The sequence below is a fragment of the Proteus sp. fly-1067 genome, from assembly GCF_040139345.1.
In the GTDB taxonomy this organism is placed as follows: Bacteria; Pseudomonadota; Gammaproteobacteria; order Enterobacterales; family Enterobacteriaceae; genus Proteus; species Proteus vulgaris_B.
The window spans coordinates 448,404-506,074 of the sequence record NZ_JBEEUL010000001.1; the positions used below are offsets into that span (position 1 = coordinate 448,404).

Below are 57,671 nucleotides of genomic sequence, written 5' to 3' on the forward strand. Positions count from 1 at the left end.
ATTCTCCTTTTTATTTATACCCACCCATTGTAAAAATAGCGGGTAGACAGGGGCAAACATTAAGAATAAAGAATTCCAATGAAGGATTAAAAGATAATATTGAACAAGTTTATTTTTTAAATATTCTTGATATCCCTGAAAATGCGGAAGCCTTAAAAGGAAAAAGTTATTTACAATTAGCGATGAAAACAAGAATTAAAGTTTTTTATCGACCGAAAGGATTAATGGATGATCCAGCACGTATTAATGAAAAAATAACATATCAATTGAATGGCAATAAAGTCATTGTTAAAAATAACTCACAGTATCATTTCACTATAGCCTCTATTTCTACAGAAGAAACTCCTCGTATTACGCTTGTTGATTCTGAAATGATCTCGCCTTTATCTTCTCGTGAGTTACCGCTAATCAATAAATTAACCAGTCATTCGGTTGTTGTTATTTATGTTGATGATTTTGGTGTTTATAAATCACAGAATATTAAACTCTAACAGAGACAGCATCGTGAATAATCCAAAATACCTCTCAATCCTTATTTTTTTAGGAATGCAACATTATGCTCAAGATCTGTATGCAGAGGGATTTGATACATCTTTATTAGTAGGAAAATCAAAAAACGGGGATATTTCACGATTTTATATAGATGATAAAGTGCCTGAAGGGAAACAACTTGTTGATGTCTATGTTAATCAAGCATGGAAAGGGCAATTTGAAATAAATGTTCTTGGTGCTAAGACAGGGATGAGCATTGAAACAGAAGATGTAAATAAGCTCGGTTTAAATTTATCTTTATCAGCCAAACAAAAAATAACAGAACAAAAAACGATTTTAATTAACGAGCTTGCAAAAAATGTTACTACAACATTAGATATTAATCGGTTAAGACTTGATATCAGTGCACCTCAGATTTCTATTAAACAATCTGAAATGGGATATGTTGATCCCAGTTATTGGGAGCAAGGTATCTCGGCGCTGATCTTATCCTATAATTTAAATTACTATAACTACAAAGAGAAAAAAGGAAATAAAAGTAATAACGAAAATTTCTTTGCCAATCTTAATTCAGGTATTAATTTAGGAGCATGGCAATTTAGAGATGAATCTAACTATTCCTACTATTCTCACGGGAAAAGCCAGTGGAAGAATAATACCCGCTATGTGTATAAAGCGCTAAGTCAGATAACTGCCGGATTAACGATTGGTGACTTTTATACACCTGCGGCACTCTTTACCAGTATTTCATTTAGAGGGGCATCATTAGCGACAGAAATGGGAATGCTACCCAATTCAAGCCAAGGATTTGCACCTATTATTCGGGGTATTGCTCAAACCAACGCATTAGTCAGTGTTTATCAAAATGAAAATTTAGTTTTTCAAGAAAATGTGCCTCCTGGTGAGTTTTCTTTTCGAGATATTCAACCCACAGCAGGTGGCGGTGATCTATTAGTGGTTGTTCAAGAAGCCGATGGAAGAAGAGAGTCTTTCACGGTGCCATTTTCAGCCGTTCCCGATATGCTAAAAGAAGGGGTATATCGCTATAATGTGATGCTAGGCGAATCACGTATTAACAATACGGATTATCGAGCTAAATTTGCACAAGGTGAATTTCATTATGGCTTAAATAATTTAGTAACTGTATATGCAGGAGGAATTGTCAGCGAAGATTATTATTCAGCATTAATAGGGAGTGGTTGGAATTTTAAATTTGGTGCAATCTCTGCGGATATAACTCATGCAAGCGCAGATTTACAAATCGGTAAGAAGACAGGGCAAAGCTTTCGTCTGGCATATAGCAAATATATGGATGCCACATTAACAAATTTAACACTGGCGGCTTATCGTTATTCAACTCGTGATTATTATAGTTTTGTTGATTCTATTTACTCGCATGACAATTACCAAGCTTGGAAAGATTATCAAAACGAGCTCGCTAAACAGCAGGGAAATAATAATACTATTTCTGATTTAGATTTAACAACCTTTGATGCATTAAGAGGATCTCGAGCAAAAAATACGTTTACTATTAATCTTAACCAATATTTAGGTGGTCAGAGAGGTGTTATTTTTCTTTCAGGCACGCATCGAAATTATTGGAATACAACTAACAGTAATCGAGAGTATCAATTAGGATATTCAAATAACTATAATGATATTGCTTATAATCTTTCTGTATCCAAATTAAGGAATTACGATAATAAAGAAGAAACACGTTATTACTTAAATGTCAGTATCCCTGTTTCATTTTTCGATAAAAGAGCAAACCTAAATACCTCTATTTACGCGGCAGATTCACGCTATCAGCAATCTACATTAAGTTTAAGTGGAACGGCAGGTAAAGATGATTTAGTCAATTATACTTTAACAGGTTCAAATCAAACGGGTGGGAATAATTTAGTCGGTGCGAATGTGAGTTATCGCCACCCTTATAGCACACTTTCCGCTTCTTATACTGAGGCAAATGATTATCGTCAAGGTGGATTAGGGACAAGAGGAACCGTTGTTGCTATTCCTAATCATATTGCATTTTCAGGAGATACTGGAAAAACCTATACCATTATTGAAGCACCAATGGCAAATAATATGATGGTGAATGGACATAAAGCAACCTTAACTAATCATCAAGGTGTTGTATTGGTGGCAAATAGCATTCCTTATCGTACAAATATTTATACATTAACCAATACTGAACTTCCATCAAATGCTGAAGTTGTTGGAAATATCACGCATGTCACTCCTTATTTAGGTGCAGTTAATTATCTTTCATTAGAAACGGATCAACGCCAAACTTTTATTATTAGAGCTTCTTTAGATAATGGTGAAAGTTTACCTTTTGGAACAGAAGTTTTTAATAATAAGAAACAAGCAATAGGATATGTAGGACAATCCGGTGTACTTTATTTAAAAAGTGATACGTTACCGTCTTCTGTCTCTATAAAAATAAATGAAACCGGCAAAATAGAATGTGTAATTAGCCATTTAATTAATACGATGGATAAAAATCGTAATATCTGTCGATAAAGGAAAGTTCTATGAAATTATCAACCTTTATATTTTTATTATTAATAGGAATATTAAGCCAAAAGGCGATTGCTAATTGTAAGCCAGATAGTACGATCACAGCACCAGATATTAATTTCGACATATCTGGAGATTTAAATAGCGCTTCAACAACGGTTACGAAGGCGAGTAGAACAACATTTCCAGGTACATTTAAATGTACCGCAAGAGGGCTATTTCCTAATTCAGTGGGTATAGCTTCACCCTTTGCTGATAATCGAACCGGAACAATTGGTTTTAATGGTGGAAAACAGTTTGTTTCTATCACTTTAACGTCATTAGAAAAAAAGAGTGTGGAAAATATTGCTGCGGGAACGCATCCTGCATCTGATTTAGATACTAATTTTACCCTTAAATTTACGTTACTCACCTCTAAGCCATCGAGTAATTACACTGAAGTAAGTGGAAATACGGCCCTTGTAACCCCGGTTATTTTAGCCTCTGATGCATCAAGTGTAGGGATTATTCAATGGTTACTGAATATTGTGATTAAATTAGTGCAGTTTTTATTAACGTGGGTATGGCCTGTCGATCAAAATGATATTTTTTTACAACCAATGAAAATTACCTATAACCCAGTAATGACAACATGTGATTTTTCTAATGCAGGACTTGTTGTCTCATTACCTTTAATTAGTGTAAAAGAGGCAAAAACAGTTGATAAAGCCGGTTATACTCCCTTTACATTAAACTTTACCTGCCAAAATTTATTAGGTGATTCGAAAACATCTCGTAATATTAATATGTTTTTATCAAGCCAAAACTTATTAGCGACGGATAAAACCATATTAACGAATACTACCGCACAGGGGGCAGGAGGGGTTGGATTTCGTGTAGTAAAAGCAGATAACACAAATAGCCCGCTTGTTTTATCTGATTCCATAAATACACAAGGGAGTGCAACGAGTATTTTTAGTGTGACTAAAGGGAGTACATTATCTCCTGTATTTTCTATTAATATGGGCGCTTACTACTCCCCTTATAATGCGAATACGGTGACTCAAGGTAAAATAACAAGTTCGGCAACACTGGTAATGTCTTACGATTAAAAGGTGTCAAGATGAAAAAAATTTTTATTCTGTTATTTATATTGATAACGCCTTTTACAAATGCCAGCGTAGTGTTAGAACGAACGCGTTTAGTTTTCCCTGCTGACCAATCAACGATATTATTACAGATAGTTAATCAAAGTGAGCAATCAACATTAATTCAGAGTTGGACAGATGAGGGAAATATTGCATCGACGCCAGAAACCACAACTGCACCTTTTCTTGTTATTCCTCCTATGGCGAAAATATCTGCAAATGGGGGGCTGCAATTAAAATTACAGCAACTTGATAATTCTTTACCACAAGATAGAGAATCTATTTTTTATTTAAATGTATTAGATATTCCGCCAAAGCCAGACAAGAAAGAAAATGTAAATACACTCCAATTAGCTTTACAGACACGAATAAAAATTTTCTACCGACCTAATCAACTTACATTAACGACCCGCGATATTTTTAAACAGATTGAAATTACACAGAGCGCGCAATATTTAGAGATAAATAATCCTAGTGCTTATTTTTTTACTATTTCAAAGATCTATATTGATGATAAAGAAGCTCAACCTCTCATTAATGCTATTATGGTTGCGCCATTTTCAAAACAAAAAGTTCAATATCAAGGACAGGTAAATCCTCATCAAATTATGACTCTTGTTTATATTGATGATGATGGAAATTATCAGCAAGATGAGAAAAGGATGAAGAAATAGCGTTTTCATATCACGATTAAATAAAAAGGCTGCATATTAATGAGGGGCTAATATGCAGCCTGTACAGCCAACGTTTAATCTTTAATTTATTACTTAGCTTACATCTTCATTATCCATAACATGGTGACGTTCAGCGTGATAACCTTCTTCGTCATAGCCAAAACGCCAATAAGGAATAGCATAAATTAAGCTACGATCGTAACCGTTATCACGACGAATATGACGTCTTAATGCACGAATAATTTTGTCTTCACCTGCAATCCAAAATGCCACATCTTCAGCAGGTAATTTCCAAGACATAAATTCATTAATTAAGTTTTCAGTTTGCTCTTCAACTGAGCCAATTAACCAGATTATTTCTAATCCATTAGGATGTTTAATTTCTTGGCGATGTGTTTCGTTTTCTACTCGTATAACGACTTTTCCTTGAACATTAGGTTGCATTGTTTCAATTAAAGCCATTAAAGCAGGTAATGAACTTGGATCGGCTGCCATAAAGTAATGTGATGCAGGAGCTAATAAGGGATCTGGGCCACCTGGATTAGTGATCCCAATATAGTCGCCTTGCTTTGCATTTAGCGCAAAATGAATAGCTGGACCAGCATCGTTATGAACGGCAAATTCAATGTCTAACTCTTTTTGCTCTGGGCGAATAGCACGGACACTATAAGTACGTACAATCGATCTTGGTTCGCCTTCAGGCCATTTGGGACCTTTTTCAGAAAAACCCGGTACTGTTGGCTTAACTTGGCCTTCTAGTGGCAAAAATATTTTTAGATGTGCGCCCGCAGTATCAGCAGGATAGTTATCTAAATCATCACTAGTAAAGGTAATGCAGCGCATTCCTGGTGTGACATCAGTAATACGTTTTACTTGAACTAGGCGAGGAGGAGCTGGTTTATAAATATTTTTTTCTTGAGGTGTTTTTGGGTTACTCACGTTTTTTTACCTGACTCATTTAATTGTTTTTTCGATGTAGATATTATCATTTTCAATTAATAATGATAGTCATTATCAACATTAACTTTAATTTAGTAAAGTGAGGTGTATGTTTTACTTATCATTGTGTGATTAGGCTCAAATTACAATCAAGAAAAAAACTTAAAAATCAATGTAATAAGCTTGATATAATAATCAATAAGTATTAATTAGAAAAAATGAGAAGAAAACAAAAACACTAAAATGTAATGTGGTAGGAGAGGATTGGTGTTATTTTTTTGAAAAAAGGAATGGTTTTAGAGAGTTGAAATAAATGCGGAAAAATCAATAAATACAGTGAGTAAACTTTAAAATATTATACTCACTGTATTTTTATATGATGTCAGCAATAGATTAAGCTTTAGGATCTGGGCCAAATCTATTGTCGCCTTTAGTTCCTTCTAGGCACATAAAGACAAAAACAATTAATCCACCAACAGCAGGAATAAATGCAAGTAAGAACATCCAACCTGATTTATCTTGGTCGTGAAAACGACGAATAGTGACGGCAAGGCTAGGTACAATAATAGCTAAAGAATAAATACCGATAATAATACCTACAATTGAACCTAATGAACTCATTTCACCAGTGTTCATATCTATTGATGACATTAAAATAGCGTATAGAACAGTAATGATAATGGTATTTACCAGAGTAAACATCCAATATTCTTTTCTGCGAGCACGGCCTGAAAAGTTAGCGTAATTATTTTTAATGACTTCCAAATACCAATTCATGACTTCATCCTTAATTTAGTAGCAACAATACGTAAGCCTAGTTTAGGTGATCTTTCTTAGCAATTAAGATAATTCTAAATTATCAAAATACATTTTTAAAAAGACATTATGACCATTCCCTCTATTTTATAGGGATATGAGCTTAATTTTTAAGTTAATCAAATAGGTAATATCTAAATGATATACAATATGCGTCTTTATAAACTAATACTGATGTGGAGTGCTAAGTGGCGGGTATCATAATTACTTTAGAAATTGAATTCAACAAGTACTCTATTTTATTTCTAGTGAAGATAGCTTTTTATAGGATTGTTTATATCTTTATTTATCGTCATAACATAATAAAAAAGAGTTTATCCCTTACTACTGATCAAAAATGATGTATTTATAGTTATTTTATCAATGTGTTTGATTTAATTTTAGTTAATTATGGGAAATAAAAAGGGCTAAAACAATATCAGCCCTTTGTGTTTATTTTTACCGTCGTGCGGTACTGTTTTTATATTGCTGTGTGTGTTTTGCCTTTACTTCACTTTCATTCCCGCAAGCGTCATTAAGAATCGAAAAAGAGAAGAAACCGCAAATAAAGCTAAAACACTACAAAACCAAATTGTAATTAGCCAGCCCCATTTTTTTAATAATGAGGGTTTGCTTTGTATTTGTGGATCAGTGATAGCCTTCTTCATAATTGGTTTTTCCTCTGAAAACGTAATAACTCCAGAATGTATAAACGAGAATAATTGGAATAATAAAGAGCGCGCCAACTAACATAAATCCTTGGCTTTCTGGTGGTGCCGAAGCGGCTACAAAACTAACGGCAGGCGGAATAATGTTAGGCCAAATACTGATGCCTAATCCGGCAAAACCTAAGAAAATTAAAGCCAATGCCCCAAAGAAAGGAAGATAATGTCCTTGTTTTTTTATCGAGCGCAAAATCAGCCATGAGCTGTATAACACTAAAAGTGGAACGGGTAAAAAGAAGAATAAATTAGGTAACGTGAACCAGCGTTCAGCAATGGCTGGTTGTGCTATCGGTGTCCATGCACTAACAACAGCGATCACAGCAAGCATTACCAGTGTCAGTGGTTTAGCAATTTTGTATAAATTTTGCTGTAAGTGGCCTTCGGTTTTCATGATTAGCCAACCACATCCTAATAAGGAGTAGGCAATAACTAAGCCAAAACCACAAAAGAGTGCAAAAGGCGACAACCAATCAAAATAGCTACCTGCAAATGTGCGATTAACAACAGGTAGGCCTTGAACAACGCTACCAACGACAACTCCTTGCATAAAGGTTGCTAGCATTGATCCCAAAATAAAGGATTTATCCCAAAAACCTTTGTGATTGTTATCTGCTTTAAAACGAAATTCAAAGGCAACACCACGGAAAATCAGGGCAACAAGCATTAAAGTTAAAGGCATTGCTAATGCATCAAGAATAACAGCATAAGCAAGTGGAAATGCACCAAATAATGCAGCTCCCCCCAAGACTAGCCATGTTTCGTTACCATCCCACACAGGGGCTACGGTATTCATCATTAAGTCACGATCTTGGTCGCTTTTAATAAATGGATAGAGCATACCGATACCGAGATCGAAGCCGTCCATGACAATATACATTAATGTACTAAATACGATGATGATGAACCAAATAACGGGTAAATCAATTCCCATGATGAACCTCCGAAGTACCTTTACGGATCAGTCTTAACATATAGGCATATCCAACACCGAACACAGAGCCATAAACAACAAAGAAGATCAGCAGGCTTATACTCATATGCATTTCACCATGAGCGGAGACAGCATCTCGTGTTCGCTGTATGCCATAAACAACCCAAGGCTGGCGACCGACTTCTGTTGTAAACCAACCTGCAAGGATCGCGATAAGACCTGACGGTGCCATTAAAAACGTTAAACGTAAGAAGGTTTTAGATTCATAAAGTTTATTTTTATATCGTAGCCAAGTTCCCCAAACACCCACTAGGATCATTAACATCCCGAGGCCAACCATAATGCGGAAAGACCAGAAAACGATAAGTGAATTAGGCCTATCTTCTTTCGGAAACTCTTTTAATGCCGGAACCTGTTTTTCTAAGCTGTGAGTTAAGATCATGCTGCCAAGATAAGGGATTTCTATCTTATATTTGGTTTCTTCAGCATCCATATCAGGCATACCAAAGAGAATTAACGGTGTTGCTTCACCCGGTTTATTTTCCCAATGACCTTCAATGGCAGCAATTTTTGCTGGCTGATGTTTTAAGGTATTTAAACCATGGACATCACCAATGAGAGCTTGAATTGGTGCTAAAATTAAAATCATCCACAAAGACATTGAAAGCATCTTTTTCATTGCTGATGTTTTATTGCCTTTAAGGAGATGCCACGCCGCGGAAGCAGCAATAAAGAAAGCAGAAGCAAGGAATGCGGCAACGCCCATATGAGCGAGACGATAAGGGAAAGAGGGGTTAAAAATAACCGCAATCCAATCTACGGGTACAACTTGGTTATTAATGATTTCGAAACCTTGTGGTGTTTGCATCCAGCTATTTGATGCCAAGATCCAAAACGTTGACATCAGCGTGCCTAATGCGACCATACAGGTTGCGAAAAAGTGAAGTTTTTCACCCACTTTATTCCAACCAAATAGCATTACGCCCAAAAATCCCGCTTCTAGGAAGAAAGCGGTAAGCACTTCATAAGTCAGTAAAGGGCCTGTAATTGAGCCGGCAAAGTCAGAAAAAAAGCTCCAGTTGGTTCCAAATTGATAGGCCATAACCAAACCAGAGACAACACCCATAGCAAAGTTAACAGCGAATATTTTTGACCAGAAATGAAATAACGCTAAATAATCCTTATTGCGGGTTTTTAACCATAAACCTTCCAATACGGCTAAAAAACTAGCCAATCCGATAGTAATTGCGGGGAAGATAATATGAAAAGAAACTGTGAACGCAAATTGGATACGCGCCAAATCGAAGGCACTTAACCCAAGCATAAAAACCTCGTTTTATTGATATGTAAATGTAAATTGCAGGTAAATCGTGTGGATTAGTAGACCATATGACAGTAAGCTATAATAGTGACAATAAGTTTAAAAATGACTATAACAGTTTTTGAGGTGAACAGTTTTATATGACTCGATATGAACAGCTTGCAGCGCAAATACGCCAACAGATTGAAGATAATATCTGGCAATCTGGCGACCGTTTACCTTCATTGCGGGATACGGTAAAACAATCAGGTTTAAGTTTAATGACTGTTTTACAATCGTATCAATTATTAGAAAGCCAAGGATGGATAACCGCACGACCACAATCAGGTTATTACGTTGCACATCGTAATACACGCTTTGGCCAAGTAACAGCCAGTAAAGGGTTACACATGAGTGAAAATGTTGAGATTAGCACCTCCATTTTTAATGTACTCCAAGCATGTAAAGATCCTGAGATTATTCCTTTTGGTTCAGCATTTCCCGATCCTAGTCTATTTATCCAACCTAAACTCAGTAGTGCATTAGCATCGGCAGCAAGGCATTTAGCACCTCAAAGTTCAGTAATTAATTTACCACCAGGAAATGAAAAGTTACGCCGTAACATTGCGCAACGCTATGCATTGCAAGGTATTCACGTCTCTCCAGATGAAATAGTGATCACTGCGGGTGCAATGGAATCATTGAGCTTTAGTTTACAAGCAGTAACTGAACCAGGTGATTGGGTGGTGATTGAATCACCTGCATTTTATGGCGCATTACAAGCTATTGAGCGTTTACGTTTAAAAGCCATTGCGATTAGAACAGATCCTATAACAGGAATTTGTTTAGAAGAACTCGAAAAAGTAGTGGATCAATACGATATAAAAGCGTGTTGGTTGATGAGTCATTGTCAAAATCCATTAGGTGGAACAATGCCTGATGAAAATAAAATAAGACTGGTGGAAATATTAGCGAAAAAACAGATAACGTTAATTGAAGATGATGTCTATGGAGAACTCTATAACAGCCAAAAGGCGCCAATGCCAGTAAAAGGCTTTGATAAAACGAATAGCGTATTACATTGCGCTTCTTTTTCTAAATGTTTAGCGCCGGGCTTTCGCGTAGGCTGGGTTGCCGCAGGAAAACACGCAACAAAAATACAACAGTTACAAATGATGAGTACAGTTTCTGCGAGTATGCCGACACAGCAAGCTATTGCGGATTACCTATCACAAGGAGGCTATGATACGCATCTTCGTCGATTAAGATTATTATTAGAACAAAGGCGTTATCGCATGTTGCAAGCCATACAGGCACATTTACCTGAAGATGTAAAAGTGAATATTCCAACAGGAGGATATTTTCTCTGGCTAGAATTTGAATCAACATTTGATGCAAATAAACTTTATCACTTTGCATTGGAAAGAGGGGTCAGTATTGCACCTGGCTCCATGTTTTCCACCAGTTCTCAATTTAACCATGCCTTTCGTTTAAATTCTTCTTTTCAATGGAATAGCAGGACAGAAAAAGGAATGGAAATTATCGGTGAAGGATGTAGAAAATTACGACGTAAATAGCGGACGTTAGCGCACATTTTTTAAAGTTAGATATTGATTTATGAACGGTAATCTCCAATGATTAATTCTTAACCTCATTATCAGACTGACTAGCCAGATATTGCAGGAGGACACAATGAAGCTACGTTGTTTTGATCAACAAGAGTTACCGTTTATTCCATGGCGTAATCAAAAAGGCACAACCCAAGAAATTGTGTGTTGGCCAGTGAATAATGATTTTTCATGGCGAGCGTGTTTAACATCTATCGAAGATAATGGCTCATTAGGACAGTTTCCTGATATTGAACGGCAAATGGTGCTATTAGAAGGTAATGGACTTAATTTAAATAGCGCTGGATTTCTGAGTCACTCTGTCACTGATCCTTATCAGCCTTTTGATTTTTCAGGTGATATTCATGTTAAGTCAGAGCTGATTAAAGGGGGTGTAAAATGTTTAAATATTATGGTACGCAGGACATGCTGGAAAGCAGAAACCACATTAGTAACACAACCCCTTATATTACCAAGCTCTCACGCGGGACTTATTTATATAACGCAAGGTGAATGGACTTTAACTGGCGCTACTTGTCAGCGTTTATCAAAAGGGCAAGGTGCATGGTGGTTGCCCGATATTCGAGAAGGTGAAATAAGACCGTTAACCGCAAATTGCCAATTATTATGGGCAGATATTCGACCACTAAAATAAAGGTATTTTTGTGGTCAAATATTGATTGAAATAATAAATGATGCTTAGGATTATGGCTAATTTAAAGCCAGATTAACGGCGGCAAGAGTGAGTAATCCACCAGCAATACCATCGTTATAACGACGACGTTTATCACTTAAACCGCCTTTTAAGCCGACATAAGCAAAGAAGCTACCAATAAGGCCATAAATAATTAAGCAAGTCGTGATAAATATCCCAGATAACAGTAATGATTGTGTTGCGACATCATTATGATTATCAATAAAGTTTGGTAAAATAGCGAGATAAACTAATAAACCTTTAGGATTAAGGAAACTGGTTAAAAAACCTTTACGAAATAGAGATGAAGTTTTAGTGGCATTAAGGACTAACTTTCCTTTTTTGCAGGCTGATATCAACATTTTAAGGGCAAGATAACTGATATAGACAACACCGACCCATTTGAGTAAGTGAAATAAAATGGGAGATGTAGATACTAAGGCTGCAAGCCCTAAAGCACTCAGTAACGCATGGGTTAAATAACCGGATATCACGCCTGAATTTGCAATCCATGCTGATTTCATTCCTCCTGATAACCCTTGGGATGAGATAAAAAGAATATCAGGCCCAGGTGTACAGATAAGCGGTAGAACCGTCAATGCGAATAATAATAAAGTGTTAAATTCCATCTTTTCACCTGATAGAGATAGATTAAGAGAAACATCGTTTTTGCTGTGAAATTTAGCGGAAAGATTATATGATGTTTTCGAAAAAATCGGGTTGCTTTGTTGCTAACAAAAAGAATTAATTGGCAATAAAATTCCACAAATAGAATTAAGGTTAATCTTTGATGTCAATAAAATTAGATAAGATAGATAAACATATTTTGCAGGTGCTTCAGCGTGATGGCAAAATTCAAAATATTGAGCTAGCAAAAGAAGTTGGACTATCACCGTCACCTTGTCTTCGCCGAGTGCGTTTACTTGAAGAGTCGGGAGTGATCACGCGCTACGTTGCTGTATTAGATGGTAGTATGGTCGATGCAGGTTTATCTTTATTCGCAAGGATCTGGTTTAGAGCACAGGATGCAGAAACGATAGAAGAATTTGTAAAGGCCATTAAGGTGTTACCTGAAGTGGTAGAATGCCATTTAATGGCCGGCGAGTGTGATGCGTTAATTCGGATAGTGACTAAAGATTTAGCAACATATCGCCGTTTTCATGCCGATTATTTAACACAAATTCCAAGCATCCAAAGTATAAAAACAGAAGTACCAATGGAAACGGTAAAAGTGAGTTTTGCTTTACCACTTTAATTTTTTAAATATTTAGAGTTATTTGATTTTTAATTATCACAGATATATTTAATAGAGAAAGCCTCAAGTTAAATCTTAACAGAGGCTTTTTATTTGCATAAGTTAAACTATCCAGCTTTTAATAAACTGATATATCTCTGGTGTATAAAGTAGCATACAGAAAAATAATGAAGCACCAATAAAATAGAGATAAATCGACCAAGTACATAAAGAGACAATAATTAGCATTAATATGATAAGAATAACGATACAAAGTCTGATCTGGGTGAGAGTGATTTGACCCGCGCACGATAATAATTCACTAATTAATTCAAAAAGTTCTGATATCTTTTTCCTCAACATAAATCCATTTAATCAAAGTCAATATATTATTCTTGTTTATTACAATCTAATTGTTTATTTTTGAGTTATTTGTATTGTTTTTTGTATACTTTTAGTAATAGAGTCAATAAATAACTCTATTACTACATTTGATCTATTATTTATATTATCAATAAAGAAATTTATTTTGTTTGAGATAAATTGGAAAATTCTTTTGTTACAATTTCAGCTGCTTTAGCAATAATATCTTTACGGTATTTCGCATTCTGTTCTTGTTGTGTGAAATAGATGACTAAAATTAATGGTGCATGGTTTTCAGGCCAAATAACGGCTATATCATTAGTTGTGCCATAATCACCACTACCGGTTTTATCTCCAACAATCCAATGTTTTGGTAAACCTGCTTTAATACTGTGATCGCCTGTTGTATTACCTTTTAACCAAGTAACAAGTTGTTGGCGTTGAGATTGGCCTAATGCGTCACCTAGTGTTAATGCTTGAAGGCTTTTGGCCATAGCAATTGGAGAGGTGGTATCACGAGGATCACCATGTATAGCTGTATTTAATTCAGGCTCTTTGCGATCTAGTCGATAAGTTACATCATTAATTGAACGTGCAAATTGAGTAACGCTGGAAGGTCCACCTAAATAATCTAGGATTTTATTCATTGCTGTATTATCGCTATATTGCAAGGTAGCCACACTTAATTGAGCCAGTGTCATTCCAGTTGCTAAATGTTTTTCTGTAATCGGGCTATAAGGGACTAAATCAGCTTTTTTGATGGTTATATGGTTATCAAGCAATCCTGATTGTTTTTCACTTTCTTTTAAAACGGCAGCTACAGCCATAACTTTGCTGGTACTTGCCATCGCAAAGCGCTCATCACCACGATAAGTTACTTGTGAGTTATCTTTAGTATTAATTAACGCAACGCCTAAACGGCCTTGGCTATTTTTTTCAAGTGTCGTTAATTGTTCTTCAATAGTGCTATTTGTTTTAGCCCATAGCATTGGTGAAGCAAGTAGAGATATTAATGAAACTGCGATCACTGCGGTTTGACGGCATGTTGTTTTAAACATAGAAATGGATGCTCATATTAATTTAATAAAAAAAGTTAAATATAAATAGACGGTTATCGACAGTATGTGACGCTGTTTATTTATCAGGTGCAATATCCTATTTAATTGATTTATTGACAATCGATAATAAATCACCTTAGCCTATAGAAAATCTAATGGCTAAGAATATTATGCGAACACATCTTCCCCTCAACGCACTACGCGCTTTTGAAGCATCCGCAAGACACCTTAATTTTACCAAAGCTGCATTAGAACTCTATGTCACCCAAGGCGCAGTGAGTCAACAGGTGAGAATGCTAGAAGAACGTTTGGGCGTGATGCTTTTTAAGCGTTTACCCCGTGGTTTGGAGATGACAGATGATGCACAGATCTTATTTTCGGTATTAACAACCGCATTTAGTGATATCGAACGGGTGTTTAAACAGTTCGAACGTGGTGAATATCGTGATGTTGTTTCGATTGCCACTGTGGGAACATTTGCTGTTGGCTGGTTATTACCTCGATTGGCTGAATTTAAGCAACAATATCCAAGAATAGAAGTGAATTTAAGAACAAATAACAATGTGGTTAATTTGGCAACCGAAGGACTTGATTTTGCTATTCGATTTGGTGAAGGACTATGGCCTCTAACCCATAATAAAGCCTTATTTTCTGCACCATTAACGGTTTTGTGCTCACCAAAAACAGCAGAACGGTTACATTATCCAACTGACTTAATAAATGAAAACTTATATCGTTCTTATCGAGAAGATGAATGGTCACAATGGTTTGAAAAAGCAGATATATCGCCGATAAAAATAACAGGTTCTATTTTTGATTCTTCACGTTTAATGGTAGAAAGCGCGATTTATGAAGGTGGAATTGCATTAGCACCCGCAAATATGTTTTCAAGAGAAATAGAAAGCGGTCAGCTAATACAACCTTTTAAAATAGAAGTTGAAATGGGGAAGTATTGGTTAACGTATTTAAAATCAAAACCAATGACCGCATCAATGGAAATATTTCAGCAGTGGTTAATGAATGAAGCGCTAAAAGAGTGTCGTGAGTGATATAAAATAAATAGCACTGATTAATTTCAGTGCTATTTATTATTTGTACTCGCAGTATATTTTTTTAATTATAAGAAAAATGTTCTCTAACGATTTCTCTACCTATTTCAATAGATGCAGTTGCAGCAGGTGATGGGGCATTACACACATGTAATGAACGTTTACCTTTCACAAAATGGAAATCATCTACTAATTTTCCTTCACGAGTTAATGCTTGAGCACGAACTCCCGCAGGACCAGGATGAATATCTGCTTCATGTAAATCAGGAATTAATTTTTGCGCATTCGCAGTAAATAATTTGCGAGAATATGAACGACGAAGTTCGGCCATTCCTTCACCTAAATAATTACCTGCAATTTTCCAAAAGCCCTTATAAGTGAGCACTTCGGCGAGATCTTTTAAATTAATATCGCTTTTTTTATAGCCTTCGCGCTTAAATGCTAATACCGCATTAGGCCCAACATCACGATGTCCGTTATACATGCGTGTGAAGTGTACGCCTAAGAATGGAAAATCAGGGTTAGGAACGGGATAAATTAGATGGTTGACTAAGTAGTTTTTATTGGCATTAAGCATAAAGTATTCACCACGAAATGGGACTATCTTCATACCTGTGTCATAACCTGCCATTTTAGCAATACGATCACTAAATAATCCTGCACAATTAATCAACCATTTACCTGTAAATTGCTCATTGGATGTCGTTACTATGACATTATCATCCGTTTCATTGATCGATGTTACAGCTTGGCCAAACGTAAATTTACCACCACGAGATTTAATAATTTCAACATGTTTTGCTGCTATTTCGGGATAATTAACAATCCCTGCATCAGGAACTAATAATGCAGCAATACCATTAACATAAGGCTCTCTAGCTTTCAGTTCACTTTCAGTCATTTTGATAACTTCAAGCCCATTATCAATGCCACGTTGATAAATGTTTTCTAACGCATTTAGCTCTTTTTCATTGGTAGCGACAATCACTTTGCCACAACGATCGTAATAAAGATTATGTTGTTGGCAAAACGCATAAGTGGTGATATTACCTTGTTTAGCCAGCCTTGCTTTAAGGCTCCCCGGTGTATAATAAATACCAGAATGAACAACATTACTGTTATGTCCACTTTGATGAGCCGCAGGGCCGGATTCTTTATCAATCACCAGTAGTTTTAGTTCAGGTTGACTTTCTTGTAGCGCACTTGCAACCCCTAATCCGACTAATCCCGCACCAATAATAATCACGTCATACGTCATAATCTTATCCATTTTATAAATTTTAAATTAACAAGGTTCTTGTTGTAAGCGCTTTAATTTGCCACGTACATTCGTTAAATGAAGACGCATTTTATAGCTTGTTTCATCGTGATCTTGTTGGCGTATTGCTTCAACAATCGCTTCATGCTCTGCAATAACACGCTCTGTTTCTGTCTCTCGCCCTTTATTTTGACTTAATGAATACATTAAGACACCAAGATAAAGCTCATGCATATTATCTAAGATCCTGACAAAAAAAGGATTGTGTGCGGCAACCATAATAGAACGATGAAATTGATAGTCTTCTTCATGGCTAATACTTTTGTTTTGTCTTGTTGCTAAAACAAAGGCATCGTGAGCATTTTCGATAGCGCGTAATTCTTCTGGTGTTCGGCGTAAAGCGGCAATAGCTGCCGCTTCATGTTCAATGACCTCACGCATCTCAAGTAGTGAATCTATCTCTTCAGGGCAAGCAATTTCCATGACTAATGGCTCATATTTACTGAGTATAGAATGGTCAATTACACGGCGACCACCTCCTTGGCGTGAAGTCACAATGCCACTGGCTTCTAAGACACCTAATGCTTCTCTGATCGGGACTCGACTGACGCCAAAGGCATCAGCGAGTACATTTTCAGAAGGTAACTTTTCACCAATAGGGTATGTCCCGTTACTAATATTTTGCTTTATTTGCTCAAGAATTTGATGCGACGCTTTTTGGCGTGAGATCTTTTGTATCATCTAGTTTTCTCCAGATGCATGCCCCATATTAGCTAACTGTTTTTTAGACCGTAATAGATGGAATGCACCAGTTAATAGGATCAAGGCAACACCTAAAAGGTCGGTATATAAGCCCGGTTTAATCATTAAAATTGCCGCAGCTGCAAATGCAATACGCTCAAACCACGTTGTTTTAATCATCCAGAAGTTTGCTGTTGCGATACTTAGTGCATAAATTCCGACTAATGCAGTAATAATCATTAATCCAATAGAAAGTACACCTAAATTATCACCTTGCATCAATAAAGCAGGGTTATAGACTAAAATAAACGGAATAATAAAACCGGGAAGTGCTAAACGAACCGCATCCCATGATGTTTGCATAGGGTCTGCTCTTGCAATACTGGCGGCAGTATAACTGGCTAAGGCAACAGGAGGTGTAATATTGGATAGTGCGCCAAACCAGAATACAAAGAAATGAGCCGCTAAAGGCATAACGCCAGCTTTAATTAAAATAGGTGACACTGTAACGGCAACGACGATATATAAAGCGGTTGAAGGTAACCCCATACTTAATACAATACACACCAGCATGACAACTAATAATATCATCCATAGTGTATTATCCGTCATTGAGACGATATTAAAGGCCAATGTTGCTCCGATACCCGTCATTGTAACTACACAGATAATCACGCCAATAGCTGCGCAAGCGACCGTTACTTGAACTGACCCACGAGCCGCTTCAGCTAAGGCGTCAGCCACTTTAGTTAAAGTCATACGAACAGTTTTATCGGGTGTTATCCAACTTGCAACAATAATGGTTAGAATACCTAAGAAGCCAGCATAAATAGGTGTTTTACCTACTAATAAGGTTCCAATGACAATAACCAATGGTAATAACAGTAAGCCTCGGGCTTTTAATACGGCTTTAACTTGTGGAATATTTTCTTTACTTAACCCCTTTAACCCTTGTTTCTTGGCTTCAATGTCAATGGCCATAATTAATGCGGCGTAATACAACAGTGCTGGAATAATGGCTGCAATAACAATGGTGGTATATGAAATTCCTAAAAAGCCAGCCATAATAAATGCGGCTGCACCCATAATCGGAGGCATGATCATGCCACCCGTTGATGCAGTTGCTTCTACAGCTCCAGCAAAACGCGGTGTTAATCCAATACTTTTCATTAAAGGAATGGTGAAAGTCCCCGTTGTTGCTACGTTAGCAACAGCACTTCCGCTTAAAGAGCCTGTTAATGCAGATGAAATAACCGCAACTTGGGCTGGCCCACCACGACGACGACCTGCGATAGCCAGCGCTAAATCATTAAATAAAGCAGTAGCACCACTGACACTTAAGAATGAACCAAAGAGAATAAAGACCACAATCGCGGTGGAGGCTGTTGAAAGGGTAATACCAAAAATCCCTTCACTGGTCATAAATAAACGGTATAACAATCTTTCTACAGAAAATCCGGCATGACCGAAAATACCCATAAAATACTGGCCAAATAAAGCATAGATAATGGCAAAAGTTGCAAGTCCTGGAATGAAATAACCAGTAGTTCTTCTTGCAGCTTCAAACAGTACGATAATACCTAATATAGCCATGGCATAATCAGTAGTATTTGGAATACTTTTTCTTACTACATGAAGATCAACGTAATTAAAGAAAAAATAGCCATAACTGATTAATGTTAAAGCAATAAAAAGATAATCCCATCCATTAAATTTAGGTGTGGAAAAACGCTTAGAGAATGGAAATAAAATAAAGCCTAAAATTAAAATACCACTAAGAAAAATAGTATTACGGTAAAACTCTTGAGTATTTGATAATGCGTTAGAATAAATCGCATAAAGTGAAATTAATATTGCAAGAGTCGTGGTGATTTTCAGGTAAATGCCTGCAAGTTGGCGATTGCCAGAGCTTGCTTCTTTATCTAATGCAGGTGGCTCTACCGGAGTTAGGTGGTCATTATTAGTCATAACTCACTCCTGTTATTTATTATTAGTCTGCGTTTGAGCTTCTGGTGGAATAAGATAATCAGGGATCTCTAATCCGATTTCTTTGTAATAGCGGTAAGCCCCTAAATGTAATGGCACAGAAACACCTTTTAATGCATTTTCTGTGGTGATGTACTTAGCTGCGCTATGAACTTGATGAACTTCAGGAAGGTTCTCAAACATAGTTTTTGTTAGCTCATAAACTAAGTCATTATCAATGCTGGTTGTGGCCATTAAGATATTAGGTTGGGCTATCGTATTGACCATTTCAGTTTGGCGAGGGTAGGTATCCGCGGGTATTTCAAAACGAAACCATGAATTTGCCACATGATTGATATCATCAAGTTGTTTATCTGTGACTTCGAGTAGTTTTGCGCTGACACCACTGGCATACATATCGGTGACGGCTGAAGCTGGGACACCAGCAGGTAATGCACCACCGTCAAGACGGCCATCTCGCATGGCAGAAACAGTGTCTCCATACCCAAGATATTCAGGGGTAATATCTTTCTTGGTTAAATTAACACCTTTAAGAATGATAATCGTTGATTGCTCTGTCCCACTCGCTTGAGGGCCAACAGAAAAACTTGTTGCACGAATATCATCTAATGTGCCAGTTTTTACTTTGTCATTCATTAAAACAAAGTGTTCGACATTAGGCCACAACATAGAAATTGAGCGCAAATTTCTTTCTGGTTTACCTTCAAAATTACGCACACCTTCATAAGCTTCCACAGCTAAAAGACTTTGTAAAATAGAGAGCTGAGCTTCATTTTTTTGCATTAAATAGATGTTTTCTATCGATCCTGCCGAAGATTGCCCTGTTACTTGAACGCCTCTATCCTTAAGGTGTGTGCTCCATACATTTGCTAATCCCACTCCCATCGGATAATACGTTCCTCCTGTTGAAGCGGTTGCTACAGAGAGAAATTGTTTATTCGCATTTTCTTTTTTGCCAGCTATTGCTAATGAGACAACCGCAATAACAGCAACAATACCGATGGCAAGCTTTGTTTTTCTTATTCTCATGATGTTGTTCCTGTACATAAAAACGCAGGTGAATGTTTCACACCAACTTGTATACAACATGACAACTTTTATAGAAATAAGGAGTGTTAAGAAATTGTGACGTGACGTAATGAAATTAAAACAAGAAGGTAACAAATTGTGATCACCATAGTAATTATGCAAATTTTAATCATAATTATGGTGATAGACGCAAAATGCGAAAGAAAATATCAATAAAGCATGGAAGAAAAGATAAAAGAAGCTAAAAAATAGCCTATTTATCGATAATTAAAAATAAAATGAAAAAAAGAGAGGTCAGAAGATATTTAAACAATATGATTATGTAAAAAGAAAATAGACCACTTTTAGTATTAATAGAAAGATTAAAATTAAGTACTAATTTACCACTTATAAAGCAAAAGTAAGTACACCTGTTGCGATTAAAACAAACATTGCAGACCAGACTAAGGCAGAAATGGTGCTGGTAATATAAATACCATATGCAGATAGCTTTAATAAGCCAGCACTAAAGGGGGTTAAATAGCGAAAAACAGCTAAGAATCGAGAAATAAACAAAATATAGTGAGTTTTATTTTTTAATAATTGTTGAGTGCGATTAATTTTTGACTGATAACGATTAACCCATATTTTAAGGCGAGGAAAACGATAGATAGAACGCCCCAACTCATAGCTTAAAATTGAACCTAATAGAGCACCACAACTGGTGGCTAACCAAAGAAATATAGGAGAATAAAGCGGTAAACAAGCACCAAAAATAAAGAGCAACATTAAAGATGCGGGGGGCAAAAATGAAGAAATACCGATGGTCGATTTTCCAGCTGTGATTAAAATAATAGATAAGAATAGAGTAATAGGAGATAAGTGACTTAAGGTGTCAAGTAAAGTGTGAATAATTTCCATTTAATTATCTCCAACTACTTACAAATAAACACAATAATAGTAATAAATATTAAGATTATTATGAGCTTATTTTAGAATTCTTATTCATTTCAGTTAACATTATCGCCCATTCAATAGGCGTATTTTTAATTGGTAATTTCAGTTTTTGACTTAATGAGTATAGCGTAGGCGCAGGAATATCAGTAAGGGATTGCAGTGTTGAATTCATTAGCACTTTATCAGGGGAGCCATCGGCAATTAATTTACCTGAAGATAAATGGATAACTCTCTGAAAATGGCGAGCAGTAAAATCAAGATCATGACTAATAGCCAATACCGTTGTACCTAATGTTTTTTGTATCTGAAGCCAATTTTCAAAACAGCTTAACCAATGTGCATCAAAATCACGAGTGGGTTCATCAAGTAATAATATTTTAGGTGATAAAATACTTAAACTTGCAACAGCAACCATTCTGCGCTGGCCTGCATGTAAATCTAAAGGATGAACATCTGCAACATCACTTAAACCACAAAGCGACAGTGTTTCATCTAAACATTTTTTAATTTCTTTTTTCGGAAATTTACGTAGCTTTAAACCAAAAGTGATCTCTTTCTCAACCGTATTATGAAAAATTTGTCGTTCAGGCTCTTGAAATAACACTCCAATATAATGAGCGCGCTGTTGTGCTTTTAGTTGAAATAGTGACTGATTATTGAGTGTTATATCACCTTCGTTGGGCGTTAATAGTCCTGCAATTAATCGTAATAAGGTAGATTTACCCGCTCCATTATCACCGACTAAGGTTATCCATTCGCCTTGATTTAAGGTTAAGGATAATTGAGAGATACAAGGCGGAACATCATCGCTCCAGCGATAAGTTACATTATTGAGCTGTAACATAAAATTCCTTAAAAGCATTAAGCAAGGCTTTGTCATTATTTACAATATTCTTATTCCAATGATGGTTTTCAATTAACCAATGTAAAGCTTGCCATGCGTCTGGAGCATTAATCGTTGAAAACAAGAATGGAAAAATAGAGTCTAAAGTACCTTTTGCCTTCACTTTTCCCGCCTCCAATAATAAAAATTGTTCACTCAGACTTATTGCAGGTAATAAATTGCGTTCAAAAATAACGACACTGCATTTATGCTCTTTTGCATAGTGTTTTATGCGTTGCTGTAATTGTTGGGTTGCATTGGGTGTTAAGCGACTAAAAGCTTCATCAAGTAATAATAATTTTGGGTGCATAGCAAGCGCACTTGCTATGACAACGCGTTGAGCTTCACCGCCAGAAAGGGTTGAAGGATGGCGAAAACGCAAGCATTCACATTGTGTTAATGCCATAGCTTCTTTTACTCGAAATCGAATTTCATTATCGCTCAATCCCAAATTTTCAGGGCCAAAGGCAATTTCTTGCTCTACGGTGAATGCACATCCTGAAAGTTGTAATTGTGGTGATTGTTGAACGAGCTGTCGTCCGGGCGCTAGCGACACTAATCGGCTTTTATCGAGAGCAATGTTTTGTACAATTCCCATGCCTTGTACTGAACCTGTTAATAAATCGGGATACCAACCTGCTAGTAATTGTGCAAGAAGGCTTTTTCCGCTGCCATTACCCCCTAAAATCACAAGCCATTCCCCTTGTTTTAACTGCAAATCGATAGGGCCAAGAATAGGCTGTTCGTCGCCAGTGGGGATAAAACTCAATTGCTGAAGATTTAGTACCATAGCCAAATACCTCCTTCAAACAAAATAAGCAATAAAATCAAGTAGCGAAGCATCATTTGAAGTGGCGTATCTGCTGGAGGATATAAAGTTGTCCGTTTTTTAATAATACGAAATCCTCGCATATCTAATGCAGCACTTCTAATCGTTAAATCACTTAATACATGACTAATAAGAGGCAGAATAATAGCGGGTAATGTGATGAGACGTTGCCAAAATGTTCCATCAAGAGGAACACCTCGCGCTAATTGCGCCTCTCTTATATTGTGTAATTGTTGGCGTAATTGCTCTACAAGCAACAAAGGTCCTGCTAATAAATAGGAAAGGCTCATAGGTAAACGGCTAGCAAATAACGCTCTAATAAATTGCTCTGTTGATGTGTATTGTAACCACAGTTGAGCGCCACTTATTATTGCTAATAATCTTAACCATAACGTTATTGCCATAGTTTGTTTACTGGTATCTAAAGATCCTCCTGTTAACCAATAAGCTAGCCAGCCACTATGGACTAACCATAATCCGATTGCCATAGGGATCATTAACCAAGCAATAAAACGCCAACGCCAGCGAGATGCTTTCCAAATTAATAAGCTAATAAAAATACCACTGCTGATTATCAGCAGTGGTAAGCCTAATGATAAAAAAAGCACACTAGCACTTAGCCAAAGCCATAATGCCAATGAGGTAAATGGATGCATTATTAGCGAACCTTGGCAATCGCAGGGAAATTACGTTGTGTTCGTTGTGGTAATTGACGCACTAATAACCAAGCGATAATTGCAGATAAGATTTTATCTGCAAGATTTGCACCTAATACAGTAATGGCAACAGACTCAATAAGCCCTTCACCTACGGCATGAAAATAAGCAACAAAGAAATCAGCACCGCTACCAGTTGCGCCACCAAATAGATAAGTACGAATTGGAACGGCGACAATCATTAACGCTAAAGTAATGACAATACCTGAACCAATAACGCGAATTAAAGAACGAAAACCACCAGCACGAGCCAATAAACCCGCACTTAATCCTATCATCATGGCAACCGGAGCAAATGCGGCCGCCATTGGACCACTGATTAATCCCCATAATAGATTGGTTAATAATCCAGTGAATAATGCGACCCATGGGCCACCTAATAAGGCACAAATTAGTGTACCGATAGAATCTAAAAAGATAGGGAGTTTTACCATTGAGGTAATTTGGCCGCCGATCATATTTATTGCAATAGATACAACAATGAGCACGAGTGTACGACTCGAAATTTGAGGAGTTGTAGACATAGTTTAAAAACCTTTACAAAGGATAGTGACTATTGGTTTTATTGTTTTGCATATATAGCGATTTTTTATAAAAAAGCTATTTACGCGGTGTGATGACCAACTCCTCATAACCAGAGTGTTCACAAGGCTGACGGCTAAAAGTCACTTGCTCTAACTCACCAATAACGAGCTCTAGCGTCGTGCGCACTGTACAACCTGGCATCATATGTCCACCACACATTAATCCATTTTCATCTGAGATTGCTAAATGCAAATGTTCACCTTGGTCATCTAATGTTCCAATTAGTGAAATAATCTCAAATTTACCTGTAAGATAGCGATTTTCTTCGCGTCCTGCAAAGCGTAATACCACATCGGTTAAACTTCCCACACAACCTGCAATAAATGCTGATTTTAGGTTTTGTTCCTTCATCATCTGTCGTAATACCATAATCACATCTTCATGAGGGAGAAGGCGAAGTGGAATAAATCGAGCATGAGAAGAAAGTAATGAGGTGTGAGACATCGTGATTATCCTAATAACTGAAAGTCTATATTTAATTTATATGGTTATTGTAAGCACTAAAATGACTGTGTCAGATAAGACCTAGCTTACTTTATATTATCTATTTTCATTTTTATGCACAAAAATCGCATAACGTATTATTAATAAAAAAAACGAAAGAAGAAATAGATAATAACCTTTTATTAACAATGAAGTTGTTTTGTATCAAAAGAATAAGATAGGAAGAAAAACAAAGAGAGGAATAAGGGTGAGTGGAAAATGCTCACCCCTATTTTTAATAACACGATATTTAAGTAAAATAACTAAATAATCAAATTATAATCAATATGTTCCATCAATTTAGCATTATCACGATAATCGACAGGAATAGCGAGAACGGCGGGGCCATCAACAGCCATCGCTTCATGTAAGACGGTACGTAATTGAGAAGCACATTCAACAGAGAACCCTTTAGCACCGAAGGATCTAGCGTAATGTTTAAAATCAATTGCTCCAAATTTTACACCAGAATAACGGCCATATTTTTTCTGCTCTTGCATTTCTACCATATTATAAGCGTTATCCACCCAGATAATATGCAAGATATTAGTATTTAAACGAACCGCAGTTTCTAGTTCCATGGACGATTGCATAAAGCCACCATCACCAGAAACAGAAATAATTTTATCAGAAGGTCGGACAAAAGAAGCACCAATTCCCCAAGGTAGTGCAACACCCATGGTTTGTTGTCCATTAGAAATCAACATTTGTCTTGCTCTAAAACTATAAAGATAACGTGCAAGCCATATATGAAAACTCCCCATATCAATACAGAGTGTTACATTGTTATCAATAATGTTTTGCATTTCATGGATGATGGTTAAAGGGTGAATAGGAGAACCATGCCGAAAATAACTATTTTGTTGCAGAATTTCTCTTTGGTGACGAATTTTCTCAAGGATGTGATGAGTATTATTTGAGAGTGTAATTTGGGATGTAGATTGTTTAGCAAAATACTGAGTTAAATTATCAATTGTTAATTTGATATTACCGATTAATTCTAAGTCAGGGCAGTAAGCTAAATCAATTTCAGCAGGGATCTCATCTATATGAATAATATTGGCATTATTGTAATTCCATAATGATGGTTCATATTCTATAGGGCTATAACCCAAAGTAATCACTAAATCGGCATGAGATAATAACTCATCCCCCGGTTGATTATTAAATAAGCCAATACGACCAGCAAATAAAGGAAAATGGCGTTGAGCAATCGCACCTGCTGATTGATAAGTACCTACAATTGGGAGAGGACAAATATCAAGTAGATTTTGTAATGCTGATGCATTTTCAGGATAACTAGCTTGCAACCCTAATAAAATAACTGGACTTTTAGCACGCTGCAATAATTTAACGGCTTCTTGAATGGCATCATTATTTGCACTCCCAATATTGGATTTTGATTTAGGTACTAATATTGGACTATTAACTTCATTATTTAAAATATCCATTGGAAAAGTTAAAAAAGCCGAACCAGGTCTTCCTGATTCCGCATGGCGAAAAGCATTAGCTATGGTTTCAGAAATTGATTTTGATGAATCAATTTCTGCGCAAAATTTAGTAATAGGATTAAACATGGTAACGGTATCCATGCTTTGATGAACCAATTTTAATCTATCTGCGGATTTTACTGATCCTCCCAATGCAACTAACGGATCGCCTTCAGATGTTGCTGTTGCAATACCTGTTGCAAGATTAGAGCAACCTGGCCCCGATGTTGCGATAGCCACACCCGCTTTACCCGTTAAACGACCAACCGCTGCGGCCATAAAGGCGGCGTTAGCTTCATGACGAACCACCACGGTTTCAATAGTTGAATCGATAAGAGAATCAAATACACGATCTATTTTTGCGCCCGGAATACCAAACACTTGTTTAATGCCATGTTGTTCTAATTGTTTGACAACTAAATCTGCACCACATTTCCAATGAGGAGTGTTCATATAACCTTCTTTAATTTTGCAAGTGAATAAAAATAAGATTAAGAATAAAGTTAAGCGCTATTTAAATTAATTTTCGGCTTGTTCTATTGCTTGATGAAGATTGTCCGGCATTAAATTTGCTTGTAGAAAGGTGGAATGGCTGGGTAAATCAATGGTAAGACGGGAAATAACACCGATCTGTAAGGTGCCTTGTTTTAAATAATAATCAAGGACATGACCACCGCCTTGGCGTTGTTGATTAATGTAATGTTCATGAAACCCCGCAACATTTATTCCTTGCGTAAATTGTGGGGAGCGAAAACCCGCAATAGTTCCTGTTTCATTATGAAATGTGAAAATAGGCTGATCCTCGATAGCCTCTAACATTGGAAGGTAGGGAGGAGTTTGGCGAGGAACTGTGCGTGTTTTAACTAATTCAAATTCGCCTTCAATTCTGATTGCACAAAATAGATTGTCGGAAGGAACATACTGATTAATTACATTGTGTATTTCTTTTTGCGATGCACCATAAGAAAAGTGATGTTCAATATCACAATTAAAAAATGTCATTACAGCAAAAGGGGATTTTTGAGAGTTTAATGCCTGACGTGCGCTACCATCAGAGCGTAATTGAAAAACATTATTGTCGAATGCAACTAGCTCGCCATCAAGTTGTTCAAAAGTTCCTAAACCAAAATCACCATGCTTTAATAAATCAGCAATAGTGATATCGCTGTCATATACACCTGCAATTAAACTGCTCATTAATGAATTTTGATAAATAGTACATTCGGGGTGTTTACTAATATAATTATTTAAGTTGGTTATTATTTCTTGTCCACATTGGCAATGATGATTTTTATTGTGTGTTATATCGCTATTATCTCGCACATTAGATTGAAAATTATTATTCATGGTAAAGCTATTCCTTTATTTAATAAGTAACAATCATTAATCGATTGTCAAATTAAGTATTGTCCTAATTCATAAGTATTTCAAATGTTTTTGTTGTAATTAAATAGAGGGTGATGGTTTTATATTTATAAATTAACTAGATGTTATCTTTTATGATTAGAATTAATTAACTTGACTATGTTTATTATATGGATGTGTTTTTTATTTTGTAATTAAGTCTATATCCATTTCTTCAATATTATTAAAGGTGATTTTTATACACTCATAATCGTTTTTATTGATATAAGATATATTTGGGGATGGATTACCACATTCTGATTGTGAGAAAGAGTCTAAATATAAAAAATATTTGTTTATCTTATTTGTCTATTATAGAATCGACTAACTATACTTTTTATTTTTAAATCTTTTAGTTTTTTTATAATATGAGTTTTCATAAATGCATATAGAATAATTTTAAGTTAATTAGGAAAAAAAGCCTTATGAAAACATAAGGCTTTTAGAGAACGGTTAATATTTTTATTTAATTAAACATTAAATCGTAATATTTTATTTATCTATATGAATTATAATGGTTTTATTTTCTATTTTCTATTTTCTATTTTCTATTTTCTATTTTCTATTTTCTATTTTCTATTTTCTATTGCGAATCCCTCCGCCTATTTAACGGGAAATATCCTGATGGCATCGAGAAAGCTATCCGACAAGCAAATAGAAAAAAGTACTCAACTTGGCAATATGTTTACGCTCGATCTTCCCTTGTTTAATGGACTTGATATGGCACAAACACATGAACTGTTTGGGGCATTTTATACTGTGATGGCGAATGCGGTTATTGATATGGCTGCTCGTTATCCTCATTTGACTGATAAATATAAACAAACTGGTTATCATGCAATGTTGAGGGTAATGGAGCAATCATGAGATTAAAAAATATTTAGCATGACATTTTTTAATTATATAATGAGTGAGCACTCATTCATTATATGGCGGTATTTTTCATAAAAATAACAGAACGCGAATATGACACAATCAACATTAAACAATGGCATTTATTACAGAATGAATTTAAAACCACTCTATACTCTCGCGTCTGCGATGATGATGATTTCATCTTTGTCTGCATGTGATGAACAAACACTGGAACTTCCTTCTGAGACAAATAAACCCGCGCTGACGGTAGAGGTTACTTCACCCACGACACAATTAATCTCTGGTACTGTGACAGCAAATGGGAACGTTGGTGCATGGCAAGAAGCAATTATAGGCCCAGAAATTAATGGATTACGAGTGGAAGAACGCTTAGTACAAGAGGGCGATTGGGTACAAAAAGGGCAACCCTTACTGTGATTATTTGTTAAACTCATTGTGGTGTTTTTTATTTTTTTATTTCTGTTATGGTTGTAAAACGAGTTATGAATTGGTTCAATGCGAAAGTATTCAGTAATCTGTGTAGCCATATAAAACAACGATGATAAAATGTACTATTGCTTATTTGAAATGAGACTACTATGAAAAAGAATGAATTAATTCAAGCAACAAAACCAACTCGTACTCAACTTATTCGTTCGGTCGCAACCTCTACGGCGATTGAAACAGGGCAGGAGTCCCGTCGCCTTGAAGAAGAAATGAAAGCAAAGCGTGAGAAGTTTGGGCATTTGAAACTTGCGATTTAGTTCGCTTTCAAGGCTTCGTTAACCCAATATTTCATGGGTTCATAGTTAAGGTTTAACCCTGCGTGGATTGCTGCGATGTACTGCTCGGGGTGCTGAGTCCAACTTTCATAGTCTAGTGGCTGGAAACCAGCTTGTACTGCCATCACATCTGCGAGTAAACGCGATAAGCGCCCATTTCCTTCCCTAAATGGATGTATCAGAATTAATTCCACATGTACTGTTGCTATAGCTTCTATGACTTGTTCTCGGCTCATATTGGTGCAGGGTGTGTACTTCGCTAGAAACTCTTTTTCAAATTGAGCAAGTAACTTTGCAACTCGATCCGTAGGGGCAAACATAAAGCCACCCTTGCTAATATTCACCGTACGTAACTGACCAGCCCACTCGTAAACATTCCCTAACCATTGGCGGTGCCAACGCTGAATAAGTGATACGGTAATTTGCTCAGTGGAAAATTGTTCTTCAAAAATGACTTGATACAGTTTTTCTAACAGGACAAGCTCAGCATCATTGATATCATCAACGTTTGAAAGCCCTAGCTTATTAGCTAGCACTTCTTCATCAGAACCATCAGCAAATTTTCCTTCGCTATTAGATACATCATATCTATTCATTTTATACTCGTCATACTTCAAGTTGCAGCGTTGTTGACTACGTTCATTCGCACTAGTCACATACTTATTTATGCTCCTAGAGACTCATTTACTTGTCGCCTAGCTGCATCTCGAATTATTTAGAGTATAAGCGGTAGCTAGGCTCAATAAAATAATAACCACTTATAAATCAACGGATTAATTAAATGTAGGTTAAATTATAGGTTTTGCTGAAAAATCAATAAATATCGTTATATATCAATGCTAACACACTCATGCATCATGAATTTGATTCTAGGTTGGCCTGTTTTACCCAAATATCAAGTTTATCAGCCCAATCTTGCATCATGATTTTGCGCTCTTCAAGATAAGTTGCATGATTATATGAACGTCTAACGCTATTTGAGTCCATATGGGCTAGTTGTGCTTCGATAGCATCAGGTCGATATCCTAACTCATTTAATCGTGAGCTGCCTGTTGTACGTGTCGCATGAGGGCTATATATACCACTTCAACCTCTCGTTTTAAGAAATTGCCTTAGTGAGTTAGTAGACATTGGTTTATGGCAAGAATCACGACCGGGAAATAAATGTTTGCGGTTACCAGTAAAACCATAAAGAGATTTTAGAATCGTAATAGCTTGTGTAGGCAGAGGAACAATATGTTCTCTTCGTGCTTTCATACGCTCAGCTGGGATAGCCCAAAGTGCATTATCAAGATCGAATTCAGACCATTCAGCCTCAGCGACTTCAGATGGACGAGAAAGCGTCCACCACATTAACCACATACAATAGTTCAGTTGAAAGGTGTCACGGCTATTATCAAAGTTATTGAGTAGTTGACCTATTTGATCCGTAGTGAGGGCTTTTTATGTTGTGTTTTGTTTGCTGGGAGAGCTTTTCTTATTGCCCATACTGGATCACTATCAGCTCTTAATGTGGCAACAGCAAATTCAAAAATCGAGGATATAGTCCGTTTAGCTTCAGCAGCAACTGTTGGAGCACCTCTTTGAACCTCACGTTGCAATATTTTGAGAATATGGTGAGATGTAATTTCTCTTATTGGTAATGTGCCGATAGAAGGAAATACAATGCGCTCCAACATATCAAGGCGACGGTATTTGGTCACATCAGCCCAATCTTTCATTTGCAACCATTCTTTTGCGATGATTTGAAATGTATTTGCAGATTCGTTCGCTTTTCTAATCTTGTCTAGTTGCTTAGCTTGTGTTGGATTAATTCCTTCTGATACGAGTTTTCTGGCATCATCACATTTAGATCTGGCTTCAGCTAGTGTTACCAATGGGTAGTTGCCCAATGCAAGCATGCTTGATTTTCCATTTATTTGAAAACGGAATCGCCATGTTTTTTTACCATTAGGTTTCACTTCAAGGTACAAACTGTTGAAGTCATTGATACGATAAAGTTTTTCTTTAGGTTTTGCAGTTCGGCATTTTGTATCAGTAAGCATAATAAGTTCAACGAGTTATGTAAGTTGATATTATTACACTCACTTAAAAAGGGAATATAAATAAATTGTACTCAGTTACGTACTCATTTAATCGCGAATTTTTATGAAACTTAATGAGACATAAAAAAGCATAAAACCCAGTTAATATCATGAATTTTATGCTGTTTTATTATGAAATGATACTTTATGAAACAGTATGAGACTAGAGTGTAGTCTTACACATTAAACAAGAAGTTCATTACATCGCCATCTTGAACGATATATTCTTTACCTTCTGCACGCATTTTACCGGCTTCTTTCGCACCTTGTTCACCACCGTAAGTGATAAAGTCGTTATAAGCGATAGTTTGAGCACGGATAAAACCTTTCTCAAAGTCAGTATGGATTTTACCTGCAGCTTGTGGTGCTGTTGCTCCTACAGGGATTGTCCATGCACGTACTTCTTTAACGCCAGCTGTGAAGTAAGTTTGTAAGTTCAGTAATGAGTAACCCGCACGAATAACACGGTTTAAGCCAGGCTCTTCAATACCTAAATCTTGCATAAATTCTTCGCGTTCTGCATCTTCTAACTCAGCAATGTCTGCTTCGATAGCAGCACAAACAGGAACAACCACAGAACCTTCGGCTTCTGCGATTTTGCGAACAGTTTCAAGATATGGGTTATTTTCAAAACCATCTTCATTAACGTTTGCAATATACATTGTTGGTTTTAACGTTAAGAAGCTTAAATAACGAATCGTTGCTTTTTCTTCTTCCGTTAAATCTAAAGCACGTAACATGCCAGCGTTTTCTAAATGTGGTAAGCATTTTTCTAACACTTCCATTTCTGCTTTAGCAATTTTATCGCCACCTTTTGCTTTTTTCTGATTACGGTGCATTGCACGTTCACAGGTATCTAAGTCAGAAAGTGCTAATTCAGTGTTGATAGTTTCGATATCTTCAGCAGGATCAACTTTACCCGCAACGTGAATGATATTGTCATTTTCAAAGCAACGAACCACATGACCAATCGCTTCAGTTTCACGGATATTCGTTAGGAATTGGTTACCTAAACCTTCACCTTTAGATGCGCCTTTTACTAAGCCTGCAATATCAACAAATTCCATTGTTGTGGGTAAAATACGCTGTGGCTTAACAATTTCAGCCAGTTTATCTAAGCGAGGATCAGGCATTGGAACAACACCTGTGTTTGGTTCGATAGTACAGAATGGGAAGTTGGCTGCCTCAATACCTGCCTTAGTTAAGGCATTAAACAGTGTAGATTTCCCTACGTTAGGCAGACCGACGATACCACATTTAAATCCCATAAACGTTCACCTTGTCACATAAAAACAACAGGAGGGAGTATTCCTGTTGTGTGCTGTTAAAAAAAATTTGGCGCTATTATAGAGCAAATCCCTGTTTGATTAAATCATCAGGGATTAATCGCACAAAAGAAGAGGGTATTTTACCCTCTGAATATTGAAATCGCTTAATTTATCAATGTAATGATTATGCTTTAAAGCTATGTAAGCGGTTTATTGCTTTTTCATAACCATCACGCATTAAAATATCTGTGCACGAAAGGGCTTCGTCGATAGCGTCATCAATTAATTTTTGTTCACTCATTGGTGGTTTGCCTAATACAAAGCCAACAACTTTATTTTTATCACCAGGGTGGCCAATACCAATGCGTAAACGATAGAAATTTGGATTATTGCTAAACTTACTTTGAATGTCTTTTAATCCGTTATGGCCACCATTACCACCACCTAATTTCATTTTGACAATACCGGGCGGTAAATCGAGTTCATCATGTGCAACTAAAATTTCATCAAGTTCAATACGATAAAAGTTCGCCATTGCTTGTACCGCTTTACCACTCAAATTCATAAAAGTGGTCGGAACTAATAAACGAACGTCATTACCATTTAAATTAATGCGTGCGGTGTAACCAAAGAATTTGCTCTCTTCTTTTAGAGATTGCTGATGACGTTGAGCCAATAAATCTACATACCAAGCACCCGCATTATGGCGAGTCTGGGCATAATCTGCACCGGGGTTTGCTAACCCGACGATAAGTTTAATTTTACTCACAATAGCCTTTCACTGTTATCGTCTTAAAAGAAAGCCCATAGTTTACCTGTCTAAGCACAGAAGCACAAAATAGATTGCATAGAATGTTTTTTAGAAATGAAGGGGCGAGGAAATATCCTCATTTTAATTTAACAAAAAGAGCGAAAGCGATAAAAACAGCGTTATTTACTACTTTGAAAATAAAAAAACACATTTTTTGTGAAGATTTATCAATAAATCTCAGAGCGATGTGATCGCTTCGACAATACCTTCTGAGTATTTATGGCTATAATAACTGCAATGAATAAAAGGTTATTCGATGTATTTTGGTGTTGAATCGTCTGACGACGCGCTTGGAGGTGCAACATGAAATATAAACATGCATTTGCAGTTGGTAATTTATGTATGGCTACGGGGATGGTTGTGATGCTCGGTAGTCTTGGTTATACCCTTCTTAGTCATATCTTCCCTTTGGGATTACCTGAGTTTTTAGCAGATATCTCTTTAATGGGGATCTTTATCGGTGCCCTGGTTTGGCTAGCAGGTGCCCGTATCGGTGGTAGAGAAACAATAGCAGAAAGGTATTGGTGGTTACGTAATCATGATGAACGTTATCGTCGCCATGATAATCACCGTTATCCATAATATTGTTAATACAATTAATATCAGAATAGATAAAAAATAATAACTAAATTTAAGATGAACTGGTGTTAAGTGAATAACTGCCATCATTATGAGAGTAATACACATCAATAGACCCGTTGATATTTTGGCGGGTTTTTTTATTGTCTAAACTACCTTGTTTTTGGAGAACGATAACAAAAAACCCGCTATAACAAACGTTATAGCGGGTTTAGTTATCTCAAATTGCAATGAATGTTATAACAAATTAATGTTCAAACATCGCAGAGATTGACTCTTCATTGCTAATACGGCGAATTGCTTCAGCCAGCATGCCAGAAAGAGTCAATGAACGGACTTTATTTAATGCTTTGATTTCTGCTGACAATGGAATTGTATCGCAGACAACCACTTCATCAATAACAGAGCTTTTGATGTTCTCAACAGCATTACCAGAGAAGATTGGGTGAGTTGCGTAAGCAAATACGCGTTTAGCACCACGTTCTTTCAGCGCTTCAGCTGCTTTACACAATGTACCGCCTGTGTCGATCATATCGTCAACAAGGATACAGTCGCGGTTAGCAACATCACCGATAATATGCATAACTTGAGAAACGTTAGCGCGAGGGCGACGTTTATCAATGATAGCCATATCAGTATCGTTTAGCAGTTTAGCGATAGCACGAGCGCGAACAACACCGCCAATATCTGGAGAAACAACAATAGGGTTGTCCAAATCTTTTTGAAGCATATCTTCTAAAAGAATTGGGCTGCCGAAGACATTGTCAACCGGTACATCAAAGAACCCTTGGATTTGTTCTGCGTGTAAGTCACAGGTTAAAACACGGTCTACGCCTACACTAGATAAGAAATCCGCAACAACTTTTGCCGTAATAGGAACACGGGCTGAACGAACACGGCGATCCTGACGGGCATAACCGAAGTAAGGAATAACAGCAGTGATACGACCAGCGGAAGCTCGACGTAATGCGTCAACCATGACCACTAATTCCATTAAATTATCATTAGTAGGTGCACAGGTTGATTGAATGATAAATACATCACCACCACGTACGTTTTCGTTGATTTGCACACTGACTTCACCGTCGCTAAAACGACCTACAGCCGCGTCTCCTAGGCTAGTGTAGAGTCGGTTGGCAACACGTTGAGCCAGTTCCGGGGTTGCGTTACCAGCAAAAAGCTTCATATCGGGCACGAGAAAAACCTCAGGCTTGCGTCCAGAGAGAGATATTGTTGACCTGTAAAGAACGTGTTTATGAACATAGGGTTTGTAAACATCATCTTACGGGTGCAATAACACAGGTATCCTTGAGCGGAATAAATGCAGAGGAGAAATGTTGACGCCTTGCGCTACAAACCCATGCACCCACTCAGGGGCGTTAATTAACACTTCACTAGCGGCAACTTGTGATTCGAACTCACCGAACACACAGGCACCTGTCCCAGTTAAGCGTGACGGTGCATATTCTAACAGCCACGAAAGCAGATATTCAACCTCACGAAAACGTTTTCTTGCGATCATTTCACAGTCATTCTCGAACGGAGCCTTTAATAATGCGCCAAGAGAGCGAATAGGAGAATTACGTTTTAATTCTGGATCTGTGAAGATTGTCGGGGTTGGAATGGAAATTCCGGGGTGTGCGACTAAATACCATTGCTCTTTTGGCTCTGCAGGGGTCAAAATTTCACCAACGCCTTCGGCGAACGCAGCATGACCTTTTACAAAAACAGGGACATCAGCCCCTAAACTTACTCCTAATTTGGCTAAGGTTTCATCACTTAAACCCGCTTGCCAGTGGTAATTAAGTGCAATTAATGTGGTCGCTGCGTTAGAAGAGCCTCCACCTAAGCCACCACCCATTGGCAACTTTTTATCAACACTGATATCTGCGCCTTGATACTGCAAAGGAATATTATGTTGTTGACAATAATCACGCAGTAATTTAGCCGCTTTAATAATTAAATTATCTTTATCTTCTACACCCTCAATCGGCGTTAAGATAGTTAACTGGGTATCATCACGAGGAGTAATCGTTAATGTATCGCCATAATCTAAAAATTGGAATAACGTTTGTAGATTATGATAACCATCCGAGCGTCTCCCTGTGATATAGAGAAAAAGGTTTAATTTGGCAGGAGAAGGCCAACTTAGAGTCATTGCTGTATATCCCAGTTATCCATTTTTAATTTGATAATGCGTTCGCCTTGTTTTAACTCAAGACGTTGTGGCAGGTTAGGGGTAGTGCTTGAATCATAAGCTTGGTAAGTCACAAGCCAATCACCTTCGGGAGCGGGTAATGTGACCGATTTTAATAAGTGATTTGCATCTAACTCAAAATTAGTTGCATCACCTGGTAAACCAACAAGCCAAGCACGTAGATTTTTCAGTGGAATAACCATGCCAGTAAGTTGATAAATCATCTCTGCTGGATTATCACTATAATACTTTTTACCTTTATTATCGGTGACTTCAATGACACCTGGCATAACATTTAAATCAAGCTCGGTGGTACCTAGCGGATTAGTCAATAATAAACGATAACGCTCATCTGCTTTGTCTTGCCAATAGAATCGGGCATAGGTTTTGTTTGTATCTTCGATATAAGCAAAAGCACCTCGAGTTTCATATTGTGAAATTTTCTTTAATGCTTGTTGGCGAGCTTGCCATTGCACATCGTTATCAGACGCAGAGCCTTGTGTCTTTATCTGATTTAGATTACAGGCACTCAGCAACAACGCCGTAAGCGGGATGATACGCAGGAGTTGTTTGGTTGAAAAAAAGCGTGAACGCATAGCTGAGACATTCCTTTAATTCGTTATTAGTTAAAAAAAAGAGTATCATAAACCTTATGATATAACGATATTTCGTTAAATTGTGTATAGAAATCTCCTATCACTCAAGTAAGCTCTTTTATTGAATCTGTTCATCAAGTAGAATGGCGGAAATGAAGAGTCCATACTAAATGCGCTGTTTTAGGTTTACACTAAGTCAAGTCGCGAGGCGGTATTTATTCATAACTCGATATAGTTGATATGACGTTATTAGCATTAGGTATTAATCATAAAACAGCCCCCGTTGCTTTACGTGAGAAAGTTTCTTTTTCTCCCGATACCATGGGTGATGCCTTAAATAACCTCTTACAGCAACCCGCTGTCAGAGGCGGTGTTGTGCTGTCCACTTGTAACCGTACTGAGCTTTATCTCAGTATGGAAGACAAAGAAAATAGCCATGAACAGCTTATTCGTTGGTTATGTCAATATCACCAAATAGAGCCAAGTGAGCTAAAAAGTAGTGTTTATTGGCATCAAGATAATCAAGCTGTTAGCCACTTAATGCGAGTGGCAAGCGGTTTAGATTCTCTCGTATTAGGTGAACCTCAAATTTTAGGGCAAGTTAAAAAAGCCTTTGCCGATTCCCAAAATTATGACTCGCTCTCTTCAGAGCTGGAACGTTTGTTTCAGAAATCTTTTTCAGTTGCGAAAAGAGTGAGAACAGAGACACAAATCGGTGCCAATGCAGTTTCTGTTGCTTTTGCCGCTTGTACTTTAGCGCGTCAAATCTTCGAATCGTTATCCTCTTTGACTATTTTATTGGTCGGTGCCGGTGAAACGATAGAATTAGTCGCTCGTCATCTTCGTGAGCATCAAGTTAAAAAAATCATTATTGCTAACCGAACTAAAGAGCGTGCTCAGCGTTTAGCCAATGAAGTCGATGCAGATGTTATTACATTATCAGAGATTGATGAATGTCTATCGCAAGCTGATATTGTTATTAGTTCTACCGCAAGTCCTTTGCCTATTATTGGTAAAGGAATGGTTGAAAGGGCGCTTAAAAAGCGTCGCAATCAACCTATGTTGCTGGTGGATATTGCGGTTCCGCGAGATATTGAACAAGATGTTGAAAAACTCAATAACGTCTACCTTTATAGTGTCGATGATTTAGAAGCGATTATTCAACATAACCGCGAACAACGCCAAGCGGCCGCTATTCAAGCCGAACATATTGTTCAACAAGAAAGTGGACAATTTATGGATTGGCTACGAGCGCAAGGTGCTGTGGGTGCGATTCGAGAATATCGAGACAGTGCTGAAATGTTACGTGCAGAAATGACAGAAAAAGCCATCACATTGATACAAAATGGAGCAGATGCAGAAAAAGTTATTCAGCAACTCTCACATCAATTGATGAATCGTCTAATTCACACACCAACGAAATCTCTTCAACAGGCTGCCAGTGATGGTGATATTGAACGCCTGAATCTATTACGTGAAAGTTTGGGTATTACCCATAATTAACTTTGTCTAACAGGATCTTAATCTACGAATGAAGCCTTCTATTGTCGCTAAGTTGGAAGCTCTACAAGAGCGTTATGAAGAAATTCAGGCACTTCTGTCAGAAGCCGATGTGATTGCCTCTCAGGAGCGTTTTCGTGCGCTTTCAAAAGAATACTCTCAATTAACCGACGTCACGGCTTGTTTTAGTCAATGGCGGAAAGTGCAAGACGATATCGAAGCAGCAGAAATGATGCTTGATGATCCTGAAATGAAAGAGATGGCGCAAGAAGAGCTGAAAGAAGCGCAAGCACTAAACGATGATTTAGAGCAACAGTTACAAGTGCTGTTATTGCCTAAAGATCCTGATGATGAATTTAACTGTTTCCTTGAAATTCGAGCAGGAACCGGTGGGGATGAAGCCGCATTATTTGCCGGTGATTTATTCCGTATGTATAGCCGTTATGCAGAATCACGTCGCTGGCGTATTGAAGTCATGAATGCTAACGAAGGTGAGCATGGTGGCTATAAAGAAGTCATTGCAAAAGTAGTGGGTGATGGTGCTTATGGGGTATTGAAATTTGAATCAGGTGGCCACCGTGTTCAACGTGTACCAGAAACAGAATCTCAAGGCCGTATTCATACCTCGGCTTGTACAGTTGCCGTATTAGCTGAAGTGCCAGAAGCTGAGTTACCTGATATTAGTCCAAGCGATTTACGTATTGATACATTCCGTTCGTCAGGTGCGGGTGGTCAGCACGTTAACACCACCGATTCTGCAATTCGTATCACGCATATTCCAACGGGTATTGTGGTGGAATGTCAGGATGAGCGTTCACAGCACAAAAATAAAGCCAAAGCGATGTCTGTATTAGGTGCACGTATTCGTGCAGCTGAAATGCAAAAACGCCAAGAAGCTGAAGCTTCTGAACGTCGTAATTTATTAGGTTCTGGTGACCGTTCTGACCGAATTAGAACGTACAACTTCCCGCAAGGTCGTGTAACAGATCACCGCATCAACCTCACGTTTTATCGCTTAGATGAAGTGATGGAAGGAAAATTAGATCCATTAATTCAGCCTATCGTAACTGAATATCAAGCGGATCAGCTTTCTGCACTTTCTGAGTTGAATTAATGAATTATGAACAATGGCTGCGTCAAGCAGCCTTGCAATTAATTGAAAGTGACAGCCCTAAACGTGATGCTGAAATTCTGCTTGGGCACGTAACACAGCGTGCTCGAACGTACTTAATGGCTTTTAATGAAACGTTGCTTTCACAAGATGAATTAACACAATTATCTCAACTACTTACTCGACGTATTAAAGGTGAACCCATCGCTTATTTAGTGGGCGAAAGAGAATTTTGGTCACTGCCTTTAAAAGTCTCACCTGCAACATTAATTCCTCGACCTGATACTGAGTGCCTTGTTGAACAAGCGTTAGAAAAACTGCCAACAGAACCAACAACTATTCTTGATTTAGGAACAGGGACGGGGGCTATTGCGCTTGCTATGGCATCAGAGCGCCCTGATTGCCATATTATTGGCGTGGACTTTCAAGCCGAAGCAGTGGCATTAGCGCAAGAGAATGCGACCAACTTAGCATTAAACAACACAGAATTTATGGAAAGTTGCTGGTTTAGTTCACTCTCTGGGTATCAATTTGGTATGATAATTAGTAATCCTCCTTATATAGATGAAAATGATGAGCATATTCATCAGGGGGATGTTCGTTTTGAACCTTTAACCGCGTTAGTTGCTGGTAATAATGGTTTTGCTGATATCGAGATTATCATTGAAACTGCCCGTCAGTTTTTAACTGATAAAGGCTGGGTATTACTGGAACACGGTTGGCAGCAAGGTGAAGGTGTTCGCAAAATTTTTACTGATAAGGGTTACTGCTGTGTGGAAACTTTCCGTGATTATGGCGGTAATGAGCGAGTGACAGTAGGTCGTTGGAATTATGATAGAAACCATAGCTGATTACGAATTTAATAAAGCCCCTTTAGTTAAGGGCATGATCCTTATCTCTCAGGCTATTCGACCTGATTTTCCGACCGCTTCTGTTGGTTATCAACTAGCGCAACTTGTTGAGCAAGCAGAAGCTGAAATTCCTAAGCAAGGAAACGTCAAAGAACAAATAGAAGCATTACTAAAACTGTTTTATAAGCAGTGGCACTTTAGTGGTGCAAGTGGTAAATATTGTCTTTCCGATACTTTATGGTTAGATAAAGTATTAGCGACACATGTGGGTTCTCCTGTTTCACTAGGTTCGATTCTTATTTATATCGCACAAGCGTTAAACCTGCCGTTAGCTCCCGTTATTTTTCCTACGCAACTTATCATCAGAATAGATGTTCCCAATGAAAAAACGTTATTTTTAAACCCAATAAATGGCGAATATCTATCACAACATACCCTAGAAGTTTGGTTAAAAGGGAATGTAGGAAATAATTCGGTGTTATTAGAGGCCGATTTAGAAGAATCAGAATACAGCTCTATTATTCGCAAGCTTTTAGATACCCTGAAAGTGTCCTTAATGGAAGAAAAGAATATGGAACAAGCGTTAAAAGCCAGTGAAACGGTATTGATGTTTGATCCTGAAGATCCCTATGAGATACGTGATCGTGGACTGATTTTTGCTCAGTTAGAGTGTCATCATGTGGCAATTTCCGACTTAAACTATTTTGTTGAGCAATGTCCCGAAGATCCAATTTCAGAAATGATCAAAATTCAAATTCATTCGATAGAGCAAAATCCAGTTGTTCTACATTAAAAGTTTACGCAACGTACTTGATTAACACAGTACATTACAAACAGTATAGGGATAAATATGCAACATAAAGTGGTGAATATTGGTGATATCAAGGTAGCAAACGACCTACCATTTGTGCTTTTTGGTGGCATGAATGTATTAGAATCGCGCGATTTAGCCATGCGTATTTGTGAGCACTACGTCACTGTGACTCAAAAACTGAATATTCCTTATGTATTCAAAGCTTCTTTTGACAAAGCAAACCGTTCTTCTATTCATTCTTATCGTGGTCCAGGTTTAGAAGAAGGAATGAAGATTTTCCAAGAGTTAAAAGAGACTTTTGGCGTTAAAATTATTACGGATGTTCATGAATCAGCGCAAGCTCAGCCTGTATCCGAAGTCGTTGACGTTATCCAATTACCTGCATTCTTAGCACGTCAAACCGATCTTGTTGAAGCAATGGCAAAAACAGGTGCAGTGATTAACGTAAAAAAACCTCAGTTTGTTAGCCCAGGTCAAATGGGAAATATCGTCGATAAGTTTAAAGAAGGCGGTAACGACCAAGTTATTTTATGTGATCGTGGTAGTAACTTTGGCTATGATAACTTGGTTGTGGATATGTTAGGCTTTCATGTCATGATGCAAGCATCTCAGGGTGCTCCCGTTATTTTTGACGTAACGCATTCATTACAATGTCGTGACCCATTTGGTGCTGCATCAGGCGGACGTCGTGCGCAAGTTGCTGAATTAGCACGTGCAGGTATGGCGGTAGGTCTTGCAGGATTATTTCTTGAAGCTCACCCAGATCCAGATAATGCACGTTGCGATGGCCCATCAGCTTTACCATTAGCAAAATTAGAGCCATTCTTAGCACAAATTAAAGCCATTGATGACTTAGTTAAAAGTTTCCCTGAGTTAGATACCAGCAAATAAAATTGTTATGCAACTGCATACAGTAGTGAATATGTTCGGCGCTGATCTTCAGCGCCGTTATCACGAAAAGATCCATAAAATCACCCTTCATGGCGGTTTCAACTGTCCTAATCGAGATGGTACATTAGGGCGAGGTGGTTGTACTTTCTGTAATGTCTCTTCTTTTGCTGATGAACAAACGCAATATCATTCCATTGAAGAGCAAATTGCGCTACAAGCCAAAAATATCAACCGAGCACGTCGTTATCTTGCCTATTTTCAAGCTTATACTAGCACTTATGCAGAAGTAGAATATTTACGTACTTTATATGAAACCGCGCTATTACAAGCCGATATGGTAGGGTTATGTGTAGGAACTCGGCCAGATTGTGTACCGATTAGTGTGTTAGATTTATTGCAAGGTTATCGTGATCAAGGCTATGAAGTATGGTTAGAGCTTGGTTTACAAACCGCTCATGATAAAACATTGAAACAGATTAACCGAGGGCATGATTTTAAGTGTTATCAAGCGACAACGCGAGAAGCTCGACGCCGTGGTTTAAAAGTGTGTACACATCTTATTGTCGGGTTACCACGAGAAGATCATCAGCTTAATATGCAGACGTTAGAACGAGTGGTTGAAACAGGTACTGACGGGCTTAAATTACATCCTTTGCACATTGTTGAAGGTAGCACGATAGCTAAGGCATGGAAAGCAGGGCGTATTAATGCATTGACGCAAGAACAATATGTTTATACGGCGGGTGAAATGATCCGCTATACTCCCCCTGAAATTATCTATCACCGCGTTTGTGCCAGCGCGAGAAAACCGACCTTACTTGCTCCAGAATGGTGTGAAAATCACTGGTTGGGCATGAATGCACTTTATCAAGATTTATTAAAAAAAGGCGCGCAAGGAAGTGGGATTGGTAAAGTATTTATTCCAAACGCTAAAACTTGTAGAAAACAGTGAGAGAGTATCAATTCGTATTACTACAGAAGATAAATCACAGCTTGTTCTTGTAGCTAGTTTGGAAAATATAAACCTAACAGAGTTTATCCTTCGTAATGTCGTACCTATCGCTCGGCAAGTTATTGAAAATAATTAGCTATGGAGCCGTGCCATTATTAGGCTCACCTCACTCTTTATTAATTTCCTTCAAGACAATTTATACTGCACTGACAATGGCAAATAAAATATGAATGATTAATATAGCCCTTAATTAAATAATTTAAATTAAGGGCTATATAGTTTTATATTATTTTAGATTGAATAACTACTGAATTAATTCCAAATCATCCAGTGCTTTTTGTAATGAAGGATAAAAATTAAGTTCTCCTTCAATAGGTGTGACTCTTGCTCTTGCCAACGTTTTTAAAGGTTGGAAGGGAATATCACACACAATCACATGCGTGTCATGTTTGACATCAGTGACGAAATGTTGGAAGGCATGTAAGCCCCCGGCATCTAAGACTGGCACAGCATCCCATTGCATAATAACGGTTTTATAACCTTTGCTACGCTCACGCAATTCATTAAAAATACGCTCAGCAGCTGCAAAGAATAACGGGCCATTAACACGCACAACTAATAACTGTTTATCATCATCGGTATAAGGGGATTCAGTTATTTTGGTCATATTGGCAATACGACGCATAAATAACAGTGAAGCCAATACGATACCGATAGTAATGGCAATGACCATATCAAAGAGAACGGTGAGAGATAAGCATAATACTAAGACAATAATATCGTCTTTAGGCGCATGACGAATAAGATCAATCACTTTACGCGCTTCACTCATATTCCATGCCACAATTAACAGTAGTGCTGACATTGCAGCTAAAGGTAAATATGAAAGAAATGGGGCTAATACCAGTAAAGTGAGTAACACCAACAATGAGTGAACAATAGCTGAAACTGGCGATGTTGCACCTGCGCGGACGTTAGCAGCTGAACGTGCAATCGCCGCAGTCGCAGTTATACCACCAAAGAAAGGCGCGACAATATTACCGACACCTTGTCCTAGTAATTCACCATTAGAGTGGTGCTTTTTACCTGTCATGCCATCAAGCACAACGGCACACAGTAAGGATTCGATTGCACCTAACATTGCCATTGAAAAAGCTGCCGGTAACAAAGCAGACACTGTACTCCAATTTAATTCAAGAGATGCTCCAGTGCTTGGTAAATTCCAAGGTAAAACAAACTGAGGTAGTATCGGTGGAATACCTTGCCCAGTCGAACCATCCGGAAGTAGATAGCTAAACTGTGAGCCAATCGTTGCAACTTCATGGCCAAACATATTCACAACACCCATTACTGCAGTACCTGCGATTAGAGCAGGTAAGTGCCCGGGTAAACGTAAATTTAATTTGGGCCAGTAGATTAAAACAAACAATGTTGTTAAGCCGATAAGCGTATCGCCAAGGTGAATGGTAGGTAATGCAGAACCTAAGGCAATAATTTTATCGATATAAGTTTCTGGTACATGCGCCATTTCAAGACCAAAAAAGTCTTTTATTTGCATGGTCGCGATGGTGATAGCAATCCCTGAGGTAAATCCAAGTGTTACAGAAACAGGAATATACTCGATGAGTTTACCAAAGCGAGCTAATCCCATAACAACTAAAATAACGCCAGACATTAATGTGGCAATCAATAAACCACTTAAACCGAATTGCTGAGATACAGGATAAAGTATCACAACGAAAGCGGCTGTAGGACCTGAAACACTGTAGCGAGAGCCACCAGAAACAGCAATGACTATACCGGCAATAGCTGCGGTATAAAGACCGTATTGCGGAGGAACACCGCTACCAATTGCCAGTGCCATGGCTAATGGTATCGCGATAATTCCGACGGTGATCCCTGCAATAATATCTTTTAATAAACGAGCAAAAGAGTAAGGCTCTTTTACACATGCATCAATAAATGCACTAAAGGGGCGAACCCGGTTAACTTTATGAGTTTTCATTTAGGCTTAAACCAAAATAAGAAGTCAGATGCCGAATAACGGCGATAAGGAAAAGAGAGGATATCGCTTTTATTCGCTGATAATAATGTGATACATCAAATTATTAATGTATATCTTAAAGCTTAGTGAAAATTAAATCAATTAAACTAATAAGTTAACGTAAAGAGATAATACAATGTATCTTATTGTATTTATTCTGTTGCTTGCTTGAAAATAAAGTTTAAATTTATTTTAAAATTATAAAAAGCGTTTTATTTTAGAATAAATGTCATTTATAGAGAGATAATAAAAGTTGTTTTCTGTCATAAAAATACGATTAGGGTTAAATAATAACTAGATAAGCTATTTTTGATCATTAAAAATTAATTATTAGAGATTGTTAACTGATAAAAAAATATTAAATAAAACGATTAAGCCAAAATAAAATAAGTGGCGTGCTGTATACTAAAGAAATAGCATCAAAAAATGAGTTTAAATGAGCTATAGATGGAAGCGAGAAAAATAACCAGATTGAAGATTTGATATTTTTCCACAAAAAAATAGAGCCTAATTAAAAATTAGGCTCTATTTTAGAATATGGCGGTGAGAGAGGGATTCGAACCCTCGATACGTTGCCGTATACACACTTTCCAGGCGTGCTCCTTCAGCCTCTCGGACATCTCACCGTATTGTTGGATATGTACTTAACATCTCTCAACGGGGCGCTACTATAGGGAAAAGGAGCATAAGCGTCAACAGCTAAATGCATTTTTCTTTTAACTTTTGTATCAAGCAGTCAAATAAAAAACAATATGCACAAATGCTAGACAAATTATGCAGTAAACCAATTCACGCAAGAGGTTAGCGTATTGAAAAAAGAATTGAGATTTTCGTTAACTGGTTAACATTCTCAACATTTTTATTAACAACTTATTCAAAGAGACTTGAAATCAGAACGTAACCCTCGCACCCTATGATAAAAATGCTGGAGGAAGGCACAATGAATATTATTTATTATCATCCTTTTTTTGACGCAGAGACATGGATTAACGGTATGAAGGCGCGTTTGCCAAATGCCAATATACGCATTTGGGAACCAGGCGATAATCAACCGGCTGATTATGCTATGGTTTGGCTTCCTCCTTATGAAATGCTGGCAAGTCGCAATCACCTTAAAGGTATTTTTGCATTAGGGGCAGGTGTTGATGCTATTTTAAAACAAGAACAACAAAAGCCTGGCACATTACCAACGGGCGTTCCTGTTATGCGTTTGGAAGACACCGGAATGGGGCTTCAAATGCAAGAATATGCAATTGCGAAAGTGATGTATTATTTTCGTCGTATGGATGATTATAAACGTCAACAATCACAACGTTTATGGAAACAGCTTCCTTCTCACTCTTATGATGATTTTGTGATTGGTGTTTTAGGTGCAGGTGCTTTAGGCGGGAGTGTCGCGACTAAACTCGCTGAACTAGGCTTTAAAGTGCGTTGCTGGAGCCGTAGTGAAAAGCAAATTAAGCATGTTGAAAGCTTTTATGGTAAAGAACAACTCAATGGCTTCCTTAAAGAGTGTAATTTACTGATTAACTTGTTGCCTTACACACCAGAAACTCATGGCATTTTGAATTTTTCTCTTTTTGAACAACTTAAACCTTCTTCTTATTTAATTAATCTTGCTCGTGGTGCACATTTAGTTGATCAAGATTTATTAGAAGCAATAGACCAAGGATACATTGCTGATGCAACTCTTGATGTTTTTGCTCAAGAGCCTTTAGCGGGAATGCACCCATTTTGGACGCACCCTCGTGTTTCTATTACGCCACATATTGCTGCTTTTACCATTCCGAATATTGCCATGGATACGATTGTTGAAAATATTCAGCGAATTGAAAAAGGAGAGGTACCTTTGGGTGTGGTTGATATGAAGAGTGGTTACTAAGTCTATTTTATTTATATTTTAATTTTAGATAATAGGCGGCAAACTTTAGTTTTGCTGCCTATTTTTTATCTGGGCTTTCAAAAAAGGTACTTTTTTTTAATTTTTATATATTGTCATAAAAACCTGGTTGTAAAAAGATATCGTTTGCAGATTATCTTATTGAATATTGCTTCATGATTTGAAAAAAATGAGGCATATATGAAAAATAAAGTATGGGTTATTCCTAGTAAACTTATACCTATAGGTGATTTTGATGGAAAAAAAGAAAAATATCCAGTAGAAGGATTGGCTAATAGTAATAATATTTATCATAAAAATAATAATAAACAGAAAGAAGAAAAAGATCTCATCCTAAATAATGCAAATAACTATGTATACTTAGGATCAACAAATACATCTTTACTTAATAATATGGGGATCACACTTTCAAATGATGGCTCCTTGACCTTAATTAAAGGTAAAACATATGACTTATTTGCGGGGTTATATCAAAAACACTTTAAAGGAGGATTTAAATATAATCTTTTTAATATAGAATCTCAAGATGGTGACAATATAAAGTTTAAAGAACTCTATGTTGATCATAATGGTTTTTTGATTGGAAATAAATGTAACAATATAGATAATAGCAGTGATCTCTACAAAATTAAATTTAACAAAGTAGAAGAAGAATATAGTTTAAATGATACCTCATCAAATGCTATTAGTAGTAACTTTGTTGTTGAATATGAAAAATATATAGCTGATGATAATCTAAAGCAAGATTTATCAAACATTAATAATGTTGTGGAGTTAAAAGAAAATAATATAATTAAAATTAATCGTGAAGGATTAGATTTAATCATTAAGCTTAAAGATAATGCGCTTTATGCTAAAGGACTACCTAATAAAATTTCTTCTGGAGATCAAGTTGATGGAGCTTCCATAGAAATGGAAGAGTATAAAATAAAAATCCCATTAAAAAATACAGATAAAATATTAGCAATCAAACCAATATTAAATAAAGTACAACTCGTTGTAGATAAAGGAAATAAAATAAAAATATATTATCTTGACCCTTTGAATATTTTTGCGATTAATGATTATCAATATGAAGTTACTCGTTTAAAGCAAGAACCTCCTTTATCTTTTTACTCAATGGTAGGTGAGAATAATTATAAAAATTATCATTCAGGACAACCATTTTCTACTCAAACAGTTGGCAATTTTAGTAGCCGAAATATCCCTTTTTTCTCTTCTTTTATTGATAATGCTCGGTTAAATATTAATAAAGCAAAAGAGCAATATGCATTAAAAGAATATAAGACAATGATGGAAAATATTGCAAAAGCTGTTGATCCTGGATTTAGAGGATTATTTTGTAATATAAAGCAGCTTATTAACTCTTCGACTTCTGCATATAACAGTAAGCCGATGGCATTATATGGTATTAAAGAAAACATAGGGAAAAGCTATGATGTGTTAAATCGTGCTGTTAAAGGTGTAAAAAATGGTATAACACAAGGTGAGGTGATTCATTCATTAATTAAATCGCTAAAAGATAAAGAAAATATTACCATTAATCACCATAATGATGTTCGAGCCTTCTTTGGTATTAATGCTTTTCAACTGCCAAATCATATAGGGATTAACGCCTTTCTATTAGCTTCTTATGTAAAATCGCACTCTATCACATTATCAAAAAGTGAAGATAAAAAGATTAATTTCTCTTTTATTAATAATAATCAGAATCTTTTTGTTGCGGGTTTATCAGCGGGGATTGGTGGATATGAAAAAAGATGGGATTTAGGAAATGTTGACTATGGTTTTGTTACTCCTGTCATGGCAAGTGCTTTATTAGGGGCCACTTACGCTAAAAAATCTAATTTCTCATTTAGCCTTGATATTAATGAGATCCCAAATTTTATTAATCAAGGATTAAATCTAAGTGAAAATGAATTAATCAATAATTCTACCCTTGAAATTGATCAAGATATAAGTCTTTCGTTAGGAACTGAGATAAGAAGTGAAGCCAGTTTTGATATTGATGTAATGATTAATCCTAATATGGAACTCACCGTACCCAGAAATGCTATTGGTATAAACTTTATTTTCAATTTATTAAAATTAAATTTAAATATTAATAAATTTATCGATTATGGTAAAACCGATGTGACAAAAAAAACAAAAAGGCTTGATCTCGATTTATTAGAACTTGGTGTTGATATTTATCGTGATTTAAAATTCACTCCTTCTACGAGCAATTCTGATAATGTTATTCAGTGGTATCCATTAACATCTGTAAAAGATTTCGAATTAATGGTAAAAAAAAGAATAAATAGCTTGTTAAGTTTTACACTTTTTAAAAATGAGAAATTAATAAGCGCAGAAAAATTGGATCAAGATAAAAAAATATAAAAGGAATTTATAAAAGAGTATTAAAAATAAATAGATTATTAGAAAAATATCCAGAGAAATATCATCTGTCTAATAGTATCTCTAAATTAGATAGTATCTATTTAAATTTATCATCAGATAAAAAGGCAATAAATAAATTAAACAATAGTATTAATAAAAATTTAATGACTGCTCCATTCCAAAGTAAAGAAGATATTTTTCAGGCTCAAATAACAAAAGAAAATAGACAATATAACATTGATCGTTTTTTATCCTCATTAAAGGAAAGAAAAGAGACATTGTCTTCTCAAACAAAAGATAATATGAATGAAAAATTCAAGCCTTATTTTACAGCAAATTATCAGTTAAATAGACTGGGGCGTTCACTGCGTTCTAATTTAGAAACTGAAGTAAATAATTTGGTGGAAGAGAGTAGAAATTCTGAACAGATTGATTTAAATAAAGTCAAAAAAAATCTGGATGATTTATATACTAAATATAAACAGCAGTTTACCCATGTTGAATATCAAATTGCTTCTACAGATCTTATGTCTGTTAGTGAACTTTCGTACAAAAAGAAGACATTACCGACAGGATTTGTGCGATTAGGAAATAAAAAAGCGATTATACATACTCAAGTTAAAGGGAACATTAATTATATTTATAATGAAGGTGAAGAGAGTATGGATAAAATATCGACAAATTATTATTACTAAATAAATCATTCATTTTGCTTATTGTTAGTGTGATGCAACTTATAAAATGACCCTTGTAAAAATGAGTCTTTTAAAAGCATCAGTAGTGTTAAATCTTGTTCGATCTTTTATTTTTAATCTTTATAATATTTATATCTGATTAATTGATGTTATCGAAAAGATAAGTTTATTAAGTTGTCATTTTAGCTAGCTTGGTGATATAAAGTAGTTTCCCATGTTTATCAGACAATATACCTAATGAATATAACAGAGCTTCTTGAGCAAATAGCAGAGAAAGGATGGTGTGTATGGGATGATTTCCTCACACCAGAAGCTGTTCAACAACTACGCACTTGTTTTGGTGATAATGCACAACAAGCTCGTATTGGTCGTCATGAAAATCGTCAAGCAGAAACAACAATACGTAGTGATAAAATAAGTTGGCTAGAGCCAGAAATGGGTGAACCAGTACAACATTATTTAATGCAAATGGAGTCTATTCAACGAGCTGTTAATCGAGAATTTTATTTAGGGCTTTTTGAATACGAAGCACATTTTGCGTGTTATGAAAAAGGAGCATTTTATAAAAAACATCTTGATGCTTTTAAAGAAAATGTGACTCGACGTTTAACCACTGTGTTATATCTTAATGAGGATTGGACAACCGAAGATGGTGGCGAGTTAGTTATTTATGATTTAAAGGATAACGAACTTGCGACAATTGCACCCAAAGGAGGGCGTTTAGTTGTTTTCCTTTCAGAACAATTCCCTCATGAAGTGCTCCCTACTAATAAAGAGCGTGTGAGTATTGCCGGGTGGTTTCGTGTGAATGGTGTAAGAGATAATTTTCTTGATATTGCAAGTTAATTAATGCAACAAAAACGCTGTTGTCATAAAAGAGTTTTAAAGTCGTTATAATAAAACTGTTTTAAAAGATAAGTAGCATGGGATTAGGCGCGTTTCTTATATTAAGCAAAAGCTTAATTATTAAGAGCGCGCTTTTTCTGTTTTAAAAGCTCCCTTTGGTTAAATTAATACTTATAATCATAAAAAAGAAAAAAGTTGATTTTCTTGTTGTTAAACGCACAATAACACGAAACTTTTTAGGATAAAAAATACAATGAATGAATTCTCAATAGTTTGCCGACTTTTAGGCACATTATTTCAACGTGCCCCAAATGATCCTATTTTAGCGCCAATTATTAAAATGATTGATGAAGGAACGTTGAGCCAGTTATGGCCATTGGAGCAAGATGAATTATTTAACACATTAAAAAATAGTGTCAAAGATTTGGCTATTGTTGAAGCGGATCACCAATCTCTTTTTGGTGGAGAGGCTCCTGCTGTATCTATTTATGCTCATGATTATGAAAAAATTAAAGAAGACGATGTTCGTCAATTCTTAGTTGCAAGAGGTATGCCTGTTACTGATAATGCAACAGACAGTTTTGGTGCTTTATTACTTGCTGCGTCATGGCTGGAAGATAATTCAGCAGAAGATGAAGTATTAGCCCAAATACAACTATTTGATGAATATTTATTACCTTGGGCTGGGGCATTTCTTGGTAAAGTAGAAGCTCACGCAACAAGTGGTTTTTATCGTACATTAGCCGCAATTGCGCGTGGTGCGTTATCGGCATTACGTGAAGAGCTTTCTGATGATGAAGAGGGTGAAGGTACCGAAGCAGAGTAATATCTTATTTTCTTTGCAAAGGTATTTTACTATTCATAAAAAAGGCAAACCATTAGGTTTGCCTTTCTCATTAATGACGATAAATATTTTTAATCAACTCACGTAACTATTAGAGTTGGATCACGAATTTACCCGGTTTAACTTCAATGCCTTTTGCCAGTTTAAATGCCGCAGCTTCAGCGCTATTTTTCTCAGGATCAAGGACATAAACAGGGTGATTATCAAAATATGTTGCAATGGTGGTATCTAAATAAGGTTTTAATGCTACAACGACAGCATCCATTTTTTCTGGTGATACTTTATAGCTATCAATAGTCATGTCCTTTATATATATCGCACCTTGATCGGCTTGATAAGAAGGTTGACCTGATAATGTAAGATCAACTTTGGCACTTGTTTTACCAAAAAATGAATTGATTTTTAGATCGGCAGTACCTGAAAGGTTAATTTTACCCGGCTCTGTACGACCAATTTGGATTGAAAGATTACTTAACTTAATATCAGCGGAGACAACCTCATCTTCACCAATGTGTTTTTGAAGATTTGTTTTTTGGCTAATATAGTCATTAATCAAATTTTCACTTACATCAAATTGCTTTAGCTGATCACAACCCACGATAAAGCTTGTTAGTAATAATATGGTTGTTAGAAAAATAGCTTTCATAAACACTCCTTGATCATTGATAACTAAAAGTTTACCTGATATCTAAGGAGTAAGCATGGCTGTTTCTATTTTTTTACGATTAAATTGGCGGTGTAGTGCGTAAAGTGTTATTAATCCTACTGTACCTAATAAGAACCAAGGTAATTCAGGCATATCAAATTGGTTACCTAAATCGTACATCCATCCACCACCGGTATATCCGATTGCGCCACCAAAGGCCAAACCTAAGCGACTAAATCCCATATAACTACCACGAGCGCGAGGATCAGCCAGTGAGGCACTTAATGTTTCACGCGCAGGCTCTGCGGTGATCGTGCCGAGATAAAATAAACCAATAATTAAGAAAATGCCTTGTAATGAATGGATCATTCCAACAGGAAACATACTGACGCTCATTAAGAATAATCCGGCCATTAAACGTTGCTCCAATTTGAAACGTTTTTCACTCCAACGCGCAATAGGATAGAGCAAGGTTAAGGAGAGTAATGCTTCAATGGCATACATCCATTTTACTGCGGTCGGAGTACCTGCAATATCGTTAACGATAATAGGGAACATCAACATGACTTGAACAGACAATATAAAATAGCCTGTTAACGTTAAGACATAACTGACAAAGCGTTTATCCAATAATACGCGATTTAATCCTTCTTTAATCGGTGTTCTGGTTGTAGATATACGGTAAGCAGGTAGTAACCAAGCATTAAATAAAGCAGCAATAACAAAAACACCTGCGCCAACCCAGCACACTAAATGAAAATCATATAATAATAACCAACTACCAATCAGCGCCCCAATAACGGCTCCTGCACTATCTTGCATTAATAATAAAGAATAAAAACGGCCACGTTCATAAGGTCTGGTTAATTTAATAACTAGTGCTGTACGAGGTGGATCAAATAACGTTCCCCCTAATGCAGATAAAATGCAAGATAACCAAAGTATCCACGGTTGATCTGCCATTGCCATTAAAGCAAAACCTAAAGCACGTAATAACATTCCAGTTATTATCATTGGTTTTGCACCAAAGCGGTCTGCGATGGCGCCACCAAAAATACCTAGGCCTTGCTGGACTAATTGTCTAAGCCCTAATGCAAAACCGACAATAACACCAGCCCAACCCAATTGTTCGACGAAACGGATGGAAATCAGAGGAAAAACGACGAAAAAGCCCAAGACAACTAACATATTGTCAATTAGGAGGAAATATTTACCCAAGGTACGGGCTTGTGTTACCAGTGCCATTACTCACCATCAATAAGCAAATAATTTAAATAAAATAAGAGGGGAACGAAATAATTTATTTCTTCGACTATTCTGTCTCTAAATGTGCATAATTCATAGTAAATTAAAGATGATATTTTTTTATTAAGGTTAGTGGCAGAATAAGAAGAGTTACTTCAGAATTAGACTTATTTATATCAAAGGATAATGGGATCGCAATGTTTGGTTATCGTGGTGGAGTTCCTAAAATTCGTTTCGAAACGACAAGAATGATAATTCGTTTAGCTTATGAACGAGATGCGGAAAGGTTGGCTGATTATTACACATTAAATCGTCGTTTTTTAATTCCATGGGAACCATTAAGAGATAAAACACACTATTTGCCTTCCGGTTGGGAACATCGTTTGCAATATATGAACGAATTACATCGACAAGAAAGTGCCTTTCATTTTTTGTTGTTAACACCAATGGAAGATGAAATTATTGGTGTGGCTAATTACAGTAATGTTATGCGCGGTGCCTTTAATGCCTGTTTTTTAGGTTATTCTGTAGGTGAAAAATGGCAAGGTAAAGGTTATATGTCTGAGGCATTAACTGAAACGTTACGTTATATGCAACGCCAACAAGGTATGCATCGTATTATGGCGAATTATATGCCTCATAATTTACGCAGTGGTAACTTATTGGCGAAACATGGTTTTGAACGTGAGGGGTATGCAAAAAATTATCTGCAAATAAACCAAGAATGGCGTGATCATGTATTAACCGCATTGACAACACGAACTTACTTCAAACGATAAATAGCCCTTGTTGTTAAGGATAAAGCACTGTTTATAATTATAGCGATACCTTGTTTTTCAGTGCTTTTAACCAATATATTGATCTAATAGTGATATTGAATTTGCCTTTAGTTGATTTTTTTCAACATATAATACCAGTGTTGAATATGAAAAATAGATTGTGTCAGGCGCGATGATTCTTTTCTCTCAATATAAAACCCATCTTTTTGGTATAAATAAAGAGCGCCTTTATGATGAATATCCACATAAAGTGATAAATATATTTTTTTCAGAATCTTTTTACTGTATTGCGCTATCCATTGAAGTATTGCATAAGCGATACCATGGCCTTGATAAGAGGATAAAACAGCAATATGAGCTAAATAAACTTCATTTTCTTTTGGCGTATAATCAAATAATGAAAAGAAAATTTTTTGCTTAATATAATGGGTAATGCCATAGCGCCAATAATTAGAGAAGGGTGTTTTAGCAAAAGAATTTGACATAAATTGAGTTTCTTTTATGACTAAACAAAATGTTGCAATTATTTTTTCATTCTCGGTGACAACAAATTGTTGGCTATTCTTTTTACGCGCTAGCGTATTCCAAATGGCTTCTAATTGCTGACGTTGGTTAGGATTAGTGCTATCAATATTAAAAGCATTCAATTTAAAATGAAAGGCTTGTGCAAACAATTGAATAACTTCAGGAATATCTGAAGGCTCCGCAACACGAAGCTGATAGTGTTCATTAAGTAATTGCATGATATCGTTACTCTGCAATAATAGGGTTAATTTTTAGACTGTTTGGTCTATTTTATTCTAGACTAATCAGTCTAATTTATTTGTCCAGAGATTTTTAGGTTATGAACAAGACAGCGACTGAAAAACAAAAAGCAAAAATGAAGCACATAATTGATGCTGCAATGCGTTGCTTTGCCGTAAAAGGTTTTCATTCCACATCAACAGCAGAAATTTGTCATGAAGCAGGGATGAGCCCCGGAAATGTATTTCATTATTTTCCCAATAAAAATGCGATTATTGAAGCTATTGCGTTAGATGATGCACAGCTTTTTGATGAGATTTTTTGTCGTTATGAAGCGCAAGAAGAGAGCATTCAAGCAGTTATTGGTTTAATGATAGAGATTATAGCGCTTTATAATCATCCAGAGTACGCACGCATTAGTATTGAGATTTTTGCTGAAGCTTCACGCAATGCGAGTATTCACGAAATTTTCATTGAAAATGAAAGAAACAATAAACAACGTTTGATTGCCATGTTAGAAAACGGTATTAAAAAAGGGCAAATTGATCCGCGATTAGAGCCAGAAAAAATGGCTACATGGTTATTTGTGATTGCAGATGGTTCTATGGGGAGAAATATTATCGATCCTGAGTTTAATGAAAGTGATAATCAAACTATGTTAGAAATGATGTTGAGAAAAATATTAGCTAGGCCATAAATCATAGGTGTTTTTCTCTTATTGGAATTAGCTAAAAGTAAGTTGAAACTGTTTATTTTTAGCCAATTGATGATTGATTTTTCGATGTTAGAGACGGAGTATAGTCCCTTTCTTTTTATTCCATTCAACAAAAATTAGAATAACTTTATGAATTTACTTAAATCACTGGCCGCAGTGAGTTCCATGACTATGTTTTCACGGGTCTTAGGATTCATTCGTGATGCAATCATTGCGCGTATTTTTGGCGCAGGTATGGCAACTGATGCTTTTTTTGTTGCGTTTAAATTACCTAATTTACTTCGTCGTATTTTTGCAGAAGGGGCATTTTCTCAAGCCTTTGTGCCAATATTAGCTGAATATAAAAGTCAGCAAGGTGATGAAGCAACACGTACTTTTATTGCTTATGTTTCAGGTATGCTAACACTGATCCTTGCTGTCGTTACGGTGATTGGTATTATTGCTGCACCATGGGTCATTTATGTCACTGCGCCAGGATTTAGTAGCTCACCAGATAAATTTCAACTTACGACTGATTTATTACGAATAACCTTTCCTTATATTTTTCTTATTTCTTTGGCTTCATTAACGGGCTCTATTTTAAATACATGGAATCGTTTTTCAGTACCTGCTTTTGCACCAACATTACTTAATGTCAGTATGATATTTTTTGCTTTGGTTGTTGCGCCTTATTGTAATCCACCAATTATGGCATTGGCATGGGCGGTTGTTGCTGGAGGAATATTACAACTTGGTTATCAATTACCGCATTTGAAAAAAATAGGTATGCTTGTACTACCTAGAGTCTCATTTAAAAACAGTGGTGTTTGGCGTGTTTTAAAATTAATGGGGCCTGCTATTTTAGGTGTTTCAGTTAGTCAAATATCTTTAATTATCAATACAATTTTTGCTTCTTTCTTAGTGTCAGGGTCGGTTTCTTGGATGTATTATGCTGATCGTCTTATGGAGCTACCGACAGGTGTGTTAGGGGTTGCATTAGGCACTATTTTATTACCTTCATTATCGAAGAGTTTTGCTAGTGGTAATACTGAAGAATATAGAAAATTGATGGATTGGGGATTAAGACTGTGCTTTTTATTAGCACTACCTTGTACGATTGGTTTAGCTGTATTATCAGGGCCGTTAACGGCATCTTTATTCCAGTACGGTAATTTTAATGCTCATGATGCGTTAATGACACAACAAGCGTTAATTGCTTATTGTGTTGGGTTGATGGGCCTTATTATCATAAAAATCTTAGCGCCTGGTTTCTATTCTCGACAGGATATTAAAACGCCTGTAAAAATTGCTATCGCAACACTAATACTGACACAATTAATGAATCTCGCATTTGTTGGTAGCTTAAAACACGTTGGTCTTGCACTTTCGATTGGTATTGCAGCTTGTTTTAATGCCTCAATGCTATTTTGGCAAATACGTAAAAAAGATATTTATCAACCTTTGGCGGGGTGGCCAGTCTTTTTATTAAAACTAACAATTGCGTTGGTGGTCATGGGGGCTGTGTTAGTTGGAATGTTATGGATCATGCCAAGCTGGGATATCGGAAGTATGCTTATGCGTATTTTACGTCTATTACTCGTCGTTGTGGTTGGGGCTGGCAGTTATTTTGTGGCCTTGTATGTATTAGGTTTTAGACCTCGTCATTTTTCATTACGTGCTTTATAGTTCATAAAATACGCTCCCTGCTTTTTG

Annotated in this window: 56 protein-coding genes, 1 tRNA gene and 1 pseudogene (1 of these 58 only partly in view); 27 read left to right on the forward strand and 31 right to left on the reverse strand. The window is 36.6% G+C overall.

What is annotated here, in order from left to right; translation table 11 throughout:
• The 4 genes in view from ABN217_RS02060 to ABN217_RS02075 are tightly spaced (at most 13 nt apart) and all read left to right on the forward strand, a layout consistent with a single transcriptional unit that may run on beyond the window.
• Positions 1–491, forward strand: partial view of a fimbrial biogenesis chaperone gene (locus tag ABN217_RS02060; protein ID WP_349459011.1) — the 3' portion only. It extends 202 nt beyond the left edge of the window; only the last 491 of its 693 coding nucleotides appear in the window; the start codon falls outside the window, past its left edge; it ends in the stop codon at positions 489–491.
• Between the two features lie 13 nt (positions 492–504).
• A complete protein-coding gene (locus ABN217_RS02065) occupies positions 505–3,018 on the forward strand; it encodes a fimbria/pilus outer membrane usher protein (RefSeq protein WP_349459012.1) in 2,514 nt (837 codons plus the stop codon).
• An 11-nt stretch (positions 3,019–3,029) separates the two neighbouring features.
• Positions 3,030–4,106 (forward strand): fimbrial protein, encoded by a 1,077-nt coding sequence (locus tag ABN217_RS02070; protein ID WP_196554141.1) that lies wholly within the window; start codon positions 3,030–3,032, stop codon positions 4,104–4,106.
• Positions 4,107–4,117: 11 nt separating this feature from the next.
• Positions 4,118–4,816 carry a fimbrial biogenesis chaperone gene (locus ABN217_RS02075; protein ID WP_196554142.1) on the forward strand — a complete coding sequence of 233 codons (699 nt, stop codon included), beginning with the start codon at positions 4,118–4,120 and terminating at the stop codon, positions 4,814–4,816.
• A gap of 93 nt (positions 4,817–4,909) precedes the next feature.
• On the opposite strand, the gene ABN217_RS02080 is transcribed toward ABN217_RS02075, so the two are convergent.
• The 5 genes from ABN217_RS02080 to ABN217_RS02100 all read right to left on the reverse strand — a co-directional run bounded on the left by ABN217_RS02080 (position 4,910) and on the right by ABN217_RS02100 (position 9,530).
• Positions 4,910–5,755 carry a siderophore-interacting protein gene (locus ABN217_RS02080; protein ID WP_196554143.1) on the reverse strand — a complete coding sequence of 282 codons (846 nt, stop codon included), beginning with the start codon at positions 5,753–5,755 and terminating at the stop codon, positions 4,910–4,912.
• A gap of 393 nt (positions 5,756–6,148) precedes the next feature.
• On the reverse strand, positions 6,149–6,532 hold the full coding sequence (locus ABN217_RS02085) for a DUF805 domain-containing protein (protein ID WP_072068260.1): 384 nt from the start codon (positions 6,530–6,532) through the stop codon (positions 6,149–6,151).
• 524 nt (positions 6,533–7,056) lie between these two features.
• Positions 7,057–7,218, reverse strand: a complete 162-nt coding sequence (locus ABN217_RS02090; RefSeq protein WP_072068259.1) for a DUF2474 domain-containing protein — start codon at positions 7,216–7,218, stop codon at positions 7,057–7,059.
• Positions 7,199–8,206 (reverse strand): cytochrome d ubiquinol oxidase subunit II, encoded by a 1,008-nt coding sequence (cydB, locus tag ABN217_RS02095; RefSeq protein WP_197269126.1) that lies wholly within the window; start codon positions 8,204–8,206, stop codon positions 7,199–7,201. Before cydB ends, ABN217_RS02090 begins: the two co-directional genes overlap by 20 nt.
• The gene (locus ABN217_RS02100) at positions 8,196–9,530 is read right to left on the reverse strand and encodes a cytochrome ubiquinol oxidase subunit I (RefSeq protein ID WP_115349849.1); all 1,335 of its coding nucleotides are present in this window, start codon (positions 9,528–9,530) and stop codon (positions 8,196–8,198) included. Before ABN217_RS02100 ends, cydB begins: the two co-directional genes overlap by 11 nt.
• Positions 9,531–9,667: 137 nt before the next feature.
• On the opposite strand from ABN217_RS02100, the gene ABN217_RS02105 reads away from it, so the two are divergent.
• On the forward strand, positions 9,668–11,083 hold the full coding sequence (locus ABN217_RS02105; RefSeq protein WP_115349848.1) for an aminotransferase-like domain-containing protein: 1,416 nt from the start codon (positions 9,668–9,670) through the stop codon (positions 11,081–11,083).
• A gap of 115 nt (positions 11,084–11,198) precedes the next feature.
• Complete coding sequence (locus ABN217_RS02110; protein WP_115349847.1) at positions 11,199–11,768, forward strand: HutD/Ves family protein; 570 nt, start codon at positions 11,199–11,201, stop codon at positions 11,766–11,768.
• Positions 11,769–11,824: 56 nt separating this feature from the next.
• Here the strand turns inward: ABN217_RS02110 and ABN217_RS02115 are convergent, their stop codons facing one another.
• On the reverse strand, positions 11,825–12,436 hold the full coding sequence (locus ABN217_RS02115; RefSeq protein ID WP_196554146.1) for a LysE family transporter: 612 nt from the start codon (positions 12,434–12,436) through the stop codon (positions 11,825–11,827).
• A 161-nt stretch (positions 12,437–12,597) separates the two neighbouring features.
• Between ABN217_RS02115 and ABN217_RS02120 the strand changes: the two genes are divergently transcribed.
• Positions 12,598–13,062, forward strand: coding sequence for an Lrp/AsnC family transcriptional regulator (locus ABN217_RS02120; RefSeq protein WP_036936508.1), 465 nt, complete (start codon positions 12,598–12,600; stop codon positions 13,060–13,062).
• Between the two features lie 503 nt (positions 13,063–13,565).
• On the opposite strand, the gene bla is transcribed toward ABN217_RS02120, so the two are convergent.
• Entirely contained in the window at positions 13,566–14,462 is an 897-nt protein-coding gene (bla, locus tag ABN217_RS02125) for a class A beta-lactamase (protein WP_196554147.1), read from the reverse strand.
• 170 nt (positions 14,463–14,632) lie between these two features.
• Between bla and ABN217_RS02130 the strand changes: the two genes are divergently transcribed.
• On the forward strand, positions 14,633–15,511 hold the full coding sequence (locus tag ABN217_RS02130) for a LysR family transcriptional regulator (protein WP_349459112.1): 879 nt from the start codon (positions 14,633–14,635) through the stop codon (positions 15,509–15,511).
• A gap of 64 nt (positions 15,512–15,575) precedes the next feature.
• Here the strand turns inward: ABN217_RS02130 and lhgD are convergent, their stop codons facing one another.
• The 12 genes from lhgD to budA all read right to left on the reverse strand — a co-directional run bounded on the left by lhgD (position 15,576) and on the right by budA (position 27,794).
• On the reverse strand, positions 15,576–16,781 hold the full coding sequence (gene lhgD / locus ABN217_RS02135) for an L-2-hydroxyglutarate dehydrogenase (protein WP_197269128.1): 1,206 nt from the start codon (positions 16,779–16,781) through the stop codon (positions 15,576–15,578).
• A 15-nt stretch (positions 16,782–16,796) separates the two neighbouring features.
• Positions 16,797–17,510, reverse strand: coding sequence for a FadR/GntR family transcriptional regulator (locus ABN217_RS02140; protein ID WP_349459013.1), 714 nt, complete (start codon positions 17,508–17,510; stop codon positions 16,797–16,799).
• Complete coding sequence (locus ABN217_RS02145; RefSeq protein ID WP_072068250.1) at positions 17,511–19,478, reverse strand: TRAP transporter permease; 1,968 nt, start codon at positions 19,476–19,478, stop codon at positions 17,511–17,513.
• A 12-nt stretch (positions 19,479–19,490) separates the two neighbouring features.
• Positions 19,491–20,525, reverse strand: a complete 1,035-nt coding sequence (locus ABN217_RS02150) for a TAXI family TRAP transporter solute-binding subunit (protein ID WP_072068249.1) — start codon at positions 20,523–20,525, stop codon at positions 19,491–19,493.
• A gap of 387 nt (positions 20,526–20,912) precedes the next feature.
• Complete coding sequence (locus ABN217_RS02155) at positions 20,913–21,425, reverse strand: DedA family protein (RefSeq protein WP_196554150.1); 513 nt, start codon at positions 21,423–21,425, stop codon at positions 20,913–20,915.
• A 58-nt stretch (positions 21,426–21,483) separates the two neighbouring features.
• Positions 21,484–22,305, reverse strand: coding sequence for an energy-coupling factor ABC transporter ATP-binding protein (locus ABN217_RS02160; RefSeq protein WP_196554151.1), 822 nt, complete (start codon positions 22,303–22,305; stop codon positions 21,484–21,486).
• Entirely contained in the window at positions 22,289–23,134 is an 846-nt protein-coding gene (locus ABN217_RS02165; protein WP_164526370.1) for an energy-coupling factor ABC transporter ATP-binding protein, read from the reverse strand. Before ABN217_RS02165 ends, ABN217_RS02160 begins: the two co-directional genes overlap by 17 nt.
• The gene (locus tag ABN217_RS02170; protein WP_072068245.1) at positions 23,125–23,829 is read right to left on the reverse strand and encodes an energy-coupling factor transporter transmembrane component T; all 705 of its coding nucleotides are present in this window, start codon (positions 23,827–23,829) and stop codon (positions 23,125–23,127) included. The genes ABN217_RS02165 and ABN217_RS02170 overlap by 10 nt, the downstream gene beginning before the upstream one ends.
• Before the next feature lie 2 nt (positions 23,830–23,831).
• On the reverse strand, positions 23,832–24,413 hold the full coding sequence (locus tag ABN217_RS02175) for an ECF transporter S component (protein WP_072068244.1): 582 nt from the start codon (positions 24,411–24,413) through the stop codon (positions 23,832–23,834).
• A gap of 76 nt (positions 24,414–24,489) precedes the next feature.
• Entirely contained in the window at positions 24,490–24,927 is a 438-nt protein-coding gene (locus ABN217_RS02180; protein ID WP_196554211.1) for a PCC domain-containing protein, read from the reverse strand.
• 293 nt (positions 24,928–25,220) lie between these two features.
• Complete coding sequence (gene alsS / locus ABN217_RS02185; protein WP_349459014.1) at positions 25,221–26,900, reverse strand: acetolactate synthase AlsS; 1,680 nt, start codon at positions 26,898–26,900, stop codon at positions 25,221–25,223.
• A 66-nt stretch (positions 26,901–26,966) separates the two neighbouring features.
• Positions 26,967–27,794, reverse strand: coding sequence for an acetolactate decarboxylase (gene budA, locus ABN217_RS02190; RefSeq protein WP_196554155.1), 828 nt, complete (start codon positions 27,792–27,794; stop codon positions 26,967–26,969).
• 681 nt (positions 27,795–28,475) lie between these two features.
• Between budA and ABN217_RS02195 the strand changes: the two genes are divergently transcribed.
• From ABN217_RS02195 to ABN217_RS02205, 3 genes are all read left to right on the forward strand, one after another.
• A complete protein-coding gene (locus tag ABN217_RS02195) occupies positions 28,476–28,718 on the forward strand; it encodes a hypothetical protein (RefSeq protein WP_349459015.1) in 243 nt (80 codons plus the stop codon).
• A gap of 99 nt (positions 28,719–28,817) precedes the next feature.
• The gene (locus ABN217_RS02200; protein ID WP_349439055.1) at positions 28,818–29,144 is read left to right on the forward strand and encodes an efflux RND transporter periplasmic adaptor subunit; all 327 of its coding nucleotides are present in this window, start codon (positions 28,818–28,820) and stop codon (positions 29,142–29,144) included.
• 161 nt (positions 29,145–29,305) lie between these two features.
• Complete coding sequence (locus tag ABN217_RS02205) at positions 29,306–29,470, forward strand: hypothetical protein (protein ID WP_166185107.1); 165 nt, start codon at positions 29,306–29,308, stop codon at positions 29,468–29,470.
• On the opposite strand, the gene ABN217_RS02210 is transcribed toward ABN217_RS02205, so the two are convergent.
• From ABN217_RS02210 to pth, 4 genes and pseudogenes are all read right to left on the reverse strand, one after another.
• Positions 29,467–30,084, reverse strand: coding sequence for a Fic/DOC family protein (locus ABN217_RS02210; RefSeq protein WP_197269134.1), 618 nt, complete (start codon positions 30,082–30,084; stop codon positions 29,467–29,469). The two genes, ABN217_RS02205 and ABN217_RS02210, sit on opposite strands and share 4 nt — an antisense overlap.
• A 259-nt stretch (positions 30,085–30,343) precedes the next feature.
• Positions 30,344–31,533 (reverse strand): annotated as a pseudogene (locus ABN217_RS02215) (tyrosine-type recombinase/integrase).
• Between the two features lie 215 nt (positions 31,534–31,748).
• On the reverse strand, positions 31,749–32,840 hold the full coding sequence (gene ychF, locus ABN217_RS02220) for a redox-regulated ATPase YchF (protein WP_072064039.1): 1,092 nt from the start codon (positions 32,838–32,840) through the stop codon (positions 31,749–31,751).
• A 184-nt stretch (positions 32,841–33,024) separates the two neighbouring features.
• Positions 33,025–33,609, reverse strand: coding sequence for an aminoacyl-tRNA hydrolase (pth, locus tag ABN217_RS02225; protein ID WP_099075502.1), 585 nt, complete (start codon positions 33,607–33,609; stop codon positions 33,025–33,027).
• A gap of 345 nt (positions 33,610–33,954) precedes the next feature.
• On the opposite strand from pth, the gene ychH reads away from it, so the two are divergent.
• Positions 33,955–34,233 carry a stress-induced protein YchH gene (ychH, locus tag ABN217_RS02230; RefSeq protein WP_072068239.1) on the forward strand — a complete coding sequence of 93 codons (279 nt, stop codon included), beginning with the start codon at positions 33,955–33,957 and terminating at the stop codon, positions 34,231–34,233.
• A 244-nt stretch (positions 34,234–34,477) separates the two neighbouring features.
• Here the strand turns inward: ychH and prs are convergent, their stop codons facing one another.
• The 3 genes from prs to lolB form a co-directional block, all read right to left on the reverse strand.
• Complete coding sequence (gene prs / locus ABN217_RS02235) at positions 34,478–35,425, reverse strand: ribose-phosphate diphosphokinase (protein WP_036912921.1); 948 nt, start codon at positions 35,423–35,425, stop codon at positions 34,478–34,480.
• An 87-nt stretch (positions 35,426–35,512) separates the two neighbouring features.
• Complete coding sequence (ispE, locus tag ABN217_RS02240; protein WP_196554159.1) at positions 35,513–36,388, reverse strand: 4-(cytidine 5'-diphospho)-2-C-methyl-D-erythritol kinase; 876 nt, start codon at positions 36,386–36,388, stop codon at positions 35,513–35,515.
• Positions 36,385–37,023, reverse strand: a complete 639-nt coding sequence (gene lolB, locus ABN217_RS02245; RefSeq protein WP_072068237.1) for a lipoprotein insertase outer membrane protein LolB — start codon at positions 37,021–37,023, stop codon at positions 36,385–36,387. Before lolB ends, ispE begins: the two co-directional genes overlap by 4 nt.
• 240 nt (positions 37,024–37,263) lie before the next feature.
• Here lolB and hemA point away from each other — a divergent pair, with 240 nt between their 5' ends.
• From hemA to ABN217_RS02280, 7 genes are read left to right on the forward strand one after another with little or no spacing between them, the layout of a single operon-like run.
• A complete protein-coding gene (gene hemA, locus ABN217_RS02250) occupies positions 37,264–38,526 on the forward strand; it encodes a glutamyl-tRNA reductase (RefSeq protein ID WP_072068236.1) in 1,263 nt (420 codons plus the stop codon).
• Between the two features lie 28 nt (positions 38,527–38,554).
• On the forward strand, positions 38,555–39,637 hold the full coding sequence (gene prfA, locus ABN217_RS02255) for a peptide chain release factor 1 (protein ID WP_072064034.1): 1,083 nt from the start codon (positions 38,555–38,557) through the stop codon (positions 39,635–39,637).
• Positions 39,637–40,485 carry a peptide chain release factor N(5)-glutamine methyltransferase gene (gene prmC, locus ABN217_RS02260; protein ID WP_349439054.1) on the forward strand — a complete coding sequence of 283 codons (849 nt, stop codon included), beginning with the start codon at positions 39,637–39,639 and terminating at the stop codon, positions 40,483–40,485. The genes prfA and prmC overlap by 1 nt, the downstream gene beginning before the upstream one ends.
• Complete coding sequence (sirB1, locus tag ABN217_RS02265) at positions 40,469–41,278, forward strand: invasion regulator SirB1 (protein ID WP_340896674.1); 810 nt, start codon at positions 40,469–40,471, stop codon at positions 41,276–41,278. The genes prmC and sirB1 overlap by 17 nt, the downstream gene beginning before the upstream one ends.
• A gap of 57 nt (positions 41,279–41,335) precedes the next feature.
• Positions 41,336–42,190 carry a 3-deoxy-8-phosphooctulonate synthase gene (gene kdsA, locus ABN217_RS02270; protein ID WP_109407578.1) on the forward strand — a complete coding sequence of 285 codons (855 nt, stop codon included), beginning with the start codon at positions 41,336–41,338 and terminating at the stop codon, positions 42,188–42,190.
• Between the two features lie 7 nt (positions 42,191–42,197).
• Positions 42,198–43,142, forward strand: a complete 945-nt coding sequence (mnmL, locus tag ABN217_RS02275) for a tRNA modification radical SAM protein MnmL/YtqA (RefSeq protein WP_197269136.1) — start codon at positions 42,198–42,200, stop codon at positions 43,140–43,142.
• A complete protein-coding gene (locus tag ABN217_RS02280; protein ID WP_231619290.1) occupies positions 43,090–43,278 on the forward strand; it encodes a type II toxin-antitoxin system TacA family antitoxin in 189 nt (62 codons plus the stop codon). The genes mnmL and ABN217_RS02280 overlap by 53 nt, the downstream gene beginning before the upstream one ends.
• 168 nt (positions 43,279–43,446) lie before the next feature.
• Here ABN217_RS02280 and dauA read toward each other — a convergent pair whose 3' ends face one another.
• Both dauA and ABN217_RS02290 read right to left on the reverse strand, forming a co-directional pair.
• Positions 43,447–45,147 (reverse strand): C4-dicarboxylic acid transporter DauA, encoded by a 1,701-nt coding sequence (dauA, locus tag ABN217_RS02285; RefSeq protein WP_197269138.1) that lies wholly within the window; start codon positions 45,145–45,147, stop codon positions 43,447–43,449.
• A gap of 577 nt (positions 45,148–45,724) precedes the next feature.
• Positions 45,725–45,812: transfer RNA gene (locus ABN217_RS02290), tRNA-Ser, on the reverse strand.
• 314 nt (positions 45,813–46,126) lie between these two features.
• On the opposite strand from ABN217_RS02290, the gene ghrA reads away from it, so the two are divergent.
• The 5 genes from ghrA (at position 46,127) to ABN217_RS02315 (ending at position 51,832) form a co-directional block, all read left to right on the forward strand.
• Positions 46,127–47,068, forward strand: a complete 942-nt coding sequence (ghrA, locus tag ABN217_RS02295) for a glyoxylate/hydroxypyruvate reductase GhrA (RefSeq protein WP_196554164.1) — start codon at positions 46,127–46,129, stop codon at positions 47,066–47,068.
• A 198-nt stretch (positions 47,069–47,266) separates the two neighbouring features.
• Entirely contained in the window at positions 47,267–49,465 is a 2,199-nt protein-coding gene (locus tag ABN217_RS02300; RefSeq protein ID WP_349459016.1) for a hypothetical protein, read from the forward strand.
• Positions 49,466–49,629: 164 nt separating this feature from the next.
• On the forward strand, positions 49,630–50,160 hold the full coding sequence (locus ABN217_RS02305; RefSeq protein ID WP_349459017.1) for a hypothetical protein: 531 nt from the start codon (positions 49,630–49,632) through the stop codon (positions 50,158–50,160).
• Positions 50,161–50,397: 237 nt separating this feature from the next.
• Positions 50,398–51,006 (forward strand): 2OG-Fe(II) oxygenase, encoded by a 609-nt coding sequence (locus tag ABN217_RS02310; RefSeq protein ID WP_196554166.1) that lies wholly within the window; start codon positions 50,398–50,400, stop codon positions 51,004–51,006.
• Between the two features lie 253 nt (positions 51,007–51,259).
• On the forward strand, positions 51,260–51,832 hold the full coding sequence (locus ABN217_RS02315) for a TorD/DmsD family molecular chaperone (RefSeq protein ID WP_349439052.1): 573 nt from the start codon (positions 51,260–51,262) through the stop codon (positions 51,830–51,832).
• 109 nt (positions 51,833–51,941) lie between these two features.
• On the opposite strand, the gene ABN217_RS02320 is transcribed toward ABN217_RS02315, so the two are convergent.
• On the reverse strand, positions 51,942–52,496 hold the full coding sequence (locus ABN217_RS02320; protein WP_196554168.1) for a lipoprotein: 555 nt from the start codon (positions 52,494–52,496) through the stop codon (positions 51,942–51,944).
• A gap of 42 nt (positions 52,497–52,538) precedes the next feature.
• Positions 52,539–53,741: a multidrug efflux MFS transporter MdtH gene (gene mdtH / locus ABN217_RS02325; RefSeq protein ID WP_115349839.1), complete on the reverse strand. Its 1,203-nt coding sequence runs from the start codon at positions 53,739–53,741 to the stop codon at positions 52,539–52,541.
• A 197-nt stretch (positions 53,742–53,938) separates the two neighbouring features.
• On the opposite strand from mdtH, the gene rimJ reads away from it, so the two are divergent.
• Positions 53,939–54,520: a ribosomal protein S5-alanine N-acetyltransferase gene (rimJ, locus tag ABN217_RS02330; protein ID WP_196554169.1), complete on the forward strand. Its 582-nt coding sequence runs from the start codon at positions 53,939–53,941 to the stop codon at positions 54,518–54,520.
• Positions 54,521–54,627: 107 nt separating this feature from the next.
• On the opposite strand, the gene ABN217_RS02335 is transcribed toward rimJ, so the two are convergent.
• Entirely contained in the window at positions 54,628–55,263 is a 636-nt protein-coding gene (locus tag ABN217_RS02335) for a GNAT family N-acetyltransferase (protein ID WP_196554170.1), read from the reverse strand.
• A 101-nt stretch (positions 55,264–55,364) separates the two neighbouring features.
• Between ABN217_RS02335 and ABN217_RS02340 the strand changes: the two genes are divergently transcribed.
• Positions 55,365–55,961 carry a TetR/AcrR family transcriptional regulator gene (locus ABN217_RS02340; RefSeq protein ID WP_115349836.1) on the forward strand — a complete coding sequence of 199 codons (597 nt, stop codon included), beginning with the start codon at positions 55,365–55,367 and terminating at the stop codon, positions 55,959–55,961.
• Between the two features lie 147 nt (positions 55,962–56,108).
• Entirely contained in the window at positions 56,109–57,644 is a 1,536-nt protein-coding gene (murJ, locus tag ABN217_RS02345; RefSeq protein WP_196554172.1) for a murein biosynthesis integral membrane protein MurJ, read from the forward strand.
• Positions 57,645–57,671: the final 27 nt, after the last annotated feature.

Coding starts and splice junctions, on each gene's coding strand:
- ABN217_RS02305 (WP_349459017.1), top strand. CDS start 49,630: ATGACTGCTCCATTCCAAAGTAAAGAAGATATTTTTCAGGCTCAAATA.
- ABN217_RS02155 (WP_196554150.1), bottom strand. CDS start 21,425: ATGGAAATTATTCACACTTTACTTGACACCTTAAGTCACTTATCTCCT.
- ychH (WP_072068239.1), top strand. CDS start 33,955: ATGAAATATAAACATGCATTTGCAGTTGGTAATTTATGTATGGCTACG.
- ABN217_RS02320 (WP_196554168.1), bottom strand. CDS start 52,496: ATGAAAGCTATTTTTCTAACAACCATATTATTACTAACAAGCTTTATC.
- ABN217_RS02310 (WP_196554166.1), top strand. CDS start 50,398: ATGAATATAACAGAGCTTCTTGAGCAAATAGCAGAGAAAGGATGGTGT.
- kdsA (WP_109407578.1), top strand. CDS start 41,336: ATGCAACATAAAGTGGTGAATATTGGTGATATCAAGGTAGCAAACGAC.
- mdtH (WP_115349839.1), bottom strand. CDS start 53,741: ATGGCACTGGTAACACAAGCCCGTACCTTGGGTAAATATTTCCTCCTA.
- ABN217_RS02150 (WP_072068249.1), bottom strand. CDS start 20,525: ATGAGAATAAGAAAAACAAAGCTTGCCATCGGTATTGTTGCTGTTATT.
- hemA (WP_072068236.1), top strand. CDS start 37,264: ATGACGTTATTAGCATTAGGTATTAATCATAAAACAGCCCCCGTTGCT.
- budA (WP_196554155.1), bottom strand. CDS start 27,794: ATGAATAATAATTTTCAATCTAATGTGCGAGATAATAGCGATATAACA.
- ABN217_RS02140 (WP_349459013.1), bottom strand. CDS start 17,510: ATGATACAAAAGATCTCACGCCAAAAAGCGTCGCATCAAATTCTTGAG.
- ABN217_RS02315 (WP_349439052.1), top strand. CDS start 51,260: ATGAATGAATTCTCAATAGTTTGCCGACTTTTAGGCACATTATTTCAA.
- ABN217_RS02160 (WP_196554151.1), bottom strand. CDS start 22,305: ATGTTACAGCTCAATAATGTAACTTATCGCTGGAGCGATGATGTTCCG.
- ABN217_RS02165 (WP_164526370.1), bottom strand. CDS start 23,134: ATGGTACTAAATCTTCAGCAATTGAGTTTTATCCCCACTGGCGACGAA.
- ABN217_RS02090 (WP_072068259.1), bottom strand. CDS start 7,218: ATGAAGAAGGCTATCACTGATCCACAAATACAAAGCAAACCCTCATTA.
- ABN217_RS02205 (WP_166185107.1), top strand. CDS start 29,306: ATGAAAAAGAATGAATTAATTCAAGCAACAAAACCAACTCGTACTCAA.
- ABN217_RS02195 (WP_349459015.1), top strand. CDS start 28,476: ATGGCATCGAGAAAGCTATCCGACAAGCAAATAGAAAAAAGTACTCAA.
- ABN217_RS02340 (WP_115349836.1), top strand. CDS start 55,365: ATGAACAAGACAGCGACTGAAAAACAAAAAGCAAAAATGAAGCACATA.
- ABN217_RS02085 (WP_072068260.1), bottom strand. CDS start 6,532: ATGAATTGGTATTTGGAAGTCATTAAAAATAATTACGCTAACTTTTCA.
- ABN217_RS02300 (WP_349459016.1), top strand. CDS start 47,267: ATGAAAAATAAAGTATGGGTTATTCCTAGTAAACTTATACCTATAGGT.
- ABN217_RS02200 (WP_349439055.1), top strand. CDS start 28,818: ATGACACAATCAACATTAAACAATGGCATTTATTACAGAATGAATTTA.
- ychF (WP_072064039.1), bottom strand. CDS start 32,840: ATGGGATTTAAATGTGGTATCGTCGGTCTGCCTAACGTAGGGAAATCT.
- ghrA (WP_196554164.1), top strand. CDS start 46,127: ATGAATATTATTTATTATCATCCTTTTTTTGACGCAGAGACATGGATT.
- cydB (WP_197269126.1), bottom strand. CDS start 8,206: ATGGGAATTGATTTACCCGTTATTTGGTTCATCATCATCGTATTTAGT.
- prfA (WP_072064034.1), top strand. CDS start 38,555: ATGAAGCCTTCTATTGTCGCTAAGTTGGAAGCTCTACAAGAGCGTTAT.
- ABN217_RS02075 (WP_196554142.1), top strand. CDS start 4,118: ATGAAAAAAATTTTTATTCTGTTATTTATATTGATAACGCCTTTTACA.
- ABN217_RS02070 (WP_196554141.1), top strand. CDS start 3,030: ATGAAATTATCAACCTTTATATTTTTATTATTAATAGGAATATTAAGC.
- ABN217_RS02100 (WP_115349849.1), bottom strand. CDS start 9,530: ATGCTTGGGTTAAGTGCCTTCGATTTGGCGCGTATCCAATTTGCGTTC.
- lolB (WP_072068237.1), bottom strand. CDS start 37,023: ATGCGTTCACGCTTTTTTTCAACCAAACAACTCCTGCGTATCATCCCG.
- ABN217_RS02175 (WP_072068244.1), bottom strand. CDS start 24,413: ATGTCTACAACTCCTCAAATTTCGAGTCGTACACTCGTGCTCATTGTT.
- ABN217_RS02335 (WP_196554170.1), bottom strand. CDS start 55,263: ATGCAATTACTTAATGAACACTATCAGCTTCGTGTTGCGGAGCCTTCA.
- rimJ (WP_196554169.1), top strand. CDS start 53,939: ATGTTTGGTTATCGTGGTGGAGTTCCTAAAATTCGTTTCGAAACGACA.
- ABN217_RS02170 (WP_072068245.1), bottom strand. CDS start 23,829: ATGCATCCATTTACCTCATTGGCATTATGGCTTTGGCTAAGTGCTAGT.
- ABN217_RS02110 (WP_115349847.1), top strand. CDS start 11,199: ATGAAGCTACGTTGTTTTGATCAACAAGAGTTACCGTTTATTCCATGG.
- bla (WP_196554147.1), bottom strand. CDS start 14,462: ATGTTTAAAACAACATGCCGTCAAACCGCAGTGATCGCAGTTTCATTA.
- ABN217_RS02210 (WP_197269134.1), bottom strand. CDS start 30,084: ATGAATAGATATGATGTATCTAATAGCGAAGGAAAATTTGCTGATGGT.
- ABN217_RS02115 (WP_196554146.1), bottom strand. CDS start 12,436: ATGGAATTTAACACTTTATTATTATTCGCATTGACGGTTCTACCGCTT.
- prmC (WP_349439054.1), top strand. CDS start 39,637: ATGAATTATGAACAATGGCTGCGTCAAGCAGCCTTGCAATTAATTGAA.
- ABN217_RS02105 (WP_115349848.1), top strand. CDS start 9,668: ATGACTCGATATGAACAGCTTGCAGCGCAAATACGCCAACAGATTGAA.
- dauA (WP_197269138.1), bottom strand. CDS start 45,147: ATGAAAACTCATAAAGTTAACCGGGTTCGCCCCTTTAGTGCATTTATT.
- ABN217_RS02145 (WP_072068250.1), bottom strand. CDS start 19,478: ATGACTAATAATGACCACCTAACTCCGGTAGAGCCACCTGCATTAGAT.
- ABN217_RS02130 (WP_349459112.1), top strand. CDS start 14,633: ATGCGAACACATCTTCCCCTCAACGCACTACGCGCTTTTGAAGCATCC.
- ABN217_RS02120 (WP_036936508.1), top strand. CDS start 12,598: ATGTCAATAAAATTAGATAAGATAGATAAACATATTTTGCAGGTGCTT.
- mnmL (WP_197269136.1), top strand. CDS start 42,198: ATGCAACTGCATACAGTAGTGAATATGTTCGGCGCTGATCTTCAGCGC.
- murJ (WP_196554172.1), top strand. CDS start 56,109: ATGAATTTACTTAAATCACTGGCCGCAGTGAGTTCCATGACTATGTTT.
- lhgD (WP_197269128.1), bottom strand. CDS start 16,781: ATGGATAAGATTATGACGTATGACGTGATTATTATTGGTGCGGGATTA.
- alsS (WP_349459014.1), bottom strand. CDS start 26,900: ATGAACACTCCTCATTGGAAATGTGGTGCAGATTTAGTTGTCAAACAA.
- ispE (WP_196554159.1), bottom strand. CDS start 36,388: ATGACTCTAAGTTGGCCTTCTCCTGCCAAATTAAACCTTTTTCTCTAT.